58 protein-coding genes (1 of these 58 cut by a window edge) are annotated in these 55231 nt (G+C 66.2%); 15 read left to right on the forward strand and 43 right to left on the reverse strand.

Annotated features, from left to right (window positions below; genetic code table 11):
• Positions 1 to 112 precede the first annotated feature (112 nt).
• Genes ABIB54_RS15415 through ABIB54_RS15430 form a run of 4 tightly spaced genes read left to right on the forward strand, consistent with a single transcriptional unit; the run spans position 113 to position 5808 of the window.
• Entirely contained in the window at positions 113 to 874 is a 762-nt protein-coding gene (locus ABIB54_RS15415; protein WP_354576401.1) for a TnsA-like heteromeric transposase endonuclease subunit, read from the forward strand.
• A complete protein-coding gene (locus tag ABIB54_RS15420) occupies positions 858 to 2750 on the forward strand; it encodes a TnsB C-terminal domain-containing protein (protein WP_354576402.1) in 1893 nt (630 codons plus the stop codon). Before ABIB54_RS15415 ends, ABIB54_RS15420 begins: the two co-directional genes overlap by 17 nt.
• A gap of 3 nt (positions 2751 to 2753) precedes the next feature.
• Complete coding sequence (locus tag ABIB54_RS15425; RefSeq protein WP_354576403.1) at positions 2754 to 3836, forward strand: TniB family NTP-binding protein; 1083 nt, start codon at positions 2754 to 2756, stop codon at positions 3834 to 3836.
• Between the two features lie 10 nt (positions 3837 to 3846).
• Positions 3847 to 5808, forward strand: a complete 1962-nt coding sequence (locus ABIB54_RS15430) for a zinc-ribbon domain-containing protein (RefSeq protein WP_354576404.1) — start codon at positions 3847 to 3849, stop codon at positions 5806 to 5808.
• Positions 5809 to 6465: 657 nt separating this feature from the next.
• On the opposite strand, the gene ABIB54_RS15435 is transcribed toward ABIB54_RS15430, so the two are convergent.
• Genes ABIB54_RS15435 through speB form a run of 4 tightly spaced genes read right to left on the reverse strand, consistent with a single transcriptional unit; the run spans position 6466 to position 10567 of the window.
• Positions 6466 to 7908: a purine-cytosine permease family protein gene (locus tag ABIB54_RS15435; RefSeq protein ID WP_354576406.1), complete on the reverse strand. Its 1443-nt coding sequence runs from the start codon at positions 7906 to 7908 to the stop codon at positions 6466 to 6468.
• 15 nt (positions 7909 to 7923) lie between these two features.
• Positions 7924 to 8202 carry a cupin domain-containing protein gene (locus ABIB54_RS15440; RefSeq protein ID WP_354576407.1) on the reverse strand — a complete coding sequence of 93 codons (279 nt, stop codon included), beginning with the start codon at positions 8200 to 8202 and terminating at the stop codon, positions 7924 to 7926.
• Positions 8202 to 9617 (reverse strand): amidase, encoded by a 1416-nt coding sequence (locus ABIB54_RS15445; protein ID WP_354576408.1) that lies wholly within the window; start codon positions 9615 to 9617, stop codon positions 8202 to 8204. Before ABIB54_RS15445 ends, ABIB54_RS15440 begins: the two co-directional genes overlap by 1 nt.
• Positions 9618 to 9631: 14 nt before the next feature.
• Positions 9632 to 10567: an agmatinase gene (gene speB / locus ABIB54_RS15450; RefSeq protein WP_354576409.1), complete on the reverse strand. Its 936-nt coding sequence runs from the start codon at positions 10565 to 10567 to the stop codon at positions 9632 to 9634.
• 139 nt (positions 10568 to 10706) lie between these two features.
• On the opposite strand from speB, the gene ABIB54_RS15455 reads away from it, so the two are divergent.
• A complete protein-coding gene (locus ABIB54_RS15455) occupies positions 10707 to 11291 on the forward strand; it encodes a helix-turn-helix domain-containing protein (protein WP_354576410.1) in 585 nt (194 codons plus the stop codon).
• A gap of 288 nt (positions 11292 to 11579) precedes the next feature.
• Here the strand turns inward: ABIB54_RS15455 and ABIB54_RS15460 are convergent, their stop codons facing one another.
• The 4 genes from ABIB54_RS15460 to ABIB54_RS15475 are packed head-to-tail and all read right to left on the reverse strand — an operon-like array spanning position 11580 to position 16631.
• Positions 11580 to 12422 (reverse strand): DUF6671 family protein, encoded by an 843-nt coding sequence (locus ABIB54_RS15460; protein ID WP_354576411.1) that lies wholly within the window; start codon positions 12420 to 12422, stop codon positions 11580 to 11582.
• Complete coding sequence (locus ABIB54_RS15465) at positions 12419 to 12736, reverse strand: DUF190 domain-containing protein (protein WP_354576412.1); 318 nt, start codon at positions 12734 to 12736, stop codon at positions 12419 to 12421. Before ABIB54_RS15465 ends, ABIB54_RS15460 begins: the two co-directional genes overlap by 4 nt.
• Positions 12733 to 15180 carry a DUF2309 domain-containing protein gene (locus ABIB54_RS15470; protein ID WP_354576413.1) on the reverse strand — a complete coding sequence of 816 codons (2448 nt, stop codon included), beginning with the start codon at positions 15178 to 15180 and terminating at the stop codon, positions 12733 to 12735. Before ABIB54_RS15470 ends, ABIB54_RS15465 begins: the two co-directional genes overlap by 4 nt.
• Positions 15177 to 16631 (reverse strand): proton-conducting transporter transmembrane domain-containing protein, encoded by a 1455-nt coding sequence (locus ABIB54_RS15475; RefSeq protein WP_354576414.1) that lies wholly within the window; start codon positions 16629 to 16631, stop codon positions 15177 to 15179. The genes ABIB54_RS15470 and ABIB54_RS15475 overlap by 4 nt, the downstream gene beginning before the upstream one ends.
• A 105-nt stretch (positions 16632 to 16736) precedes the next feature.
• Here ABIB54_RS15475 and ABIB54_RS15480 point away from each other — a divergent pair, with 105 nt between their 5' ends.
• From ABIB54_RS15480 to ABIB54_RS15490, 3 genes are all read left to right on the forward strand, one after another.
• Entirely contained in the window at positions 16737 to 17039 is a 303-nt protein-coding gene (locus tag ABIB54_RS15480) for a helix-turn-helix transcriptional regulator (protein ID WP_354576415.1), read from the forward strand.
• Between the two features lie 96 nt (positions 17040 to 17135).
• On the forward strand, positions 17136 to 18416 hold the full coding sequence (locus ABIB54_RS15485; RefSeq protein WP_354576416.1) for an ArgE/DapE family deacylase: 1281 nt from the start codon (positions 17136 to 17138) through the stop codon (positions 18414 to 18416).
• Positions 18417 to 18490: 74 nt separating this feature from the next.
• Entirely contained in the window at positions 18491 to 20002 is a 1512-nt protein-coding gene (locus tag ABIB54_RS15490) for a CYTH and CHAD domain-containing protein (protein ID WP_354576417.1), read from the forward strand.
• 96 nt (positions 20003 to 20098) lie between these two features.
• Here ABIB54_RS15490 and ABIB54_RS15495 read toward each other — a convergent pair whose 3' ends face one another.
• Positions 20099 to 20917 (reverse strand): bacteriorhodopsin, encoded by an 819-nt coding sequence (locus tag ABIB54_RS15495; RefSeq protein ID WP_354576418.1) that lies wholly within the window; start codon positions 20915 to 20917, stop codon positions 20099 to 20101.
• 150 nt (positions 20918 to 21067) lie between these two features.
• Here ABIB54_RS15495 and ABIB54_RS15500 point away from each other — a divergent pair, with 150 nt between their 5' ends.
• Positions 21068 to 21586: a MarR family winged helix-turn-helix transcriptional regulator gene (locus tag ABIB54_RS15500; protein ID WP_354576419.1), complete on the forward strand. Its 519-nt coding sequence runs from the start codon at positions 21068 to 21070 to the stop codon at positions 21584 to 21586.
• Positions 21587 to 21893: 307 nt separating this feature from the next.
• On the opposite strand, the gene ABIB54_RS15505 is transcribed toward ABIB54_RS15500, so the two are convergent.
• Positions 21894 to 22649, reverse strand: coding sequence for a GAF and ANTAR domain-containing protein (locus tag ABIB54_RS15505; RefSeq protein ID WP_354576420.1), 756 nt, complete (start codon positions 22647 to 22649; stop codon positions 21894 to 21896).
• A gap of 45 nt (positions 22650 to 22694) precedes the next feature.
• On the reverse strand, positions 22695 to 23396 hold the full coding sequence (locus ABIB54_RS15510; protein ID WP_354576421.1) for a GAF and ANTAR domain-containing protein: 702 nt from the start codon (positions 23394 to 23396) through the stop codon (positions 22695 to 22697).
• 201 nt (positions 23397 to 23597) lie between these two features.
• On the opposite strand from ABIB54_RS15510, the gene ABIB54_RS15515 reads away from it, so the two are divergent.
• Positions 23598 to 24146 carry a GAF domain-containing protein gene (locus ABIB54_RS15515; protein ID WP_354576422.1) on the forward strand — a complete coding sequence of 183 codons (549 nt, stop codon included), beginning with the start codon at positions 23598 to 23600 and terminating at the stop codon, positions 24144 to 24146.
• A gap of 9 nt (positions 24147 to 24155) precedes the next feature.
• Here ABIB54_RS15515 and ABIB54_RS15520 read toward each other — a convergent pair whose 3' ends face one another.
• The 30 genes from ABIB54_RS15520 to ABIB54_RS15665 form a co-directional block, all read right to left on the reverse strand.
• Positions 24156 to 24494, reverse strand: coding sequence for a hypothetical protein (locus ABIB54_RS15520; RefSeq protein ID WP_354576423.1), 339 nt, complete (start codon positions 24492 to 24494; stop codon positions 24156 to 24158).
• 148 nt (positions 24495 to 24642) lie between these two features.
• Positions 24643 to 24912, reverse strand: coding sequence for a carbon storage regulator CsrA (gene csrA, locus ABIB54_RS15525; protein ID WP_354576424.1), 270 nt, complete (start codon positions 24910 to 24912; stop codon positions 24643 to 24645).
• 4 nt (positions 24913 to 24916) lie between these two features.
• Positions 24917 to 25774, reverse strand: a complete 858-nt coding sequence (locus tag ABIB54_RS15530) for a hypothetical protein (RefSeq protein ID WP_354576425.1) — start codon at positions 25772 to 25774, stop codon at positions 24917 to 24919.
• Positions 25752 to 27797 carry a flagellar biosynthesis protein FlhA gene (locus tag ABIB54_RS15535; RefSeq protein ID WP_354576426.1) on the reverse strand — a complete coding sequence of 682 codons (2046 nt, stop codon included), beginning with the start codon at positions 27795 to 27797 and terminating at the stop codon, positions 25752 to 25754. The genes ABIB54_RS15530 and ABIB54_RS15535 overlap by 23 nt, the downstream gene beginning before the upstream one ends.
• Positions 27798 to 27799: 2 nt before the next feature.
• The gene (locus ABIB54_RS15540) at positions 27800 to 28900 is read right to left on the reverse strand and encodes an EscU/YscU/HrcU family type III secretion system export apparatus switch protein (protein WP_354576427.1); all 1101 of its coding nucleotides are present in this window, start codon (positions 28898 to 28900) and stop codon (positions 27800 to 27802) included.
• A gap of 2 nt (positions 28901 to 28902) precedes the next feature.
• The gene (locus ABIB54_RS15545; RefSeq protein WP_354576428.1) at positions 28903 to 29661 is read right to left on the reverse strand and encodes a flagellar biosynthetic protein FliR; all 759 of its coding nucleotides are present in this window, start codon (positions 29659 to 29661) and stop codon (positions 28903 to 28905) included.
• A 1-nt stretch (position 29662) separates the two neighbouring features.
• Positions 29663 to 29938 (reverse strand): flagellar biosynthesis protein FliQ, encoded by a 276-nt coding sequence (gene fliQ, locus ABIB54_RS15550; protein WP_354576429.1) that lies wholly within the window; start codon positions 29936 to 29938, stop codon positions 29663 to 29665.
• Positions 29935 to 30804: a flagellar type III secretion system pore protein FliP gene (fliP, locus tag ABIB54_RS15555; protein WP_502917144.1), complete on the reverse strand. Its 870-nt coding sequence runs from the start codon at positions 30802 to 30804 to the stop codon at positions 29935 to 29937. Before fliP ends, fliQ begins: the two co-directional genes overlap by 4 nt.
• A gap of 14 nt (positions 30805 to 30818) precedes the next feature.
• The gene (locus tag ABIB54_RS15560) at positions 30819 to 31277 is read right to left on the reverse strand and encodes a FliO/MopB family protein (protein ID WP_354576431.1); all 459 of its coding nucleotides are present in this window, start codon (positions 31275 to 31277) and stop codon (positions 30819 to 30821) included.
• A 2-nt stretch (positions 31278 to 31279) separates the two neighbouring features.
• Positions 31280 to 31981 (reverse strand): flagellar motor switch protein FliN, encoded by a 702-nt coding sequence (fliN, locus tag ABIB54_RS15565; protein WP_354576432.1) that lies wholly within the window; start codon positions 31979 to 31981, stop codon positions 31280 to 31282.
• Positions 31978 to 32871 carry a flagellar motor switch protein FliM gene (locus tag ABIB54_RS15570; RefSeq protein ID WP_354576433.1) on the reverse strand — a complete coding sequence of 298 codons (894 nt, stop codon included), beginning with the start codon at positions 32869 to 32871 and terminating at the stop codon, positions 31978 to 31980. Before ABIB54_RS15570 ends, fliN begins: the two co-directional genes overlap by 4 nt.
• Positions 32872 to 32909: 38 nt before the next feature.
• Entirely contained in the window at positions 32910 to 33878 is a 969-nt protein-coding gene (locus ABIB54_RS15575; protein ID WP_354576434.1) for an OmpA/MotB family protein, read from the reverse strand.
• 6 nt (positions 33879 to 33884) lie between these two features.
• The gene (locus ABIB54_RS15580) at positions 33885 to 34694 is read right to left on the reverse strand and encodes a motility protein A (RefSeq protein WP_354576435.1); all 810 of its coding nucleotides are present in this window, start codon (positions 34692 to 34694) and stop codon (positions 33885 to 33887) included.
• Entirely contained in the window at positions 34694 to 34981 is a 288-nt protein-coding gene (locus ABIB54_RS15585; RefSeq protein ID WP_185201966.1) for a flagellar FlbD family protein, read from the reverse strand. Before ABIB54_RS15585 ends, ABIB54_RS15580 begins: the two co-directional genes overlap by 1 nt.
• A gap of 206 nt (positions 34982 to 35187) precedes the next feature.
• Positions 35188 to 36360 (reverse strand): flagellar hook protein FlgE, encoded by a 1173-nt coding sequence (locus ABIB54_RS15590; RefSeq protein WP_354576436.1) that lies wholly within the window; start codon positions 36358 to 36360, stop codon positions 35188 to 35190.
• A gap of 31 nt (positions 36361 to 36391) precedes the next feature.
• The gene (locus ABIB54_RS15595; RefSeq protein ID WP_354576437.1) at positions 36392 to 36835 is read right to left on the reverse strand and encodes a flagellar hook assembly protein FlgD; all 444 of its coding nucleotides are present in this window, start codon (positions 36833 to 36835) and stop codon (positions 36392 to 36394) included.
• A gap of 12 nt (positions 36836 to 36847) precedes the next feature.
• On the reverse strand, positions 36848 to 38215 hold the full coding sequence (locus ABIB54_RS15600; protein ID WP_354576438.1) for a flagellar hook-length control protein FliK: 1368 nt from the start codon (positions 38213 to 38215) through the stop codon (positions 36848 to 36850).
• Positions 38212 to 38646 carry a flagellar FliJ family protein gene (locus ABIB54_RS15605; protein ID WP_354576440.1) on the reverse strand — a complete coding sequence of 145 codons (435 nt, stop codon included), beginning with the start codon at positions 38644 to 38646 and terminating at the stop codon, positions 38212 to 38214. Before ABIB54_RS15605 ends, ABIB54_RS15600 begins: the two co-directional genes overlap by 4 nt.
• Positions 38646 to 39989 (reverse strand): FliI/YscN family ATPase, encoded by a 1344-nt coding sequence (locus ABIB54_RS15610; protein WP_354576441.1) that lies wholly within the window; start codon positions 39987 to 39989, stop codon positions 38646 to 38648. The genes ABIB54_RS15605 and ABIB54_RS15610 overlap by 1 nt, the downstream gene beginning before the upstream one ends.
• Positions 39986 to 40591 carry a FliH/SctL family protein gene (locus ABIB54_RS15615; protein WP_354576442.1) on the reverse strand — a complete coding sequence of 202 codons (606 nt, stop codon included), beginning with the start codon at positions 40589 to 40591 and terminating at the stop codon, positions 39986 to 39988. The genes ABIB54_RS15610 and ABIB54_RS15615 overlap by 4 nt, the downstream gene beginning before the upstream one ends.
• Positions 40581 to 41600 carry a flagellar motor switch protein FliG gene (gene fliG / locus ABIB54_RS15620; RefSeq protein ID WP_354576443.1) on the reverse strand — a complete coding sequence of 340 codons (1020 nt, stop codon included), beginning with the start codon at positions 41598 to 41600 and terminating at the stop codon, positions 40581 to 40583. Before fliG ends, ABIB54_RS15615 begins: the two co-directional genes overlap by 11 nt.
• Complete coding sequence (fliF, locus tag ABIB54_RS15625; protein ID WP_354576444.1) at positions 41597 to 43243, reverse strand: flagellar basal-body MS-ring/collar protein FliF; 1647 nt, start codon at positions 43241 to 43243, stop codon at positions 41597 to 41599. Before fliF ends, fliG begins: the two co-directional genes overlap by 4 nt.
• The gene (fliE, locus tag ABIB54_RS15630) at positions 43243 to 43569 is read right to left on the reverse strand and encodes a flagellar hook-basal body complex protein FliE (RefSeq protein WP_354576445.1); all 327 of its coding nucleotides are present in this window, start codon (positions 43567 to 43569) and stop codon (positions 43243 to 43245) included. The genes fliF and fliE overlap by 1 nt, the downstream gene beginning before the upstream one ends.
• The gene (locus ABIB54_RS15635) at positions 43569 to 43961 is read right to left on the reverse strand and encodes a flagellar basal body rod protein FlgC (RefSeq protein ID WP_185201976.1); all 393 of its coding nucleotides are present in this window, start codon (positions 43959 to 43961) and stop codon (positions 43569 to 43571) included. Before ABIB54_RS15635 ends, fliE begins: the two co-directional genes overlap by 1 nt.
• Complete coding sequence (locus ABIB54_RS15640; RefSeq protein WP_354576446.1) at positions 43961 to 44302, reverse strand: flagellar basal body rod protein FlgB; 342 nt, start codon at positions 44300 to 44302, stop codon at positions 43961 to 43963. Before ABIB54_RS15640 ends, ABIB54_RS15635 begins: the two co-directional genes overlap by 1 nt.
• 127 nt (positions 44303 to 44429) lie before the next feature.
• Entirely contained in the window at positions 44430 to 44765 is a 336-nt protein-coding gene (locus ABIB54_RS15645; RefSeq protein ID WP_354576447.1) for a hypothetical protein, read from the reverse strand.
• Entirely contained in the window at positions 44758 to 45186 is a 429-nt protein-coding gene (fliS, locus tag ABIB54_RS15650; RefSeq protein ID WP_354576448.1) for a flagellar export chaperone FliS, read from the reverse strand. Before fliS ends, ABIB54_RS15645 begins: the two co-directional genes overlap by 8 nt.
• A gap of 5 nt (positions 45187 to 45191) precedes the next feature.
• Positions 45192 to 46589, reverse strand: coding sequence for a flagellar filament capping protein FliD (gene fliD, locus ABIB54_RS15655; protein ID WP_354576449.1), 1398 nt, complete (start codon positions 46587 to 46589; stop codon positions 45192 to 45194).
• Positions 46590 to 46727: 138 nt separating this feature from the next.
• Positions 46728 to 47561, reverse strand: coding sequence for a flagellin N-terminal helical domain-containing protein (locus ABIB54_RS15660; RefSeq protein WP_354576450.1), 834 nt, complete (start codon positions 47559 to 47561; stop codon positions 46728 to 46730).
• A gap of 117 nt (positions 47562 to 47678) precedes the next feature.
• Positions 47679 to 48521 (reverse strand): sigma-70 family RNA polymerase sigma factor, encoded by an 843-nt coding sequence (locus ABIB54_RS15665; RefSeq protein ID WP_354576451.1) that lies wholly within the window; start codon positions 48519 to 48521, stop codon positions 47679 to 47681.
• 469 nt (positions 48522 to 48990) lie between these two features.
• On the opposite strand from ABIB54_RS15665, the gene ABIB54_RS15670 reads away from it, so the two are divergent.
• The 5 genes from ABIB54_RS15670 to ABIB54_RS15690 all read left to right on the forward strand — a co-directional run bounded on the left by ABIB54_RS15670 (position 48991) and on the right by ABIB54_RS15690 (position 52905).
• Positions 48991 to 49476, forward strand: a complete 486-nt coding sequence (locus ABIB54_RS15670) for a flagellar protein FlgN (protein WP_354576452.1) — start codon at positions 48991 to 48993, stop codon at positions 49474 to 49476.
• A gap of 4 nt (positions 49477 to 49480) precedes the next feature.
• Positions 49481 to 50908, forward strand: a complete 1428-nt coding sequence (gene flgK, locus ABIB54_RS15675) for a flagellar hook-associated protein FlgK (RefSeq protein ID WP_354576454.1) — start codon at positions 49481 to 49483, stop codon at positions 50906 to 50908.
• A 33-nt stretch (positions 50909 to 50941) separates the two neighbouring features.
• Complete coding sequence (locus ABIB54_RS15680; protein WP_354576455.1) at positions 50942 to 51793, forward strand: flagellin N-terminal helical domain-containing protein; 852 nt, start codon at positions 50942 to 50944, stop codon at positions 51791 to 51793.
• Positions 51790 to 52173: a flagellar assembly protein FliW gene (locus tag ABIB54_RS15685; protein ID WP_354576456.1), complete on the forward strand. Its 384-nt coding sequence runs from the start codon at positions 51790 to 51792 to the stop codon at positions 52171 to 52173. Before ABIB54_RS15680 ends, ABIB54_RS15685 begins: the two co-directional genes overlap by 4 nt.
• 84 nt (positions 52174 to 52257) lie before the next feature.
• Positions 52258 to 52905 (forward strand): dienelactone hydrolase family protein, encoded by a 648-nt coding sequence (locus tag ABIB54_RS15690; protein WP_354576457.1) that lies wholly within the window; start codon positions 52258 to 52260, stop codon positions 52903 to 52905.
• On the opposite strand, the gene ABIB54_RS15695 is transcribed toward ABIB54_RS15690, so the two are convergent.
• Both ABIB54_RS15695 and ABIB54_RS15700 read right to left on the reverse strand, forming a co-directional pair.
• Entirely contained in the window at positions 52902 to 53888 is a 987-nt protein-coding gene (locus ABIB54_RS15695) for a Gfo/Idh/MocA family protein (protein WP_354576458.1), read from the reverse strand. The genes ABIB54_RS15690 and ABIB54_RS15695 overlap by 4 nt on opposite strands.
• On the reverse strand, positions 53885 to 55231 hold the 3' portion of the coding sequence (locus ABIB54_RS15700; protein WP_354576459.1) for a DUF5107 domain-containing protein. The gene runs 600 nt beyond the window's last position; the window shows 1347 of its 1947 coding nt (coding positions 601-1947); its start codon lies beyond the right edge, outside the window; it ends in the stop codon at positions 53885 to 53887. The genes ABIB54_RS15695 and ABIB54_RS15700 overlap by 4 nt, the downstream gene beginning before the upstream one ends.

The raw sequence follows: 55231 nt of genomic DNA on the forward strand, positions 1-55231 counted from the left end.
CGGAACTCGAGTGGGTAGGGCTTGGGCATGGTGACATCCTTCCAGCGGAGACGAATCTCCACAGGTCAGGAGTCAACCAAACCGGGGGCAGTCCCCAACAACTCTCGAAGCAGTGCCCGCCACCGCTATCTCCGACGATGTCCTCGTCAATCCCAGGCAGCTTGCAACCCTGACCTGGATCGACGCGCGCGGCACACAACGGTCCGAGATTGCCGACCCCGGGCTGCTGCGCCACGCTCTCGTCGAAGCCATCCCTATCCGGACAAGCAATTCGCACACCAACTCGACGAGCTACCGCGGGCACGCATTGTTCTCACAAACCGGACAGCAATTGTGGACCGAATCCCGGTTCGAGTGGTTCGCCCTGATGTGGCTGGACATGTTCCACGACATCGACTCCGTCGCCGTGCAGCCGATGCGCATCGACTTTGGTGACGGCACCCACCACTTCCCCGACGTCATCGCCCTACACTCCGATTCCCGCCAGGTGATCTACGACATCAAACCCGCAGCGACCATCACTCCGAAAGCAGCTGAGCAGTTTCGAAAGACCCGCGACGTGTGCGCCTCCGTCGGATGGGGGTACGAGGTCTTCAGCGGCCTGCCGCCGATAGTCACCCGGAACGTCAAGTTCCTGTGGAACTTCCGCGGTCCCGACCACAAACCGAGCGACGCTGTCGCCCGGCGAATCATCGAGCTTCTCGACACCCCGCGGACCATCTCCAGCGTGGTGATGGAGAGCGGCCTCCTCCTTCCGGTCGTGAACACCGGCATTTTCCACATGGTGTGGAAGCGACAGCTTCAGGCTGACCTATCCACCCGATTCGGTTATTCAACCCTCATTGAAAGGAACTCCAATGTCCGAGACGCTTGATCTCCACAACACCATCCAGCTCGACGACGGACCCTACCAATTCCTCGAACGAACCGGCCAGCTCCTCCGCTTCCGCCACCTGGTCGACGGCACAATCCTCGACATCACCGCCACGCAAATCGCGAACCGGAGGGTCGGAACCGCCACCCCCCTGCCCGTCTCCGGGCTGACGTACGACCGGCTCACCCGGGCCCAGCAGGCACCGGTCGACATCTGGAGGGTCCACCTGACTGAGCTCACCACCGGGCTGCATCCCGCGTTCAAGAACCCGAGACCCCAATACGCCCTGGACCGGCCGATGGGAGACCGGGTCGCCTCGAAGGTCGAAGAACTCGTCGCGATGAAGATAAAGGCATCGCAGGCGACCATCTACCGGAAACTCCGCCGGTACGCCGAGGACGGCCCCGAAGGAATAGTCGACGGTCGGGTCAAGCGCACCTACACGCTCTTCGCGCAGGTCAGTGAGGAAGTCATGGCTTCCATCAATTACGTCCTGAAGCAGAACACACACCAGTCGACCGGCACCATTTCCAGAACCATCGCGAACGTCAAAGCCGAAATCGAGCGGTCCTACGGCAAGGACACACCGATACCGACCGACCCGAGCTTCTACCGCTACATCCGCCTTCAGGACAAGGGGATGACGAAGTCCACGGCCCGGCAGCGGGAAACGGCGGCCCTCCGCCAGGATACGACCTACCGCCAGAACATTCGAGCGACCCCGGGCGAGGAAGTGCAAATCGACACCAACACCCTCGACCTGGATGTCTTCATCGGCACTGATGAGAAGGGCAAACCGAAGTACCGGCGAGTGCTCCTGTCCCTGATGATGGACGTCACCACGCGCAGCATCATCGGCTTCACCTTCCGCCTCACCGGGACCAAAGGTGTTGACCAGACCAGTCTGCTCATCCAGTCGATGACACCGCGTGAGAACCGCCCCGACCGGGACCAAGTTCGCCAGCTCGTCATCGAGGACTACCCCGAGCACAGCTTCCTGACCGCAGAGGAACGGGCCACGCACGAGGCAGCCATGCCGTTCATCAAGGCCAAGCGCATAATGACCGACAACGGTGCCGACTACCGGAGCAACGTGTTCCTCAGCGCTGCCAAGCAGATGGGGGTCGACCTCACCCACGCAAACCCGCACCGGCCCACCCAGAAACCACACGTCGAGCGAGTGTTCAGGGCCATCAACACCGGGTGGACACAGCACCTGCCCGGCTACGTCGGCGGCAGCCCCGACATGAGAGGCGACGCCATACACTCCGGTCACATCCTCACGCTAGATGCGGTGTTCGAGCTTTTTGACGACTGGGTCATCAGCCAGTACCAGAACAGACCCCATAAGGGCCTCCTCGACCGGGAGGACCCGACCATCGAACTGTCGCCGAACCAGAAGTATCACGCCACCAGTGACGTGAACATGAACATCTACGTCCCCCTCACCTGGGAAAAGTACATCGCGTTCCTCCCGTCCGAATACCGTCGAATCAGCCGGAAAGGCATCGAACTCAACGGCTTTGTCTACGACTCGCCCGAACTGCATTTCCTGCGAGAGACCCGCTCAGACATCCACACGCACGACGGCAAGTGGGAAATCAAAGTCGCCCCCTACAACGCGTCCCAAGTCTGGGTCAGCCATCCCGACGGGTGGATTCATGCTCCGCGGAGGCTGTGGCGTGACCCATTCGCACCGCACTTCGACGACCCCACCGTCGACATGGACGAGCGAGCCAAAATCGCCACCGAACAGTCCCGCCGGCAGGGCGTCGACCTCCACCAGGTCGCGGAAGACACCTTCTCCTACACCCCGCCCGTCCCCGACACCGCCGACACCGCCATCCCGACCGCATTCAACCCCGAGGAAGACTGACCCATGAAACTCCTGTTCGACACCACCGAAGCCCAGGACCATCTCGACACCAACCCGCGCACCCGAGAAGGTTTGGCCCGCATGGCGGAATCGGCCTCACACACCTTCAGCTCCCTCACGGAGCCCGAGCACCAAGCGCTGGCGGACAACGAGCGCATCGACTACGACACGGAGCGCATCGACTTCATCTCCGGACGGATGCTCCTCAGCACGCCCCACCTGCTGGAGGCGAAGCTCCGCCTCCAGGAGTGCTTCGCCCAAAACTCGTTCCGGAAGTCCGGACACGTCGGCCTGATGCTCGACGGGGACTCCACCCTCGGCAAGACGACGATTCTGGAAGCTCTCATGGAGTACGTCTACCACCGGTTCGCCGCCCAAGTACCTGAGCACAAGACGCTCGGGTACATCCCCATTGTGTTCGTCGAGGTGCCGGCCGGTTCGCGCGGGAAGTCCCTGATGACCGCGTTCGCCGACTTTCTCGGCCTGCCGGTGTCGCCGCGCGAAACCATGAACAGCATTCGCAAGCGCGTAGCTCAAGCGATGCGCCAAGCAAACACGAAGCTCGTCGTCATCGACGAACTGCACAACCTCTCCGGCCGGTCCGCCAGCAACGGAGAGTCAGTCGACATCCTCAAGGAACTCCACAACGAAGTCCACGCCACCTTCGTATACGCCGGCATCAACCTCACAAGCGGAGAACTGCTGAGCGGTCCGCGCGGCCAACAGCTGAGCGCCCGCTTCTCCCTCCTCGGCATGCGCCACTACAGCCTCAGCCACCCCGAGGACAAGGTCGCGTGGAAGCGACTGGTCACCGCATACCTGGGGGAACTCCCGCTCCGCCACCAGGACGTGAAGACTCTCATCGGCGACAGCGACTACCTCCTCGCTCGCACCGGCGGCTCGATCGGAAGCCTGGGGCGGCTCCTCGGAGGCGCTGCCATCGCGCTCATTCTGGACCCGGCCGAAACCACGGAGAACATCACCCGGGCCCAGCTTGCAAAGCGCACACTCGACCTCGCTGCCGAGACGTCCTTCGACGCAATTCGCAAAACCAAGGTCGGAGCGAAGTTCAATGACGAAGACTGACTCACCAATCATGACCCTCCTCTCAACGCGCTGCCCTCGGCTGCTGCCGTTCTCGGTTCGACCCCGCTACCGGGAAACGCCCGACAGTTACAGTCGCCGCATCATGCAGGCGAACATGCTGGGCCTGGACCACCTCCGCGCTTTGACGAAAGCCCACGCATCCGCGGCATTAGCCGCAGGGAATCTCCTCGTTGCCTGGTTCTCGCTCCTCGGCGCGCTCACCGGGCGGTTGCTGGACCGTCTGAACCCCGACGCGCACGGCTGGCTCACCCACCCGGATGGCACCTCCTGCGAGCACTGCGCCGAGCTCCTCACCGAACGGTGGATGTGCACACTGTGCGCACACGGAGAGCACATCCAACAGCACGCGCACTTCGACGCGCCCGTCTGCATTCACCACCAGCGGTGGATTGGCCTATCCGACCTACCCGGCCAGCAGCACCCGGTCGACCAGAATATGGTCCGGGCCGCCATCACCTTCAACAAGCTGCGACGCTCCGGCCGCCTCGACGTTCGACTCTTCCTCTTACTCACCACAGCCGTCTCCCGCAACGATGACGGTCACCCGTCAGCGGCCACGTTCCCACTGGTCGTGAGCATCGCCCGCCTCATCACCCGGCGTGACTTCCAGACCCGTCTCTTCGACCCCGCCCGCACCTTCGCCGCATCGTTCACATTCCTCACCAAGGCGATGCAGGGGCCGATTGACGACACCATCCTGGCGAGCAAGGTGGCCCGAGCGCTCTGGCTGTACGCCCGCCCCACCTTCCACGCCCTGAGCCGAGACGCCGAAAAATCGGAGCCGACGGCGCATTGGCCACACGACTGGACCGTCGACTCCACCATCATCCAGACGTACCGGTCAACGACCGACGCGCTGCAGCCACTCCACAAATACCTTGCCGTCGCCACCTTCACCGGACAGCAAGCCGCGCGATTCGGCCTCCCAGAACAAGGTGACCGCAAGACCACCCGAGCACCCGGGTCGACGAAGGTCTACGCCACGCACCTCTGCCCGTTCGGCCACGAATACACCGCGCGGATACTCAAAGGCACCAACGTGATTGACCAGAAAATTCCCGCCTGCCAATACTGCACCGGGCGAGAAATCCAGCCGGGAGTGAACGACCTCGCCTCCCGTGCCCCGAAAATCGGCGCGGAACTCGCCATCAAGGAAAACGGCGGAACCCGGCCGGAGAACATCGCCGTCAGCGACCGACGCGACTATTTCTGGCAGTGTCCCGTCGACTCACGACACGTCTACCCCGCATCGCCATCGAACAGGGTCCACGCCAAATCAACCTGCCCTATCTGCCTCAACCGGCTGATTTTGCCCGGCATCAACGACGTCGCGACCACCCACCCGGCGACAACAGCCGATTGGGACCCCGCCGCGCTGGAACAGGACCCACCCACAAAGTTCTCCGCCGGGAGCAAGAAGTGGATACCGTTCCTCTGCCCGAACGGACACCACATAACGATGGCCATCGTCGACCGCGTGACCGCAGGCAAATGCCCAGACTGCATCAAGCTCGACACCCGCAGCAGCCGCGACGGACTTCCCATCACACACCCCGACATCGCCGAACAGTGGCACCCGACCCTCAACGGAGACAACCTTCCCGGCGACTTCACCCACGGCTCCCGCTTCTCAGTCTGGTGGGACTGCCCGAACGGCCATCCCTACCAGCAAAGAATCGAGAGGAAAGTCAACGGGTACGGATGCCCCATCTGCACCAGACGCACATTCCGCTCCGGCGGCAACGACATCGCCACACTCCACCCGACACTCGCCCCCGAATTCCACCCCTACATGAACGGCGTGCGAACCGCGGCCGAAACGAAGGCCGGCGTCGGTCGATACTGGTGGCGATGCGGGAACAACCACAAGACGCAGCAGTCAATCGTTCACCGCTACGAGTCCAAGGGCTGCACCGAATGCCCACCGGCAGGGCGGCTCCTAGCCGAGTAACCCAAGTAAAGGCGAGCATCGAGACCCCTCAGTGCTCGCCTTTTCTTATGCCCTAGGCTGGGGGAAATTCTCACATTGCCTGCGAAAATCGGATCGATCGCCGGCCCGATCCGCCCCGGAACTCTCGCTCTCACAAATGGGTGAAATTCTCATTTGGCCTGATAAAGCACACCGTTTGTCAGTTCTCAAGCAAATCGAGACTTGTCTCAAGCAGATCGAGACCGACGGCAGCCCCATCCTGTGCGAACCTGCCGAACGAATCGCTCACAATATTGCCCGGTAGACCCGCAAGCGTGTCGGCCCAAATACGGCTGTACCGTCAGGGCGGCACGCGATAGTTTCGGGCGGCTGAGGCGTGGTCCAGCTACTCTCCAACCAGAATGCAAGTTACGTAAAGAATCTGATCGGCCCCGACGCGGTCTCCGAGTCGAATCGGGCGTGTGCTTGCCGCGCGAAAACGGGTACTGCGGCGATCCACAACCGTGAGTGGCTCATTCCTGTCGCCGAGCTGCTCCGGCACGTAGCGTTTCGGCGCGACTCACCGGCGAGGGCAGTATCCACATTTCGAAGGGTCGGCTTTCGCGACAGTGCTCGCCCGCTTTTTCGCGGGCGAGCACTGTCGCTGCAAAACGTTGTTACGACCCTCCGCCGCCAGCTTCAGTCCGCGTCGACGCCTTCGAGCTCAAGCTGGCTCGCCCGTCGGGCCTCCTCTTCCGCCGCAGTGTCGAGTCCACGGGAAAACAGGAAATACAGGCCTCCTGCGAGGACAAGGCCGACCAGGAACGAGAAGTCGGCCCCGCCCACGCTTTCAGCAATCGGACCAGTGAACAAGCCGGGGAGCGAAAAAAACGGAATCATCGCAACGAAACCGATGCTGTAGGCGAGAAGTCCCCGCCACGACCATCGGCCGTAAATGCCCTTGGGGTTGAAGATCTCGGTGATTGCGTATTTTCCGTGTCGTACAGCGTAGAAGTCGACCAGGTTGACCGCTGTCCAAGGGACGAGAAAATACAGCATGAGCAGCACGAAGTTATTGAAGCTGCCCAGGTAGTTATCCGGTATCAGAAGTGCCACGATCACGACCACCACTCCCACGGCCACCAAGCCGATCACCCGCGTTCGCACGGTCGTTTTCACCTTGCGGAAGGCGTCGATCCCACTCACTCCGGTGAGCATTGCCCCGTAGGCGTTTACCCCCATGATCGAGATGAGTGCCAGGGCAGATATCAGGATCACAATCGTGCCAAATCCGGGAAACAGCTGATCGCCTACTTGCTTGATGGAGGCGATCGCGTCGACCTTCGGTATCCGGCTGGCGAGCAAAGAACCAAGGCCCATCAGCCAGACAGCCGAGCCGGCTGCACCGAGATAGGTGAAGAAAATGAGCTTGGGTGCCGATGACTTTGCGGGCAGGTAGCGCGAGTAGTCCGAGACGTAGACCGCGTAGCTGATGTTGTATCCAGCGGCGAGCGAGAACTGAATGAGGAAGGCGGTTAGGTCCCATCCTCCGGCATGGGCCGGTGTCGGCGCAGGAAGCGTGGTGAATGCCAACACAGTGGTGATTGCGAACGCTGCGATAAGCAAGTAGGTCAGCCACCGCTGAACGAAGTGCAGTAGATCGTGCCCCACCACAGCGATGATGATCGACAGTGCGGTCAGGAGCGGGTACCAGAACCACTTCACTTCGGGAAGTATGAGCCCGATGCCTTGGGTGGCCAGAATCACATCGAACACCATGAAGCCGATGTAGACGAAAACCGTGGCGAGGAACGGAACGATCACCCCACGGCTTCCGAACTGAGCTCGGGATTGGATCATCTGAGGCAGTCCCATTCGAGGCCCTTGGTTGGCATGGAACGCCATGAAGAAGGTGCCGAAGCAGGCGCCGAGCACTACGGCAAGGAATGAGAATCCGGCCGAGAGCCCGAGCTGGGGGCCGAGAAATCCGATGACCATGGTCGGCAGCACGAAGTTGCCGGTGAACCAGAAGGGCGCCTGGTGCCACAATTTCCCTCGTCGCTCCGACCAGGGAACATAGTCGATCGAGTGCTGTTCGATGATGGGTCCGGCGGTCGTGCCGGACGGTGGGGAACTGGACATGATCTGCTCCTTTACTTACTGGGTGAACTCAATCTCGATGAAGGAATACGGGGTGGAACCATTGACGAGTTCGTGCTCCGCACCGGCCTCGCGCCTGTACGTGGCGCCGGTGGTGGTGCGCTGAGGGGTCACCTGTTCGCTCGTTACCACGTCGAAGACACCGTCGCTCAGTGGCACTACGAGGTAGGGATGCTCGTGGCGATGCCAAGGAATCCGGCATCCGGGGTCCATGTCATACCGAGTCACACGGATTCCTTCTTCGTCGCTCTGCAGTGTCGCTCGTGCGTCGGTCATCAGAACTCCTCATAGCCCGGGGCGGTGCACGGCCAGGGGAAGGCCAGCTCCCAGAGTGCGGCGAGCTCGAGAAGGGCCCGGTCCGTCCACCGCGGCATTGTCACTTGCAGACCGAACGGCATACCGTCGGGAAGTAGCCCGGCGGGGAGCGAGATCGCGGGAAGCCCGGTGACGTTCTGGATCGCTGTTGAATACACCTCGGCCCCGAGCAGGCCCGACGAATGATCATTGTGCCGACCGTCAGGCATCCACCCGCTGGCGGCCACCGTCGGCGTGACCAGCGCTGCGTCAGTGCCGAGCAACTCGTCCAAGCACCTGACCGCGGCGAAACGTCGTCGTCGTGCAGCGAGGTACTCCTCCGCCGTCACGTCGAGGCCGTTCGTCAAAAACTCGAGCGTGCTCGGGGACAGGATCCCGCCGTCACGTTCGATACGCTCGCGACCGAACACCGAGGCGTGCTCTGCGGCGGCGATGACGAACCAGTCTTCGTCTGGGCTCCACCCCGGAAAGAAGAAGCCGGGTTCGCGCAGTTCGGTCGCGGCTCCCAGCACCCCAGCGAGTCGTCCGGCTGCTTCGTGGAACGCGTTCGAAACTTCGGCGGATAGAGGCCCGAGTTCATCGGTTCGTTCGGCGATGATCAGCCGAGTCGGCAGCTGTGAATTGGGCAGCGGCACCGGCAGGGCGACCGGGTCTCCCGCCACCGGCCCCGCGGTGATGTCGAGCAGGATGCGCAGATTGTCGACCGAGGTCGCCATCAGTCCGTCTGTCGAAAAGTCGATCCAGTCGGGTGCAACCCGCCGACCAATTGTTCCGTTCGTCGGTTTCAGACCGACGAGTCCGCAGAATGCGGCCGGTATACGCACCGAGCCGCCTCCGTCGGTTCCGGTTGCTATGGGTGCTATCCCGGCGGCGAGGGCCGCTGCCGAACCGCCGCTGGATCCGCCGGGAGAGCGCCTCAGGTTCCACGGATTGTATGTAGGGCCGAAGACGAGGTTGTCTGTGAACCCCTCGATGCAGAACTCAGGCACGTTCGTCTTGCCGACCACGATCGCGCCCGCTGCCTTCAGGCGACCGACGACGAGTCCGTCGATCGTCGCCGGGGCGGCCTCGGCGAACCACCGCGAACCATGGGTCGTTCGAAGTCCCTGCACATCGTCGTTGTCTTTCGCCAGCAGGGGCAGACCCGCGAGCGGCCCTGGGTCATCTCCGCGAGCGACCGCCGCGTCGATCGCATCGGCCTCCGCGAGCGCCTCATCCGGCCTCTCTGCCACGACCGCTCCGAGCTCACGGTGCAGTTCCATGCGCTCAATGGAGCGCTCCACCAGCGCTCGCGCCGTGATTCGTCCGCTTCGCACTGCGGCCGCGAGCCGACGGAGCTGGCCGGCAGGGGGAATGATGGAGGACATCGTCGTCATGGATCGGGACACCCCTATTCGAAGGGCACCATGGAAGTGATCAATTCGTACGCCACGTGCGCCGCGGCAATCCCGGTGAGCTGGGCATGGTCATAGGCGGGCGAGACCTCGACGATGTCGGCACCGACGATCCGATGCACCCGCAGGGCACGAAGGAACTCGAGTAACTCGCGACTGGTCAGTCCGCCCGCCTCCGGGGTGCCTGTGCCGGGAGCGTGGGCCGGGTCGAGAACGTCGATATCGACCGAGACGTAAACGGGCGCATCTCCCAGCCGTGCATGCATGCGTGCGATCGCGGAAGCCAGCCCTGCGCGTTCGACCTCGTGCGCGCCGATGATCGCGAAGCCGAGCCTAGAGTCGTCTTCGAGATCTTTGCGACCGTAGAGCGGTCCACGGATTCCCACATGCAGACTCGCGGTGCGGTCGATCAGGCCCTCTTCGGAAGCGCGGCGGAACGGAGTGCCGTGGGTGATCGGCGCACCGAAGTAGGTGTCCCAAGTATCGAGATGGGCGTCGAAGTGCACGACTGCGACCGGCCCGTGCTTCTTGACGACGCTGCGGAGCAGTGGCAGAGCGATGGTGTGATCTCCGCCGATCGTCATCAGACGCGTACCGTCGGCGCCGAGTTCGTCGGCGCGTGCTTCGATTTCGCGGACCGCCTCGTCGATACTGAACGGATTCGCCGCGATATCGCCGGCGTCGGCGACCTGCAAGTCTGCGAATGGCGAGACTTGGGCGACCTGATTGTATGGCCGCAATAGCCGGGATGACTCGCGCACATGATTCGGGCCGAAGCGCGCACCTGGCCGGTAGCTCACCCCACTATCGAAGGGAACACCGACGACAACGATGTCAGCATGAGCAACTTCGTCGAGTCGGGGAAGCAACGCGAAGGTAGCGTTTCCTGCCCACCGTGGCGTCTTACTCGAATCTCGTGGCCCGACTGCCATGGCCTGCCTCCTGGTGCTCGTCGGCTGCGTACTGAGGACTTTAGACCCGAAGTTCCGTATAGGGCAACCTTTGTTGCATGGAGGGCCAACGGTTGAACTCCGGGCCCCGTTTTCTCAGCAGACTCTAGAATCAGGCTTCATGCGCTCCGTGAATCCGTCACCCCAATCGGCGCCGATCTTGATTGGCGCCAAACTGCGTGCGACGCGCCTCGCGCAGGGGCTGACGATCGCAAAGCTCGCCGAGGCCACAGATTTGACCAAGGGCTTCATCAGTCGCATCGAGAGGGACGAGAACTCCCCGAGTGTCGCAACCCTGGTGAACATTTGCCAGGTATTGTCCCTGCCTTTGGGATCGCTCTTCGCGGCTCCCGACCACGAGGTCATCCATCTAGAAGATGCACCCCGGATCAACTTCGGCGGGTCGCTCGCGTTCGAACGCCTTCTAACCCCTCGGAGCGAGTCCACGGTACAGATGTTGCGTTCGGTGCTGGAACCAGGCGCCTCTGGCGGTGACGACTTTTACACGATCAATTGCGAACGGGAAGTACTGCACATCATTTCTGGGGGACTCACCCTGATGTACCCGCAGCAGTCGATCATCCTGAGGGAGGGTGACACGGTGACTTTGGCTGGGCGGGAGCCACACACATGGCGAAATGACAGCGGCGCGCAGAGTGAGGTCTTGTGGGCGATCGTTCCCGCGGCCTGGAGCGGTTCCGCGTGAGTCTCGTTACCAATCAACGACCGACACATACGCCAACGGAGGCGGCGCACGCCAGGGACTGCTGACGATTCAGTTAAAAACTCGACATGCCCATGCTTCGGCGACTCACAATGAGGTGTGGATCGGGGTCTCTCCGTGGGGCTCATCCATTGCAAGACCCTTCCCCGCCGAGTTCCCGTCGTGCGCGTTCACGAACAGAATTCGCGCCTCGGGGCTGATCCACTCGTTCGGAACAATCGGCGATTGCTGCGGGAACTCGATGAGGGAGTCGTTCTCTGCGGGGCCGGGTTAGGGGTTGCAGTAGTCGCACCATGCAGGTTCTGCGCGGAGGTGCGTTCGCGGAATTCGAGTTCGGTGGGAGCATGCGCCGCATCCGTGGAGGTCGGCGGCGATGGCCTGGGTCGCCGCGCCACAGTCCGAGCAGGGCAGACCGGGTTCCACGTCGACTCTCCCGAACCCGGGGGTATGGCAGTTGGGGCATTCGGTGGCGAGGCGTTTGGCCATCTGATTGCAGAGGGCACGGATGGTGTCGGCTCGGGAGGGCGAGCGGTGAGCCCGGTAGTCGGGCAGCACGATCACGGCCGATTCGCCCGCAAGCAGTGCTTCGGCTGTTGCCTGGAGCTCGTCGAGTTGGGTGAAGTTCTTGTGGACGATCGTGTGCCCGTCCTGCGCGCCGTGCAGGATGACCCCTTGGGCGGGGAAGCCCAGAGCTTCGGCAAACTCGCGCGCTCCTCCGGGAGTGGTGATGGTGCATCCCCCGGGGAGGGGGGATGTGGTGAGGGTTCCTTCGATGAGATCCAGTCCGAGGTCATCATCGATGAACAGCACAATCTCCCTCTGTTCGACCAGTGGTCCGAAGCGTGCGTCGAAGCTTCCCTCGGAAGCAAGCCCGCATGTTGTCTCGGCGATCTGCATGCCGAGGCGCGCTTTTGCGCGGGCGGCGTCTCGCGGGGTGAGGATGCGGGGGATATCGCCGGCGAAGGTGCCGAACTGGTCCGTATCGAGACCTGGTGCGGCGGCGACGGTTGCACCGAGAATGCGCCGGAATGCTCCGCGGGCAAGCTGTTCCTTGCCGTGCATGGTCGCGAAGGTGATGTGGCGGCCCGTGTAGTGGGTCAGGGCTCGGCTCATTGAAAGTATTCGGGCCGTGAGACGTAGGTGTCGGCGACGAACATCACTCCGCTGGAGGTGCCGAGAAGTTCGCGAATAGCGTCGATCAACTCGGTGGCCTTGTCGGGGGGTAGCACGGTGATGATCATGGTGAGGGTGTCGTACTCGTTGAACAGCAGCGCGCCGGAGTGCTGGCCGTGATGGCCGATGCCAGACACTCCCGAGACTGCCGTGTAGCCGGTGGCGCCGGAGCTGGTGATCAGTTCGCGGATGTCGGGCGCTTCGCGGGCGGGGACGACCACTTCCAGTCGGGTCATCAGTGTCATGTTGTTCATGTTGCTTGTCCTTTCATCGGTGCAGTGGTCGGTTCCCAGCCAGAGGAGGTGTAGCGGTGCCAGGGGGAATGGGCGTGGGCGCGAGCGGTGAGGGTGATCCAGTCGTTGTCGAGCAGGTGTCTGAGTACTTGGTTGCGGGAGATGATGTCGCCGACCCGCTCGAGGGGGGCTTGGATGATGACCGTCAATCGCATCGGTTCATGGAAGAGCTTCCTGCCGAGACCGACGGACTGCCACGGTAGTCCGCGGCGAAGGTCTCCGGCGTGGCCGGCGAGCACTCCGATGGTGCCGACGGCGTTGTGGATCGTCTTTGTTCCAGCACCGAGGGTGTCCGGGTTGAGGGCGGAAAAGTAGTACTGGTGGTTGATCCACTGCGCGACCACGAGGGGGGCGGTCATGATCGTCTCCAGCGCGGTTCCGTCGAGGTCGAGGGTGGGGTCGTAGGAATGCAGGAAAACGCGACGGCTGAGGTCGACACCGCGGGTGAGAGTGCGAGGGCCGATGATCATGGCGGCGTTTCCGGCGAGCCCGAGCTCGGGGTAGACCTCCGCCCAGTCATCCGCCCTGGCCTGCAGGCGCGATACTGACTGCCGTCTAGTGGCTCCCGGGAGATCTTCCGCGCGCTCGTGCAGCAGTCCCGTCCCGGCCGCACGATGCAGGCCCTCAAACTCGGCAATCAGACCGCGGTGGCTGTCGGGGATGAGGTGACGGTCGAGCACGGTGAGGGTGTCGCGGGTGGTGTTGTGGTCGGCCGCGACAAACACCGTCCCGTCCGGGATGGTGATTCCGCGGAGGAGAAGCATCGCCCGCACCCCGGCGTCGTTGAAGATCGCCGCCGCAGCGCGGGCGTTCGCTGTTCCGGGGTTGCCTCCGCACGCACCGCAGTCCAGGGCGGACTGATAGAGGTTGTTGGCGGATTCCGAGAAGTGCCCTGCCAGCACCACCAGCGGTGCGAAGTCGGAGAGGCCCATCATTCTCAGCGCGGTCTCGGCGATCCCGGCCCGCTCTTCGAGCGTGAACGAGTCCGCCATCGTCACAGAACCACGCAGAGGATCAGGGCGGGCGAGGGTGCGGCGCAGGCGCCGGTAGAGCGTGGGGGTGAAGGTGCGCAGGACGCTGGTGGCGCCGTAGAACCAGCCGGTGGTCTCCGCGAACGCGAAGGGGGTTCCGGTGCTGGAGTCCGCCGTATGGGCCGCTTGACGCACGGCGTCTCGGGCGCGACCGCGCGCGAGATGCGCCTCAGCCTGACGGGGCAGGGCCGGCCGTTCGGTGAGGCTGTGCCGCGGCGTGAGCAGGGCCGGGAGAGAGTCGATGCTTCCCCGCGCGCCGTAGCGGACGAAGCGAACCGGCACTCCGAAGAACCCGGCGAAACCGAGAGTCTCCACCGCTTCCGAGGTTTCCAGGTGGCGTCGCATGCCTTCTGACCGGGGGTCGATGCACATCACCACCTGAAACTGTGGCCGCGCAGTGCTCGGTGAGGCCATGGAACTCAGGGAAGGAAGGAGGCAGCCGCGGTAGTTCAGTTCGTAGGCTTTCTGCCAGGTGAACCGGTGCTCGTCTGGCCGATGGTGGGCCAGCACGGCCGCGACGGCCGCGACATCCTGACGGGTGGGCCGTTCACTGAGATAGCCGGCGAGCTCTTCGGCGCGCTGCCAGATCACGGCTCTTTGGTCCTCCAGGGGAGGGATTGGTCGCGGTGCCAGGGGGATGGTGAGGAGTGCACGCAGCACGAAACGGACGGCCAGGTACGAGGTCAGGTCGATGTCGCCGTGTTTCTCCGCACGCCACTTGATGTAGCCGACCCAGCCTGGCAGGTACTCGAGTTCTTGGGCGAGAGTGCTGCGGATCAGTTCGGGCGTGACCGCCAGTCGCTCCAGGGCCCACGCCAACGCGGCATCCGCCGACACCGGCACATCCCGAAGGGCGCGCCGTGCCGCCCGCGGCAGGGACGGGTCCCGGCCTGCCAGCCCCCGCCACGCTCCGAATAGCCCCTCCTGTTTGTGCGGCATCGGCCACAGAGGATCAGGGCTGAGATACGCAGGGAGCCATGCGGCCAGATACTCATCAAGCCACAGCGTCGACCGAGAGGCCGGCGCTGGCGCAACCGTCCCGGTCGGGCTCCCCTGCGCAGAGGTCATGTCGAGGACTGCGACCCGAACGGCCGCCACCGCCGTGCCGCCCACGCTGATCGTGGCACGAGCGAGTTCCGGCGTTCGTTCGATGATCGCCTGCTCCAGGTCGGCTTCGGTGATGCGAGCCTCCCGCAGGTCAGCCAGATACTCGCGATGTTCGCGGGTGAGCGCAACGTTTCGCGCAGTGACACGGTGAAAGGAGGCGGGTTCGTACCCCGCAAGAGGGTTCACCGCGATGAACGACTGCAGCGGCCACCCGGGCACGATGTTTTGCGCGGCTGAGGCTATTTGCGCGCGAAGGATCAGACTCATGACATGACTCCTGTGACAGTCGGCGGACGAGACACGGTCGCGGTCAGCGATCGGGCATAGAGCAGATCGCGGATGCCGCCGAGCCACCGCGTGCTGGCGAGCAACTGCAGCCCCAGCAGTGCGAGTGCGGGCAGTAGCAGCAGCCAGGCGGGGGCAGCGGAGATCGGCAACGCGGGTTGAATGGCCGAGGTGAAGGTGTGCAAGAACACCACATAACCGGCCGCGAGGAGCATGGTCGCGCCGATGCCACCCACAACGGTTCGCACTGTGAAGTTCGTCATCAGCGCGAAGGCCAGCGCGACGGAGGCCGTGAGGGATACGAATCCGAGCAACCCGAGCGTCGCCGCTGAGGTGGAGGGAAAGAGAATCAGTGTCACGGTCAGCAGCGTTGCGGTCGGCACAACGACCCCCACCACTATCGATACACCGAGAGATGCACGCGTGTGGGGTGTGACGGGTGGAAGGTCCCGGTCGATGGCGTGCTCGTTCACGCCCATCCCGGCGCCCAGAAACAATGCGGACTTGAAGAGCGAGTGAGCGATCAGGTGGAAGATCGCCGCGGCGAACAGTCCGAGGCCGCACGCCATGATCATGAATCCCATCTGCCCCATGGTCGAGAACACCAGTCGGCCCTTCACGTCCGCCCGGACCAACCGGACGGCCGCGGCATAGGTGAGTGTCGCGGCTCCTGCCAGAAACACCACCGTCATGACCGAGGCGTGCACCGCGATCACGGGAGCGAATCGGAAGAGCAGGATCGCCCCCGCGTTGACGACGCCCGCGTGCATCAGCGCGGATACGGGGGTGGGTGCCGCCAAGGTGAAAGGCAACCAGCCCTGGAACGGGACCTGGCTGGAGCGCGCCAACGCGCCCGTCACGAGCAGTGCCGCGACGATCAACTGACCCGGTAGGGGCAGGGCCGCACAGACGGCGGCCAGCTGCCCCCAGGACACGTCCCCTCCGGAGGCCGCCAGCAGCAAGATCACAGCCAGCACGAACGCAGTGTCGGCGATGATGAATCTCACCGCCGTGGACCGCACTCCTCGCCGAGCCTGAGCCAACGGCCAATACGTGCCCAGTAGCAGCAGCAGAGCGAGCCCGGCGCCGATCCACCCGACCGCGAACACCGCCACCGAGCCTGCGCACACCATCAGCACGGTGAATCCCGTCAGGAGGGTGGACGAGGCCACAAACCACAGCTGGCGAGTGTCGCCGCGAAGGTAGCGGATCGCGAAAGCCTGGATCAGGGTGCTCAGCCCGAGCACCAACGCCGACAACACCACCGCGAGACCATCCCAGTGAAGAGTCGTCTGACCTACCCCCACGGGTGCGGGAGGCGACGAGAAGACGCGAGGAATCGCAGCGACCGCGATGACGAATGCGACACCAATCATCGTCGCCACGAGGCGGGCGACGACCTCGGCCAAAACGCCCGATCGAGTGTTGTTCATACCTGCCTCTCAAAACGCGTTAATCAAAACACGAAAAATATAGCACGTATTAAATTGCCGGTATGGGGACGGGAGGGAACCGCTTTGGTGGGGGAGAATGGGCGGATGGCGCAATGGACGTTTCTGACGAATCACGCCCACGTGCTGCTGTGCGTAGCGGACAACCCGAACGCCCGACTGCGGGACGTGGCTGAACAGGTCGGCATCACCGAGCGGGCAGCGCAACGCATCGTCACCGAGCTGGAAGAGGCCGGCTACCTCGAGCGGGAACGCGATGGCCGACGCAATATCTACCGGCTCAACACGGCCATGCCGTTACGGCATCCGCTGGATCGCGACCACCGCATCGGAGAACTTCTTGCGACGTTCGCCAACTCCCCAACCCCCGCGGACAGCCCCTCGATATGACGACGGTTCCTCGTCGACAGGGGAGGCAGGACCGACCTACGTGGCGTGAGACCCTCGATGCCCCGGCGCAACGCCCGTCGCCACTAACGTGGGGGCATGGCGGAACTTTCCCAAGCTGAGGTACGAGTCCTTGAGTCCATCGATGATGAGGCTCTCGTGCGCGATCTGGTGGAGGCGATTCGTGTTCCCAGCGTGACCGGCTCCGATGCTGAGTCTGATCTCCAGCATCGAGGTGCCGAAGCGCTACGTGAGCTTGGTTTCGAGGTGGATAGCTGGAAGTTCGACCTCGATGAGTTGTTCGCGCATCCGGATTTTCCCGGTATCGAGGCAGAGCGGCACGAGGGCTACGGGGTGGTCGGCACTCTGGGCGGCTCGGCGGCGGGAAACCCGGCGTTGGTAATGCAGGGCCACGTCGATGTGGTGCCGACGGGCGACGTGGACAAGTGGATCGACCGCGATCCCTGGAGCGGCGCTGTGCGAGGCGGCGTGATCCTCGGGCGCGGTGCCTGCGACATGAAGGCTGGAGCTGCCGCCAACATGGCTGTTGCGCGAGCGCTCGCGGTGTCGGGAGTGATCCTCGAGCGGGGTTTCGGGTTGCATTCGGTCGTGAGCGAGGAAGATGGGGGGCTGGGAGCGTTCGCGACGATGCTGCGCGGCCACCGCGCGGAAGCGGCCGTGTTGTCGGAGCCCACGAGCGGTCGACTCGTCGTGGCGAACGCCGGAGCGCTCACGTTCGAGCTGAGGGTTGCGGGCCGCGCGGCGCACGGCAGCACGCGACTGGAAGGCCGGAGCGCGTTCGAGGCATTTCTGCCGGTGCATGCGGCGCTTCTCGAGCTCGAGCGAGAGCGCAATGCCGAGTCTGATCCGCTATTCACCACGACATCCCTTCCGTACCCGATCTCTGTTGGCACCGTGCGTACCGGCGACTGGGCAAGTAGCGTGCCCGACTTGCTGATCGCGCAGGGGCGTCTCGGGGTGCGTCTCGATGAAGCGCCGGCGGATGCTCGTGCGGCCTGTGAGGCAGCCATCGCTCGGGCGTCGCTGAATGATCCTTGGCTACGCGACCACCCGGTTGAGGTGAATTGGCGGGGTGGGCAATTCGCCAGCGGCCGCATCGATGGCGCTCATCCCTTTATCGATGAGGTTGCCGCGGCGATCGCTGCCGTCGAGGGGCGCGAAGCAGAACGGGCGGCCGCGCCCTACGGCAGCGACCTTCGACTGTATGCCGGCCTCGGCGGCATCCCAACCCTGCACTACGGACCCGGCGACGTGCGCTTCGCCCATGCCCCTCGCGAGCAGGTGGAGATCGAAGAGCTTCTGAGGGTGACCCGATCTCTCGCGGTCCTGGCAGCCCGCACCTGTGGAGCCCATCTCTAAGTGATGGGAGTCCCTTCCCCCATCGCCGATCCCCGATTCATCCGCCATTCACCGTCGAGACCTACACTCTCGTCATGGTGAACCCGGATTCAGCGGAGATCGAGCGCAAGTACGACGTCACGTCGTCGACCGCAGTGCCGGACCTGCCGTCGATCGACGGGGTCTCCCGGGTCGAGGGTTCCCAGGTGTTCGTCCTCGACGCCGTGTACTTCGACACCGCTGACTTCGTTCTCGCCGCGCATCACATCACCCTGCGGCGGCGCACCGGCGGGGATGACGCGGGATGGCACCTGAAGCTGCCGGTCTCGGACGACGAACGTTCCGAACTGCATGAGCCCCTCGGCACGGACCCGCAATCCGTGCCGCGCCGACTGCGAGAGCAGGTGGCCGCGCTCGTGCGTGCAGGCGAACTCTCTCCCATCGTGCACCTCAGCACCCGCCGCACCGTTCACCGGCTGCGCGGACCACACGACGAGCTTCTGGCCCTGTTCTGCGACGACGAGGTGACAACGCAACGGCTGGCCGGCGAGCCGCTCGAGCAGCACTGGCGGGAGTGGGAGCTCGAGCTCGTCGACGGGCACATCCCCCTTCTCGACGCGGCCGAACGGCTGTTCTCCGCCTCCCGCGTCTCACGCTCCGACTCCCGTTCGAAGCTCGCTCGCGCTCTGGGAGACAGCGTGCCGGAACATCCGCAACCGGCTGCGCTCGAGCGCGATACGGCGGGCGCACTGCTTGTCACTGCGCTGCGGGACTACCGAGACGAACTCGTGAGCACCGATCCCCTCGTGCGGGAGGACCGGCCGGAGGCGATCCATGACATGCGTGTCGCGACCGCGAAACTGCGCGCCGCCGTCGGCACTTTCCACAGCCTCCTCGTCGATGACGAGGCGGCCACGCTCCGAACGGAACTGGGATGGATCGGGCACATCCTGGGCGCCGCGCGCGATCTCGACGTGATCGCCGCCCGTCTCGCCGGTCGCCTGCGCACCGAGTCGGAGTCCCAGATCATCGGACCGATCGGCGAGCGGATGTCGCACCAGCTCTCAGAAGACGGCTCAGCCGCGAAGGCGGTGCTGCTCGAGTCCCTGGACTCGGCGCGCTACTTCGGTCTTCTCGACCTGATCGATGCCTTCGTCGCCGACCCGCCGCTGCGGGAGAGCGCCGCCGGTGCGGCCACCGCTGTGCTTCCCGGCATCGTCGATCACCGCATCCGCGCGCTCTTCGCGGCGATGCGCGATGCGGACGAGACGATCGATCGATCCCGTCACGACCTCGCGCTTCACGAGGTGCGGAAGGCTGCGAAGGAGGTGCGCTACGGGGCCGAGGTGCTGCTGCCGATCCGGCCGAATCGTGCGCGTCGACTCGCGAAGATCGCCAAGCTGGTGCAGGACACACTCGGCGAGCAGCACGACAGTGTGGTCGCGCGCCAGACCCTCGAGCGACTGGCTGCCGCGGCCTACCTGCTCGGAGACAACTGCTTCACCTACGGACGACTCCACCGCACCGAACAGGACCTCGGAGAAGACGCGGAGGCGCGCTACGAGAAGTTGCTGCGCCGCATCCCCAGGAGCATCCGACAGGCCTGAACGCCGTTACCCCCAACACCAACGGCGCGCTCCCTCGGTGAGGAAGCGCGCCGTCGTCCGTGCCGCTTGCAGGAGCGGCGGTGGTGAACGTGTCTGTTACTTGCGGATAACAGGCACGTCGTCGTGGGCGGACTCTATTGCCGCGAATTCAGGGTTCTCCTCGTAGGACTTCGCCTTGGCGACTCCGAAGATGATCAGGGCATAGACGGCCTTGGCGACGATGTCTGCGATCGAGTAGCCGACCTGCTTCGAGACCCAGGCATCCGCACCGCCGATGTTGAGAAGCGGGAGCAGGTACGCGATCGGGTAGACGCCCCAGCTGAGCAGGAGCAGGAAGCGCAGCCGACCGAGGGTCTTGCGGACCGAAGGCGGCTGAGTGTTGAGCGACTTGCTGAGCTGAACGAAGAGCACGTAGAGGATGTACGCGAACGGGATGGTGGAGAGCAGGCCGAAGAGGCCGCGCAGTCCGTTGTCGCCGCTGATCTCACCCGGGTAGCCGAGAGCGATCATGAGCGCCGCGGCCGGCACAAGGCGCATGAGCAGTCCGGACTGCACCTTGCGTGCGAGCGCGAGCACCGCGACAAGCTCGACGAGAAGCAGGGGGACCGTCAGCAGCCAGTCGACGTAGCGGTAGCCCTCGTTGAACGACACCCCGACCGCCTGGCTGTAGTTGCCGTTGCCTCCGACCGCCTTGGAGACGAATGCTTCCTTGAACGAGTCGAAGATGCGGAAGTAGTGATAGGCCGCGATGCCGCACACGATGATCGCAACCGTGATCGCTTGCCGGTAGCGCGGCAGAATCCGTGGAAGGGAGATCAGCAGAAACACTGCGGTAAACAACTGCGACGCGATGACGAGCGACAGGAAGTTGTAGACGGTGGCGTATTGCCCCTGCGACAGGATGTCGGGAATCACTGGGTCCTCCTTGGACGTGTGTGAAAGAGATTGAATTATCTAATTAAAACGATAAGTTAGTAAGAAAGTCAAATGGTTGACACCGGCCGAGGACCTGACTATCTTCCGCTCCCCCTAAACTGGCTTATCCGCTAAGAGACAGGAGGTCTCATGAGTACCGAGACTGGTCAGTCTCATACCCTCGACGGGTTCCCCGCCGCGGCCGTGGAATTCGTCAATGTGATGCAGCGCAACCGCGAGCGAATCGGCCAAGATGCCGGGCTTTCGCCGAGCGAACTGCGCGCCCTGTTCCGCGTGGCTGCCGAGGTCAGCGTCACGCCGAAGCAGCTTGCCGGCTATCTGGACATGACCACCGCCGCGGTCACTTTCATCTCGCGCCGGCTCGTCGAATCGGGGCTGCTGCACCGGGTCGATCACCCGAACGATCGTCGGAGCCTCTACCTCGAACTCACTCCACTCGCGCACCAGATGATGCTCGATGTGCACCGCGGATTCGTCGAGCTGCTCGAAGCCGCGACGAGTGAGCTCAGCCCGGCAGAGCTCGCGACCTTCTCGGGGACCCTGCAGTCGGTGGCACGCTCGATGGTGCGACACTCCAGCCGGTCCGACACTGCCGAGCCGCGAGAACCCCTCCGCTCGAGCGGCGCCGGTTCTCCGACCCACCTCTGAATCCACAGCGCGACCGCCGGAAGAATGAGGCCGCCTGGTGCGCCCTCTCACGGATAAGCGACAGTCCCTTGATCTGGGAAGAATTTACCTTGATAATTGAGTTGCTTAATAGTCCAACAATCGATGGTTCGCCCCGCAGCACCCAGCACGCTCCAATCAACCCGACAATCTGCCCGTCACTGGGCGCCGACGTCGACCCGAATCGAAACGGGAGGCCCCCAGTGGCGGGCACTTGCCTGTGCTGCCACTTGCCTGTGCTGCCACTTGCCGAGCGGTCACTTGCCTGTGCTGCCACTTGCCGAGCGGGTTATCGCACCGGACCCGGTTTTGCCGCAGCGGCGAGCTTGGGGATGAGGTCGAGGGTCCTGTTGGCGACCCCCTCCGCGACGACCCGCAGGCTGAGGTTGTTGTTTCGCGCATGTGCGCGAAGCAGCACGAATGCGTCCTCCATCGACAGCGCGCCGGAGTGGGACAGCGCCCCCTTGGCCTGCTCGATCAACACCCGACTGTCCAGCGCCCGCTGCAACTGTTCGGTGACCAGCTGGGACTGAGCGGCGATGCGCTCCTGGAGGATGCCGATGGTCGCGACATCCGCGAGGGCCTGCGCGACAGCGGCGTCTCGACGATTGAGAGTGCCGACGGAGGTACCGAAGAGATTCATCGTGCCGATGATCTCGCCGCGAAGCCGCATCGGCGTGGCGTGTACCGACAGGAAGCCCTGCTCGAGGGCGGCCGCCCGGAAGTCGGGCCACTCCTCTGTGGATGCCTGGATATCGGGTACGGAGACCGCGCTGCCGGTGGTGAAACAGTCAACACAGGGTCCGGCGCCGGCGGCGAGCTGCATGACCTCCACCAGGTCGGCGCGCTCGCTGGTGGACGCCACGACATGCAGTTGCCCACTGCCGTCAGCGAGCATGAGACCGCCAGCCTGCGCGTCGAGGATCTCGGTGCACTCTCTCACCAGGGTGTGAAGCAGGTCCACAACGTCGTAGTCGGCGGTGAGAGTGTCCGCGACCATAACGAAGGCCGCGTTCAGCCTTGCTTCTCTAGACATCCCGCCCATGAGTCACTCCTGTCTTCCTCATCGTATCCCGTAGTCAGTTGCTGATCAGTTGGGTAATTGGCGAAAGTCGAGAAGTCTCGCGACGACGTCGGCGGCGACATCCTCCACGGAGCGACCCGACGCGAAAGCATGGCCGCGCAACAACGAGAAGGCTGCGGGCGCGCTGATCTGCAGTTGCGCGATGATCATGCCGGTGGCCTGGTGCACCTCGCGACGCATCGTGGGCGCGCCCGCACTCTCTGGCGCATGGTCCTGTTCGGCCGAACTGATCGCCGCCTTCACCGCGGGGGTGGCAACCTGGTCGGCGAGCGAACGAGCCAGCGAGACCATCAGCCCGTCCAGCACTCCGGGAGTTGTGCGGTAGAGGTCGACAACCCCCACGGTGACCGCCCCGACCGCAATCGGAAAGGCGAAGATCGCCGCCACCCCGAGCCCTGCGGCGGCAGCGCCGAAGACCGGCCAATTCGACGTGCGCTGAAGCGAGAGATCAGGACTGAGAACAGGGTGGCCCGTCTTCATCACCTCCCACTGAGGGCCCTCCCCCAGGTCGAACTGCAGGCCCTCCAGTTGTGCCGCGACGGTGTCGCTCGAACACACGGTCATGCGTCGGGCAAGGGTGCCGATCACCGAGATCGCGACACCGCTCACCGGGAGTAGATCGACGAACGGTCGACAGAGATCGTTGCTCCGACTCCAGCGGGCGATGTCGGACAACTCTGGTTCATCGGTGGTGCCGGGGTTACCCATCCGAGGCCCTTGAACATGGTTCACAGAACATTCGGCACCGGAACAACGCGTCGACTGTGGACGCAGTCGATGCTGCGCACGTGCCTAACCGTACAACCTCGCCACCGATCGGGCGCGTTGACCGCGACTGTGCGCGACACTAGAATTCGGGTACTCGCTCTGAACCCCGGCAGTAGTCACGTGCACCTATCCGGGAGAGACATGTACAGGTCATCCGCCTCACAGGCAGACCACCGGGCCGCCTCCTCGATCAGCGAGTCCACCAGGGCGAGAAACACCCTGATCTTCGCCGCGCAATCGCGTGCGCGGCTCGACCAGTCCCTCGATGTCGTCGTGGTTGCCGCGCAACGGGTGTTGACGACCCAGACCCGACTGCGGCAGCTTCTTGCGGCGAACCGCAGCATCGCCCGCTATCGGGATCGCTCAGCGCTGCTCGGGGGCATCGTCAATTCGGCCGTCGCCCTCGTCGAGGCGGGGTCGGGTGTCCTCGACGTCTACGCCTTGGACGGACGGGCGGCGAGCCAGGTGCGATGCAAGAGCGAGGCGCAGCGGCCGACAGGGGTGCGCACCACGGAACTGCGGGTGCAACTCGACGACGAGGTGTTCGGAACCCTCTACCTCGGCAGGGACGGGCCCGACGAATTCAGCGCAGAAGACGAGCAGCTGCTGAGCTCGTTCACGGAGATGGCGGCGATCGCCATCTGGAACGCCAACAATCGCGAAGAGTCGGCTTCCCCCCTCGCCGGATAGCGGATCGGCTCAGCCGGCGAGTTCGGCGACGAGAGCGGCACCGAGGGTGGACTCGGTCTCGGGGCGGGCGACGCGGCGACCGGAGGACTGCTTGGAGTTCTCGACGGCTCCGAGCCCGAGGTCGAGTAGCTGGGACTCGGTCCAGCCGGCGGCGATCGCGGCGTGGCGGGCGGCATCCACGGCGGCGATGGTGGCCTCGAGTGCGCTGAGCCGCACGGCGAGCTGGTGAACGAGGTCCATGCGGTTGTTCATTTCGGCATCGACGATGGCCCGGGCCTGCACTGTCGAGTCGTCCGGATCGAACGTCGTGCGAGTGAGGTAGTGGACCTTCGCGTCGGGGCTCATCATGTTGCTTTCTCTCGATACACCGGGAACCCTTTCGGGTGGTAGAACAGTGGGTTCCCTCAGTACAAGATGCTGCATCCCCGGCAAGAGTCACAGTCCCCAGTAGAGGGGACACGTTTTGTACCCCAAACTGTCCCCCGAAAAAACCGGCTCAGGAGGCCTGATCTTCGGGCTTCGCGGTGCCGGCCTGCGGTGAGAGACCGAGCGCAGACTTCAACTGTTCCTCAACGGAATCGTCCGCGGCGGCCGCAGCCACGTTCGCCTCGGCGACGGCGAGCAGCACCTCTTCGCGCTGGATCTTGATGCCGCGGGGGGCATCTATGCCGATGCGGATGCCGTCACCGCGCACGTCGAGGATGGTGATGGTGATGTCGTCACCGATCACGATCTTCTCGCCCGCCTTACGGGTCAACACCAGCATCGTCTCAGCCTACCGAACCGCTCTCCAGCCAGCCGACCTGGATGCCGAGCTGATGCACCGACTCCGGGGTGTCGGTGGTCTCGCTGCCGGTGACGGCGATCGCATCGATATGCACGTGCGACTGCACCGCGCGCACCCAACGGGCCGTGTCATCCGGCTTGCGCCCGACATCCACGACCACCCAGACCTGGTCGGCGTTGAGGTACTCGAGGGCGGCGATCGCGTCGGCATCGAGCCCGGACCGGGAGATGCCGAGCGCGATGAACGCGCTGTGCTTCTCCCGAACGCCCGCGGCCCGCGCCGCCATGGCGCTGATGCGATCCTTCACGCGGAAATAGCCGTCCGCGCTGACCGCTCCGGCAATGCTCAGGGCCCGCAGCCCGGAGGCCTGGGACATGTCCCGTGCCACCTGCAGCGGGTCGTCGCCCAGCCCGACGACGACGACGAGGTCGCCCGCCGCCTCGAGGGGCGTCTGGCGGAAGACGGTCGGACCATCGATGAGAGGCACTATCGCCGCGGTGTTGTAGGTGAGATCGGCCATGATCGAGTCGAAGTCCACCGAGTGGGTGGAAAGGTGGGGAATGAGATCGCCGTAGTGCGAGATCGCCTCGGCGGTATCCGCGTCGTCGAGCAGGCGGGCGATTCCGGCCCGGGTGGGCAGGTCGAAGGTGTGAGCGTCCCGGGCGGTGCCATCCGGCACATCCACCTCGATCTCGTACCGACGGGAGGCGAAGAAACCGGAGATCCCGCCGGAGGTGACCGCCTTCACCGCGATGACCTTCGCCAAGGGGCCGTGCTCGGCGAGCACCCGGGCGTTCAGTTCATCGAGTGACGCACCCTCAAGCTGATATCGACTCGGCACCGCGCACCACCCCAACAGTCTCGATGTTCACATTCGCCGACGTGACCTCCTGGTAGGAGAGCACCGGCAGTCCGCCGGACTGGGCGGAGACGAGTCGACGGATGGCCGGCCGCAGCGCCGGGGCGCAGACCAGCACCGCAGACATGCCGGTGCCCTCCACGCGGGAGACCACGTCGCGCACCGACCCGAGCAGCGACTCGAGCGCGTGCTGGTCGATGAGGATCTGGGTTCCGAGCTCCGAGGGACGCAGGCCCTCGAGCATGGATTGCTCGAGCAGCGGGTCGATCATGATCACGTGCAGAGTCTGGCCGTCGAGGTGCCGGGCGCTGAGGGCCGGGCCGAGCGCGGCACGGGCGGCTTCGATGAGGCCCTCCGGGTCGGCCGAGACCTTGGCCCGCAGGGAGAGAGCTTCGTAGATGCGCGGGAGGTCGTTGATGGGCACCTGCTCGAGAAGGAGGCCCTGCAGCACCCGCTGCACCTCGGCGAGGCTGAGGAGCCCGGGAACTAGTTCGTCGACGGCGGCGGGGTTGATCTCCTTGACGCCCTCGGTGAGCACACGCACGTCTTCGCGAGTGAGCAGGCGCGCGGCATTGCCCATGATGATCGACGAGAGGTGCGTGACGACGACGGAGACCCGGTCGATCACGGTGGCGCCGGTCATCTCGGCGCTGTGGCGCATCTCGCTCGGCACCCACTTGCCGGCGAGCCCGAAAACGGGCTCCAGGGTGACCGCGCCGGGAAGGGGATCGAGGGCGTCCCCGAGCGCGAGCACCTTGCCGGAGGGCGCGATGCCCCGGCCGGCCTCGACGCCGGCGATGCGGATCACGTAGGTCGAGGGCGGAAGCTCGATGCTGTCCCTCGTGCGCACCGGAGGCACGACGAGACCCATGTCCATCGCGATCTTGCGGCGGAGCGACCGCACGCGGGCGAGCAGGTCATCCGAGGCATCCGACACCAGGTCGACGAGGTCGGGGGCCAGCAGGATCTCGAGGGCATGCACGCGCATCTGCTCGATGAGGTTCTCGGTGGTGGCACCGATCGCCGGGTCGGCGATGGCGGCCGTCTCGACCTCGAGCTTCTTCTCGGCCTCGCGGGCCTTGATGCGCTGGGCGATGATGATGAGCGAGGCGCCGACGATGAGGAAGAGGATGATCGGCATGCCAGGGATGAACGCCATCAGGATTGCGGCGACCCCGGCGATGATGAGCGCGAAGCGGGACTGCCCCAGCTGGGCCGCCGCTGTGGAACCCATGTCGGACTCTGCGTTGGAGCGGGTCACGATCATGCCGGTGGAGACGGCCATCAGCAGGGCCGGGATCTGGGTGACCAGGCCGTCGCCGATGGTGAGGAGGGTGTAGCTGCTGACGGCGTCTCCGATGGAGAGGCCGCGCTGGATCACCCCGATTGCGATGCCACCGACGATGTTGATGATGATGATGATGATCCCGGCGATCGCGTCGCCCTTCACGAACTTGGAGGCGCCGTCCATCGCGCCGTAGAAGTCCGCCTCTGCGGAAACCTCGGCCCGGCGCTCGCGGGCCTGCACGTCGGTGATCAGTCCGGCGTTGAGGTCGGCATCGATGGCCATCTGCTTTCCGGGCATGGCATCGAGGGTGAAGCGGGCTCCGACCTCGGCCACCCGCTCGGCACCCTTGGTGACCACCACGAACTGGATGACGACGAGGATGAGGAAGATCACGGCACCGATGATGATCGAGCCTCCGACGGCCACGTGGCCGAACGCGCCGATCACCTCTCCCGCGTACCCGTTGCCGAGCACCAGACGGGTCGAGGCGACGTTGAGGCCGAGCCGGAACAGCGTGGCGACCAGCAGCAGTGACGGGAAGACGGAGAAGTCGAGGGGCTTCTTGACGAACATCGTGGTGAGCAGTGTCACCAGCGCGAGCATGATGTTGACGATGATCAGCAGGTCGAGCACGAAGGCCGGGATCGGCACGACGAGCAGCAGGATGATGCCGACCACACCGAGCGGCACCGCGAGTTTCGCGAGGTTCTTGTTCATCGTCAGTGCCCTCCAGCGGCGACTAGTTGATTCATCTCGTGCACGCCCTTCGACGAGCCGCGCTTGCGCAGCGCGAGCACGAAGGCGAGCACACGGGCGACGGCGTTGTACAGGTCGACCGGGATCTCGTCCCCGAGCTCGCAGGCCGAGTGCAGCGCGCGGGTGAGGGGGATGTCCTTGACGATCGGCACCAGGTCGGTCTCGGCCTGTTCACGGATGCGCAGCGCGATCACCCCGGCGCCCTTCGCGATCACGCGGGGGGCCGACTTACCTGGCTCGTACTTGAGCGCGATGGCGAAGTGGGTGGGGTTCACGAGCACCACGTCGGCATCCACGATCGAGGCCATCATGCGGTTGCGGCTCATGGCGAGCTGGCGGGAACGGCGCTGCCCCTTGATCATGGGGTCACCCTCGGAGGACTTGTTCTCGTCCTTGACTTCCTTCTTGGTCATGCGCGTGCGCTTGCGGTTGCGGCGCATGATCACGAAGACGTCGGCGGCGGCGAGGATGAGCCCGGCGACGACAGCGGAGCGAACGAGGGAGGACGTGCCATCCGTCGCCGCCCTGATGAGCTCGGACGCGGGGAGGCCGCCGCCGCTCATGAGCACGGGCATGAGCCCCTGGATCACGGAGAGCAGCACGATGCCGACGACGACGGTCTTGGAGAGCGCCTTCACTCCCTGCCAGGCCGCCTGCATTCCGAAGGTGCGCTTGAGGCCCTCCACCGGGTTGAACTGGTCGAACTTGCCGGTGAACTTCTTGAAGTGGATGCCGCCCTGGGCGGCCGCCGTAACGAGCACCGCGATCGTGACGACCAGCAGAAGGGGAAGGATGATGCCGCCGACAGACGCGAGACCGTCGACCAGCGCCTGCATCGCGTGCGCGGAGTCGGGGTGGTCCATCACCTCGCGCAGCTGGTAGAGCGGAGCGGATGTCGCGGCGGCCCCCGCAGACACGGTCGCCGGGATCATCACCGCGGCGACGCCGACGGCGACCCAGGCGGTGAGGTCCTGCGACTTGGAGAGCTGCCCCTTTGCGCGCACCTCCTTCATGCGCTTCTCGGTGGCGAGTTCGGTCTTTTCGCCGGAGTCTGCTTCGGGCATGGCTATTTCACCCCCGAGAAGAGGGAGACGGCCTGACCGGTGATCGCCGCGACGATCTGCGGAAGGGCCGCGAAGACGAAGACACCGAGAGACAGGGTGATGAAGATCTTGAGCGGGAAGCCGAGGGCGAAGGCGTTGAGCGCCGGAGCGACCCTGGTGAGCAGGCCGAGGCCGGCATCCGCGAGAAAGAGCACCACGATCAACGGTCCGGCGATCTGCACCGCCGACAGGAGCATCTGCCCGACGGCGAGGGAGATGGCGTGGATGGGGGCGGCAAGGTCGAGGGTGCCGGCCACCGGGAGCGCGTCGAAGCTTCGGGCGAGGCCGCCGATGATGAGCTGGTAGCCGCCCGAGGCGAAGAGCAGGGCGAGAGCGGTCATCTGGTAGAGACGGGCGAACTGGGCGCCGTTGATCATCATCTGCGGGTCGAAGCCCTGCGCGAGCTGGAACCCGCCGAAGAGGTCGACCAGATTGCCGGCCGACTGGATCGCCGAGAAGACGATCATCACGAGGAATCCGAGAAGGGCGCCCGTCACCAGTTCGACCAGCAGTCCGACGACGAACCCCGCCGTGTCGGGCGAGATGTAGCCACTCGCCACCCGGGGCGATACGGCGAGCGCGAGCCCGATGCCGAGCATGGCCTTGATGCGCAGGGGGAAGGCGTTGGTGGAGAACGGGGGTGCGATCACCAGGAAGGTCGTCATGCGCACCGAGGCGAGCATCACCGCCTCGATCCACGGGAAGTTGAGGGTGAACGCCATCTCAACCCCCGCCGAGGAGCGTGGGGATCTTCTCGAACAGCCCATGGGTGAAGGCGACGAGCTCGGAGATCATCCACTGGCCCGACACGATGAGGGCCACCGAGACGGCGACCGCCTTCGGCACGAACGAGAGGGTGACCTCCTGGATCTGGGTGATCGACTGGAGGAGGGAGATGGCGAAACCGACGACGAGGGCGGTGACCAGGATGGGCGCGGAGAGCTTCGCGGCGATGAGCAGACCCTGCAGCGCGACATCCATGACGGCGTTCTGGTTCATGAGCTTCCCCGATAACTGCTGATCAGCGTCGTGATGATGAGGCCCCAGCCGTCCACGAGCACGAACAGCAGGATCTTGAACGGAAGCGAGATCATGACCGGCGGCAGCATCATCATGCCCATCGACATCAGGGCGGCCGAGACGACGAGGTCGATCACCAGGAACGGTACGAAGATGACGAAACCGATGATGAATGCGGCGCGGAGCTCGGAGATCATGAAGGCCGGGATGAGCGTGGGAAGGGAGACTGACGACGGGTCCTTCGGGTTCGGAAGCCCGGCCGCGCGCGTCATGAGAGCCAAGTCCTCCTGTCGCGTGTGGGCGAGCATGAAAGTGCGCAGCGGCTTCGTCGCGAGGTCGATCGCCTGGGTGAAGTCGATGTGGCCGTTGAGGTAGGGCTGAAGCGCGTGGGTGTTGATGTCGGTGATCACCGGAGCCATGATGAACAGGCTGAGGAAGAGCGCGAGCCCGGCGAGCACCTGGTTCGGCGGGATGGATGGCAGCGCGAGGGCGTTGCGCGCCATGGCGAGCACCACGAAGATCTTGGTGAACGAGGTCATCATCAGCAGCAGGGCCGGGGCCACCGACAGCAGCGTGATGCCGACGAGCGTGACGATCGCGGAGGAGGGAGTGCCATCCGGGCCGTTGATGTCGACCGAGAGGCCACCGGGGCTGGTCGGGGCGACGGGCGGTGTCGGGGCGTCCACCGTGGGAACCGATGCGTGGCTCGCGGTGCCCGTCATGAGGATCAGGGCCGCGGCGACCACGAGCACGAGGAGCGCGATGACGACGATGCGGGCGGCCGGGCCGTTCCAGAAACGGGCACTGAGTGGTTGACGGGTGGCGAGCGGTCCGCGCACGCTCATCGTGGCTTGCCCGGTCACCGGGAGGATCGCAGGGCGACAGCCGCGCGCTTCCAGGTAGCGAGGGACAGGATCGAGCCGTCGAGCGCACCGGCCCGGCGCGGCATGCCCGTGCGCGGGTCGAACTGCTGGGGAAACGGAATGGGCGTCGCGACAGGCTTGCGCGCACTCGGCGTCGACTCGACATCGTTCAACGCCGATTCGAAGGCGGCGGCGGTGTCGAGCACGGGGAGTTCGTTGGCATCGAGCACTGTCACCGAGTGCTCGGTGACACCGAGCAGGAAACGCTTGCCCTCCACGTCGATCACGACGACGGATGCCTTCTGCGCGAGTCCCTGGCGGGTGACCACGTTCACGAGCTTGGTCGCGCGGGTCGAGCGGGTCCCCTTCGTGATGCGTCGCTGAAGAAACCACAGCAGCCCCACCACAGCGGCGAGGGAGAGCAGTACGCGCAACGCGACGAAGAGGGTGTCCATTCCTAGCCCAGGCCCTCGGCGACGTCGAGGATCTGGGTGATGCGCACGGCGTAGTCCTGGTCGACGACCACGATCTCGCCGTGCGCGATCAACCGGCCGTTGAGCAGCACGTCGGCCGGCGCACCGGCGGAGCGATCGAGTTCGATCACGGCACCGGGCTCGAGCCCGAGCACGTCGCGCACCGACATGCGGGTGCGGCCGATCTCCACGGTGAGCGCCATTTCGACGTTGTTGATCCGGCTGAGGTTGTTCACGAGCGACTCCTGGGAGATCGGGGTGGCGCCGGCGAGGTTCTCGCGCACACGGATGGCGAACCAGCCGGCAGCACTTCCACCGGTGGAGAGGGCGAAGATCTCGGTGGCCGGGTCGGTGAAGAGCGCCGTGGCGTCATCCACCCGGGAGTCCCCGAGCACACCGGAACCGAGGGTGCCGGCCGCGGCATCGAGAGCCGGGCGCAGCACGTCGACCACCGAGACCAGCTGGGAGTCGGCGACCGAGGCATCCGCCGTCTCGATCGGGTCGAGGAAGACGATGGCGAGATCCGCCGAGGTCTCCCCCACGAAAGAGGCCAGCACCGCGGTGTCGAAGGGGCCGGTCGGCACTCCCTGGATCGCGATCGCCTCGAGGATGGCCGTGCTCGGAAGCAGGCGCGCGACCGCTTCCGCCGCGGCGTCACGGGGATCGATAACTGTGGACTTCTTCACTGGTTGGCCCTTTCGGTGGTGCTGTCCGTGGCTTCGACGACAACGCAGGCGAGTCGAGCGCCGTTTGCTCCGACGGCGGCGCGAGCGAGCGTCTCGCCGTCGACTGTGAGGTTGAGCGGGCGGTGCTGGGGATGCGGGATGGTGAGCAGGTCACCGACCGCGAGCCCGAGCACCCGGCTCGGCTTCACGAACACCGGGTTGAGGCTCAGGGCGACTTCGACCGGCACCCAGCCCAGCTGGGATGCGACCTGGTCGCGAGTGTTCCCCGTGGCCGCAAGCACCGCGGACTGGCCGAGCTGCGGAAGCAGTGCGGGCGCCGGGATGGCGAGGGTCGCCGTTGTCGAGCTGTCGCCGACCCGGATCGCGAAAGTCGCCACGATCATCAGGTCCGCCGTCGCGGCGGCCTGAGCGAACTGCGAGTTGTACTGGATGGTGTCGATGGAGATGGCGGTCTCGAGCAGGGGGCCGAGGGAGTAACGGAGGTCTTCGAGCGCGTCGTCGAAGAGCCGGCGAACGAGCGCCTGCTCGATCTGGGTGAACTTGCGCTCCGGCACGACCTGCGCCGCGTTGCTCCCGAGCATGTAGGAGACCCAGGTGAGTGCGGCGGTGGCGGGGAACTGGATCACCGCGCGGGCATCCATCCCCTCGAGGTTGCACAGGATCATCGCCGTGGTGGCGGGCAACGACGATGCGTACTCGTCGTAGGTCTCCATGATGATCTGTTCGCAGGTGACCTGCGAGACCACGCGGACCTTGGCGGTGAGCTGGGTGCCCCACTGGCGGGCGAAGGTCTCGAGCGCGAGTTCGAGCACCCGGGAGTGCTCACGGGCGAGAGTGGTGGGCCGGCGGAAGTCATAGGGCTCCACCGCCGGGCCCGATCTTGCGGGCACGCCGATAGAAATCTGTTCCTGGACCGTCACACAGGGCACTATCGGCCGGAGGTGCCCGCCGGTAAGAGGATCAGGGGCACGGAATTCGTGACGACCGGCATCCAGGAGGCGGGGTCGGCTGCCGCGCTGACGACCGGGGCGTCCGCCGGGGGGCCGCCCGGGATCTTTCCGGACACCACATCCGGGATGAGGGCCCGCACGGCTTCCGAGGCGTTCGAGAGGGCGATGATGTCGACCCGTCGGTTCTGCGCGTAGTCGGCGAGGGTCGTTCCGAGCGCGATCGGCCTCGAGGAGCCGTACCCGACGGCACCGATCTTCGCCGCGGAAACCCCGCCGCTCTCCACCATCCGGCGCAGCACCGAGACGGCGCGCCCGGAGGAGAGCTCCCAGTTGGTGGGGAACGGGGGGAGCGTTGCACGGCTGTCGGCGTGACCTTCGACCGCGATGTCCTGACCGGTGGGCGACAGCACCCGCGCGATGTCGTCGAGCACCTGCGGTGCCGAGCCCTGAAGTGCCGTGCTGTTCGGTGCGAAGAAGGCCTGCTGGTCGACGAGTCGGATGGTGAGCCCCCGCTGGTCGATCGTGTACTGCACGGTTCCCTGCAGTCCCTGCACGGCGAGACTCGCGCTCACCCTGGCCTGGAGGTCCTTGATTCTGTCGACCTCCGCGATCGCCGCCGCCGTCGCGTCCGCCTTCGCCGCGGCTGCCGCGGTCGCGGCGGCGGTCTGGGGACCGGCCCCGAAGTTCTCGGCGGTCTTGCTCGCCTTCGTCGGGTCGACGATCGTGCCCTTGGCCGTATCCAGCTTTCCGATATCGGTCTGGCCGAATCCGGTGGCCAGCGAGTTGCGCAGCAGGTCGAATTTCTTCGCGTCGACGGTGGACATCGCGAACAGCACGATGAACATACACATCAGAACGGTGACCATGTCCATGTACGAGGCCATCCAGCGCTCATCCGGACCGTGTTCCTCGTGCTCCTCCGCGTGCTTCTTGCGCCCCTTGCTCATGGTCCGCTACGCCGCTTTCGCCTTGTCGGCAGTCTTGTCGCCGGACTTCTCGTTGGTGGACTTGCCCAGCTGCTCGGCTGGCACCATCGCACGCAGGCGTTCGGCCAGGAGTCGGGGCTGGCTGCCCTCCTGCACGGCGAGCACCCCCTCCATGATCAGCGTCATCCGCTCACCCTCGAGGTCGGCAAGGCGACGCAGGCGGGTGCCGATCGGCAACCAAAGGAAGTTGGCCGAGAGGAGCCCCCAGAGGGTGGCGACGAAGGCCGCGGCAATGAGCGGGCCGAGCTTGCCCGGCGTCGACAGGTTCTCGAGCACATGGGTGAGTGAGACGACGGTGCCGATGATGCCCACCGTCGGCGCGTAGCCACCGAGGCTGAGGAAGAACTTGGATGCGGTGCGGTCGGACCGGGTCTTCGTGGCGATCTCGTCTTCGAGCGACATGCGCAGGTCTTCGCCATCCGCGCCATCCGCGATGCTCTGCAGCGCGCCGCGCAGGAACGGGTCGTCCACCTTCTCGGCTTCCTGCTCGAGCGAGAGCAGTCCTTCCTTTCGCGCCTTCTCGGCGATCTCGACCAAGCGGTCGATCACCACCTGCGGCTTCTGGGTCTTGCCCGCGAAGGCCCGCGGCACCGCTTTGACCGCCAGGAGCAGGTCTTTGATCGTGCCGCCCGCGATGCCGACGGCGATCGTCGCCCCGAACACCAGCACCATCGGAGCCGGAAGCAGGATGGCGCTCACATTGGAGCCTTCGAGGGTGAGCATCGCGAAAAGGGCCCCGAAGGCCGTCAGGATGCCGATGATCGTTGCGAGGTCCATCAGATCTTCCTCGGTCGAAGCGGTACGGGATTGTCGGTATCGTCGTCGTTCTCGACCAGCTCGAGGGAGCGCTGCTGGTGTCCGCTCGCCGACAGTTCATGGGTGAGGGCGATCACCGTTGCGCGATACCGGGAGATGCGCTCGATCACCTCGGACATCGACTCCGTGACGATGTACTTCGCGCCATCGACCATGATCAGCGTGGTGTCGGGATTGGCGGTGATGCGCTCGATGAGATCAGGGTTTATCGCAAAATGGCTGTCGTTGAGCCGCGTAACTACGATCATGAGCGCATCCCTGCTGGTGGTGAAACCGGTCCATCCTGGTCCGTTACATGCCACTATCGGCCGACGACAACGAGCGGTTAGCGGATGCGGCGCTGCGGGCGTGTCGCGCCTGTCCTGCCCGGCGATCGTCGCCGCGCCGGGCCGGAAACGCGCAAACACCCCCGACCGCGAGGGTCGGGGGTGTTGACGACATGGCGCTGCGGCGATTAGCGCTTCAGGTTGGTGAGCTCCTGCAGAACCTCGTCAGAGGTGGTGATGATGCGGGCGTTCGCCTGGAAGCCGCGCTGGGCGACGATCAGGTTGGTGAACTCCTGCGAGAGGTCCACGTTCGACATCTCGAGCGCGCCGGCCTGCAGGGTGCCGAGGCTGCCCGATCCGGGAGCTCCGAGGCTGGCGTTCCCCGAGTTGAAGGTTGCCTTGTAGCCGGAGGAGCCGGCCTTCTCGAGACCGCCGGGGTTGGAGAAGGTCGCGAGCGCGATGCGCGCGATGGCCAGGGATGCCCCGTTGCTGAAGGATCCCACGAGGGTGCCGTCCTTCGAGAGCGTGTAGGACTTGAGCGTGCCGGCGGCACGGCCGTTCTGGTCGGAGACCGCGACTGTCGTGAGCCCGGCGAACCCCGTGAGCTTCGACATGTCCACCGCGATGCCACCGATGGTCATGGTGCCCGCAGAGGTCTGCGCCCCGGAGGCGAAGGTGAGCGCGGCGGTGCCGGTGGATCCATTGGGATCCGTGCCCGCGACATCCCAACCGGCCGCGGTCTTCGTGAAGTTGAGCGAGACGGTGCGCGCGCCGCCGGTGGCGTCGTAGACCTGCACGTCGCGCACCAGTGCGGTGCCGACGGCGGCGTCGCCCGGCAGGTTTCCGGAGAGGGTGCTCGAAGTCGTGACGACCGCCGGGGCGACGATGCCGAGAGGAAGGGTGATGTCGCTGACCGCTCCCCCGTCGGCGATGACTCCGTTGGTGGCCGTGTAGCCCTGCACGATGGATCCGTCGGGGGTGACCAGGCGACCGGCACCGTCGAAGTCGAACGATCCGGCGCGGGTGTACTGGGTCTGGTTTCCCGTCTTGGTGACGAAGAATCCGTCTCCCGAGATCATCATGTCGGTCGCGCGACCGGTGGACTGCGCGGATCCCTGCGAGAAGTTGGTGGAGATACCCGCGACGCGCACGCCGAGGCCGACCTGCGCCGGGTTGGTGCCACCGATCTGCTCCTGGGGGCCGCCCGCGCCCTGCGTGAGCTGCGAGAGGGTGTCCTGGAACTGGGTGGCCGAGGACTTGAACGCCGTGGTGTTCACGTTGGCGATGTTGTTGCCGGTGACGTCGAGCATGGTCTGGTGTGAGCGGAGTCCGGAGATCCCGGAATACAGTGAACGAAGCATGAGGTGCTGCCTTTCGGTGGGGAGTAGTGGATCAAGCGGACGTGCTGGTGATGCCTGAGATGGTGTCGAGCGCGACGTCGACGCCGCCGATCTTCACCTGGGGAACGCTTCCGGCGAAGGAGACGCTCGATGCGGTGCCGGTGTGACTCACGCCCGCGGCATCCGAATAGCTGACCTGTTTGCCGACGATGGCCGCGGCGGCGATGCGCATCTGCAGCGAGAAATCCTCCGTGCTCGTGGTGCTGAGCTCGGTCATCTTCTCCATCATCGAGAGTTGGGTGGTCTGGGAGATCATCTGGTTGGTGTCCATCGGCGCGCTGGGGTCCTGGGTGCGCAGCTGCGTGACGAGCAGTTTCATGAACACCTCCGAGTCCATGGTCTGCTTGGGCACGCGGGTGGTCGATCCGCTGTAGATCCCGGATGCCGCGTCGGCCGCAGCGGTCGATACCGTTCCGGTGATTCCGTCGATTGCCATGAATCTGCCTTCCTATGCCATTACGTCGATGGATGAAGTGGGGTGGATGCCGGACCGCTCGGCCACGGCCTCGTCGGTGACGATTCCGGCGGGCACGACATAGGCGCGCTCCGGTCGGGGGGCGGCATCGCCGCGCCGATCGCCGGCATCGCTCGGCTGGTTCTGGGACGACAGGTCGAGGTTCGCCCCGACTCCGCCCGCGCTGAGGTCCTTGCGCAGGTCGGGAAGGATCGCGCGGATCGCATCCCGCCCCAGGTCCGTCGGCGCGAAGAGCTCGACCCGGATGCCCTCCGGGCTCACGTGTGCCCGCACCGTCACCGGACCGAGCGCATCCGGCGTGACGCTGAGGGTCATCATGTGCGAGCCGGGTCCGGCCGTGGCGAGGGTGAAGATCGGGCGGGCGAGCTGCGCGGTGAACGGGGTGTTCTGCGCCGGGGCGGGAGCTGCCGCGGGGCTCGGTGCAACGACGGCGTCCAGCCGCGGGGTGGTCGTGATGGGCTGCGCGAGAGAGAGCGGCGTCACCGCATCCGTCGCCGGTGCCGGCTTGGTGCGCGACCCCTGGGAGGCGGATGCTGCGGGGGCCGGCGCCGTCGGGGCGAGCGCGGGGGCGAGCGGGGACGGGGGCACGGCGACGGCCGGTGTCGTCGTCAGCGGAGCCGCCGCGACCGCGGTCGGCGCGGCGGAGGGTGCCGTCGGCGTTGCGGCCGGGGCATCCGCTGCCGGGCTGGCCGCTGCCAGGCCGGCCGTGGCCGAGAGCGGACTCGCGCCGACCGCGATCGGCGTGGCGGAGGATGCCGTCGGCGTGTCGCCCGCAGCATCCGTCACGGGACTCGCCGTGCGCTGCGCAATGCCGCTCGGCACGAGAGTGGGAAGCGCGCTCGACGGAGCCCCCGCGAGAGCCCCGGCGAGAGCGACCGTCACCGGCTGGTCGGCCGTGGGCGATGCCGGGTCGGAGGGGTCTTTCGAGGCGTCCTTCGCCGAAGTGGCGGGCGATACGGAGGCAGCCGACACGGAGGCAGCCGATACGGAGGCAGCCGACACGGAGGCAGCCGACACGGAGGCAGCCGACACGGAGGCAGGCGATACCGAGGCAGCCGATACCGAGGCGGCCGGGCCGGTCGGTGCCCCGGCGGCCGCGAGCACGGCCGGCGTTGCGGGCGAAGCCGGGGTGGGAGAGACGGCGGGCGCAGTCGCGACGACAGGAACGGCCGGCGTCGCGGAACCCGCCGCCGCGTCACGTGAGCCACCGGCAGATGCGTGGGCGGCCGTCGCATCGCACAGGACGGCGCCGAAACCGGCGCCCGAGTCGGGAGTCGAGTTGTTCGCACGGCCCTGAGGCGAAGCCGCCGAGGGGGAAGGGGCGAGGGCGATAAGGGTCATCCCGCGTCCACCTCTCGGGTGCGGTGCCAGCCGGTGGAGGAGATCTCGTCGAGCACGGCCTGCTCGGCGACGAGCATGCCGTCCGCGACGGCGTCGTCGAACCTGAGCTCGAGTTTCTCGAGCCCGATGGACCGCGCGCGGGCCGCGGTGAAGGCGGTGTTCGCGGCATCGAGCGAGGCGCGGTGATCGCAATCGAGCGCCTGGAGTTCCGCGAGCATGCTGCGCGAGGCGGCACGGGATGCCGCGACCGCGTAGAGCACCGCGGCGCTCGTGGCCTCACTGGAGGTCGCGCCGAGGGTGGATCGGGCCCGTCGCTGGCGCGCGGTGCCTTCCGCCACCCTGGCGTTGGCCGCCGAGAGGTCGATCGCGGCCTGGTCCTGTTGCACCTGGCGCAGCCGGAGGAGTCCGGCGAGTGGGAACGAGCGAGCCATCAGTTGCCCTCCAGGGTTCTGACGAGAGAAGTGAGCTGTGCCCACGCGTCGTCGGTGGTCGACTGCTGGCTGATCCTCTGCTGGAGAAACGCGTTGATCGACGATTCGTGGTCGACGGCGGCGTCGACGAGGGGATTCGCGCCGCGCTGGTAGGCGCCGACGTCGAGGAGGTCCTGAGCGGCGCGGCGAGCCGCGAGCGTCTTGCGAAGCACCTGGGCCGACTGCGTCTGTTCCGGCGAGATCAGCCGGGTGGCGACCCGGGAAATCGAGCCGAGCACGTCGATGGAGGGGAAGTGGCCGGCCACCGCGAGCTTGCGGTCGAGCACGACGTGGCCGTCGAGGAAGGATCGGGCCGCGTCCGCGATCGGCTCGTTGTGATCGTCGCCATCCACCAGCACGGTGTAGATGCCGGTGACGGATCCGATCTCGGCGGTCCCGGCCCGCTCGAGCAACTGCGCGAGAAGGGAGAAGGTCGACGGCGGGTACCCGCGGGTCGCCGGCGGTTCGCCGACGGAGAGTCCGATCTCGCGCTGGGCCATGGCCACGCGAGTGAGGGAGTCCATCATGAGCATGACATCCGCGCCCTGGTCCCGGAACGACTCCGCGATGCGGGTGGCCATGAAGGCGGCGCGCAGGCGCATCATCGCTGGCTCGTCGGAGGTCGAGACGACCACGATCGAGCGGGCGAGACCCTCAGCGCCGAGGTCGTCTTCGAGGAATTCGCGCACCTCACGGCCGCGCTCTCCCACCAGCGCGATCACCGAGACCTGGGCATCCGTGCCGCGCGCGATCATCGAGAGCAGCGAGGACTTGCCGACACCGGATCCGGCGAAGAGCCCCATGCGCTGGCCCTTGCCGATGGTCGTGAGGGTATCGAGCACGCGCACGCCGGTCTGCAGCGCGGTGTCGATGCGCGCGCGGTGCATCGCCGATGGGCTGTCGTTGTCGATGGAGACCAGCCGGGTGATGTCGAGCGGACCCTTGCCGTCGATGGGGCGGCCGAGGCCGTCGATCACGCGACCGAAGAGACCGTTGCCCGTCGGCACGAGCACGGGGAGTCCGCGCGAGCGGGCCGGGGCACCGGCGTTGACGCCGGTGAGGCGGCTGAGCGGCATGCAACGGATGCCCGAGGGCGTCGTGGCGATCACCTCGGCGTCGAGGAAACCGGTGCCACCGTCGGCGACACTGTCACCGACGCGCACGAGGTCGCCGATGGCGCAGTCCAGGCCGCTGATCTCCAGCCCGAGACCCACGATGGAGGAGACGACGCCAACGCGTTCCGGGCGGGCGGCGGCAAGAGCGGTGCGGAAGCGTTCGGCGTGCGGTCGCCAGGAGGTGCTCATGAGGTGTCTCCGAGCATGGCCGCGCGGGCGCGGGCCACCGCGGTTGCGATGCGGGCGTCGAGATAACCGAGCGGGAGGTCGGCGATGGCGTCGCCGCGGGCGATCGAGGCATCCGCGGTGAAGGAGACGCCCGAGGCGGCCCGCACGGCGTCGTCGAGCACGCCGAGGTCGAGCGGATTCATGCGGACGGTGGTGATGACCGCCGGGTCCACCACGGCGAGCGCCCGGGTGAGCGCCGCCCTCGCGGATCCTTCGCCGTCGGCGAGTTCGACGCCGATGATCGTCTCGGCGAGGTCGAGGGCGGATGCCGCGATCGCGTCTTGCGCGTCGGTCACGATGGGGAGCAGGCGGCTGTCGAGCGCACGCGCCGCAGCGGCGAGCACCGCAATCGCGCGGTCGGTGCGAGCGGCGTCGTGCAACAGTGCGGCGCGGTGTTCTGCGTCGAGAGCGGCCCGTTGCCCGGCGAGCTCTGCACCAGCGGCGCGGAGCCCGGCCGCGTAACCGGCGGCGTGCCCGGCGGCGCGGTTGTCGGCATCCGCCCTGTCCTGCTCCGGGGTGGCCGGCAGCGCCGGAAAGGTCATGGGAAAGAAGTCAAGCGACATATTCCTCTTCCTCTCCCCGCTGCAGGGTGATGACGCCGTCGGCCTCGAGGTTGCGGATCGCACGAACCACTTCTGCGCGGGCCTCTTCGACCTGGGTCATCTTCACCGGGCCGAGCGAGGCGATCTCGTCTTCGAGGATCTCGCGGTTGCGCTCGGAGATGTTGGCTCGGATGACCTCGACGAGGGCCTCGTCGGAGCCCTTCATCGCCACGGCGAGAATGCTCGAATCGATGCCGCGCAGCACCTGCTGAACGTCCTTACGGTCGAACTTCACGAGGTCGGCGAAGGTGAGCATGCGCGAACGCACCTCTTCGGCGAGGCTCGGGTCGAGCCCGTCGAGACCATCGAGCACGGAGCGTTCGGTCGAGACATCCGCGCGGTTGATCAGGTCGACCACGGCTTGCACTCCGCCGACGATCTCGACGGTGTCCCGCGAGGTGACGACGGCACTCGCCCGCACCTTGAGGGTGTCGGCGACCACTCGCACCGCTTCGGGGGTGGCGGTTCCCATCGTGGCGATGGCCTTGGCGACGTCGGTGCGGAGCCCGTCGTCGAGAGCGGCGAAGACCGGCGAGGCGTGGTCGGGACGCAGGTGCGCGAGCACGAGGGCGACGGTCTGCGGCAGTTCGCCGTCGAGCAGAGTGAGCAGCTGCCCGGTCTCGGCGGTATCGAGGAATTCGAAGGCCTTGCCCGCCATCGACGAGGCGACGCGGTTCATCACGCCGGCGGCCTTCTCCGCCCCGAAGGATGCCTCGAGCAGGCCGGCCGCGAACTCCCGGCCCCCGTGCGACTTGCGTCCGCCCTTCGTGGCGAGGTCGTGGAACTCGAGAATGGTGCGTTCGGAGACGATGGTGTCGACCCGACGCAGCCGGATGATCTCGGCGGCGATCTCCTCCGCCTCGGTCTCATTGAACTGTTTCATGACCGCGGCGGCGCGCGTCTGGTCCATGTTCATGAGCACGACGGCGACCTTCTGGGTGCCAGAGAGAGTCAGGATTGGTTCGTTCACGCCGGCTGCCGGTCTTCCATCAGGCCGCGAAGGATCTCCGCGGTACGCTCCGGGTCCTTGCCGGCGAGAGCGTCGATCTCCGCGCGCTTGCGCTCGGTGTCACCCGGTTCGATGAGGGGAACCTGCGTGTAGGTGAGCGCGGCCGGCGGCTCGGTGGCGGTGAGCGCGATCGGGCGGGTCTGGTCGCTCATCATGGCGCGGAGCTCCGCGAGCTCTGTCATCTCCTGCAGCTCGCGATCCTCCTGGCTGCGGCTCTTGAAGCGGCGCGAGATGAGGAAGAGGGCGATGATGATCGGCAGCGCGATGGCCAGGGCCGTGACGGCGGTGCGGATGAGGCCGGCCGTGCGGTCGGCACTCGCTGCGGCGTCGGCGGCGGCGAGCGCCTTCGTTGCGGCGGCGGCACCCGCGGTGTTGAAGGACACCAGTTCGATCGCGACCGAGTCACCGCGCGTCGTATCGATGCCGGCCGCCGCGTTGACGAGCGAGATCAGATTGGCCTTGTTGACCCCCGGGATCGCCTTGTTCACTGCGACCGAGACGGTCTGGCGGGTGATCGACCCCGCCGGGATGGTGGTCTGTTCGGTGACCTTGTTGATCGCGTTGTTCTTCGTGATCGAGGTCGCGCCGAGAGTGCCGGTGGTGCCGGTCGTGGTGCCGGCGGCCGGAGCCGTCGTGGAGGTGCCGCTCGGCACGGCGATGTTGTCCGGCCCGAGAATACCGGCCGCTCCGTTCACTCCGCTGCCGGAGCCCGTGCCGGTGCCGTCGTTCTGGGCCGACTCGCTGAGCGCTGGGGCGCCATCCGGGGTCGAGAATGTCTCGGCGGTGCGCTGGCCGGAGTTCTGGCTCACATCGGCCGCGACGACGACCGTTGCATTGCCCGGTCCGACCACCTTGTCGAGCATCGCCTGCACCGAGCCGCGTACGCGATCTTCGTAGTCCGAAGCCTGCTTCGAGCCGCTGCCGGCGACATCCACCCCCGCGGCCGAGAGCACGAGACCCTGGGCATCTACGACCGAGACATCGCTGGTCTTCATCCCGTCGATGGACGAGGAGGTGAGGTGCACGATCGCCTGCACCTGGTTGTCGTTGAGAGTCACGCCGTTGTCGGTCGCGATGAAGACGGATGCCGTCGGGTCGGTCTTCTCGGACACGAAGACGGTGTCCTTGGGGATCGCGAGCTGAACGGAGGCCGTCTTCACGCCCTTCATCGCTTGGATCGTGTTGGCGAGCTCGCCCTCGATCGCGCGCTTGTAGGTGACGTTCTGCTGGAACTCGGATGCCGTGACGCCCATTTTGTCGAGCAGCGAGTAGCCGCCCGTCGATGAGGAGGGAAGGCCGGCCGCCGCCGCCTTGAGTCGTTCCGCGTAGACGCTCTCCTCCGGCACCATGATCGTGCCGCCGCCGCCCGTGATCTCGTACTGCACGCCGTCGGTTCGGAGCTGCTCGACCAGGGAGTTCGCGTCGGTGCCGCTGAGGCCGGAGAAGAGCGGGCTCAACTGCGGACGGGTGACCCAGAACGAGAGGGCGGCGATCCCGAGCACGAGCACGGCGACACCGATGATCGCCACGGTGCGCTGCGCGATCGTGAACTCGCGGATGGTGTGGGTGAGTCGGCGGAGCACCGAACTGATCGGAGCGGGCATCAGGCTTGCATCCTCATGATTTCGTTGAACGCGTCGACACCCTTATTGCGCACGGCGGCCACGAGCTCGAGGGTCACCTGGGCTCGGGTCGAGGCGATCGTGGCGTTGTGGATGTCGGAGAGATTTCCCGTGACCGCCTGGATCGCGAGGGAGTTGGAGGTCGACTGCAGCTGCTGCAGGTTGTCGACGGCGCCGCCGAGCTCACTGGCGAAGCTCGTCGCGCTGGTGGCGTTGGTGCCGCTCGTCGAGGAGAGGGCGCTCGTGCCGGAGACGCCCGAGACGCCCGAAACCCCTGAGACGAGGGAGCCGATCGAGGAGATGTCCATCAGGAACGACCGATCTGCAGGGCGGCCTGGTAGGTCTCTTTCGCCCGGTCGACGACCGCCGCGTTGGCCTGGTAGCCGCGCTGAGCCATGATGAGCTGGCCCATCTGGGAGGCGAGATCGATGTCGGGGTACTTCACGTAGCCGTCCTTGTCAGCGAGAGGGTTGGCCGGCTCGTAGACGAGGCGACCGTCGGCGTTGCCGTAGGCGATCCCCTTCACGTAGGCGCCGCTGTTGCCCGCGCCCTCCTGAGCCTCGACATAGCGCGCCTGGAAGGCTGGCCCGCTCGTCGGCTTGACCGTGTTGATGTTGGCGAGGTTGTCGGAGACGGCGTCGAGCCACTTGCGGTGCAGGGTGAGGCCGGTGCCGGCGATACCGATCGCGTCGAAGGTCATCAGCTGCTCTTCAGGGCGGCGCGCATGGCCGAGAACTCGTTGCCGGCGGCCTGGGTCGCGAACTGGTAGCGCAGCACCGTGTCGACGTTCGACAGGGTCTCGGTGTCGAGGTTGACGTTGTTTCCGTCGATGAGGGTCGGCTCGAGCGAGCGCCTGGTCTGTGCCACCACGTGACCGTTGCCGTTTGCGACGGATTTCGCGAGAGCCGCCTCGAACACGACACGCTTGGCGTGGTAACCGGGCGTGTTGACGTTCGCGATGTTGTCAGCGATGGTGCGCTGGCGCAACGCCAGGCCATCGAGCGCGCTACCGAGCGCCGCAGAGGTGACGGATTCGAGCACAGCGGTTCCGTTTCGTCGTCAATGTACTGACGGCCGATCCGTGGCCTCGAGTCGGGCAATCCGTGCCCTCATCCACAGCTATCGGACGAGGCCGGTGCTCCGTTAGGCGCTGCTCCCGAAAGGGGGGTCAGCCCGTGACGTCGAGGTACGCCGCGGTTCCCGAAGACGAGCCCCTGGCGGGGATGCTGTCGAGCGCGGCGAGGTGACGGCCGGTCAGCAGCATCCGCTGTTCGAGCGCGTCGATGGCGAGCTTCTGGGCGCCGAGCAGGCTCGCCGCGCGAGATCTCAGTTCCTGCGGCAGCTCGCCGAGTTCATCGGGAAGAGTCCAGTTCGCGTGCGCCGCGTGGGTGAGCGCACCGTCGGAGGAATCGAGGTCGTGCTCCATCGTGGCGAGCACGTCGGCCCAGCCGTCATGCCGGGCGCGGTGCGCCGCATCCGGTCGGGGAGTGCCGAACTCAGGCAACGCCGAGCTCCCGCGACTCGCCGCGTGACACGGGCTCTGACACGGCGAGCTGGCTCGCGGCCTCGTGCCACGCTTCGCGCAGCGGGGAGAGCAGTTCGATGCTCTCGCGGATGGATGCCGCGTCCCGGCGCACGTTCGCGAGCACCAGGAGGTTGCGGCAGTAGTTGTACAGGGCGAGGAGCCCCTCGCCGCCGTCCCACAGCTCCACCTTGAGCGAGGAGGTGAGCTCGGCGACGATGGCCTGCGCGTGCAACAGGTTGGAGGAGGCCACCGCCCAGTTCTGCTCGCCATGCGCGATCGCCGCGCGGTCGAGGTCGAGCAGCAGTCGGTCGTAGAGCATGGTGAGCAGTCGCACGGGCGAGGCCGAGAGGATCGCGTCGTTCGTGTACTGCGAGCGCTGGGCGCTGAGAGTCATCGTCATGATGCCTATCCCGTCGAGGTCGAGGTGGAGGAGGAGAGCGAGGAGAGCTGGGAGCTGAGGGCGGCCGACTGGGCCTTCATGTTGCTGAGCAGCACTTCCATGGCCGAGTAGGTGCGCTGGAGGGTGCTCTTGCGGCTGGCGAGACGGATGTCCCAGGCCGAGACCTGGTCGCCGAGCGACTTCACCTGGGTCTGGTCGCCGGTGATCTTGTTGGTCAGCGTGCCGTCGTACTTGTCAGACGCCGCAGTCGCGGTCGCCGCGAGTCGGGTGGCGATGGTCTGCACGGCTGCCATGACCGTCGTCGGGTCCGCCGCGAGTGCGGCGCCGAACTTGTCCGCGTCGAAAGAGAGGGTGCCGGTGCTGCTGAGGATGATTCCGTATTCCGCCGGCGAGTGTCCGTTGATCGGAGCGCTCGCGGCATCCACGGTCTTCTGGCGGATGTTTCGGATGTCGCCGTCGCCGGCGAACACTCCCGCGGAGGTCGTGGACTTGCCGGAGGCATCCGTCGTCGTGGTGACCGCGGTCTGCGCGGCGATCAACACGAACGCGCTGCCGATCGCGTCGACGAGTCCCTTGGCCACGGCGGTGATCTTGCTGTCGTCGCGACTGACCGCGATGTTCACCGGGTCGGCCGACACCGCAGAGGCCGTGACGGTGACACCCGGCAGGAGGTCGGTGAAGGTGTTGCTCGCCGAGGTGATGACCTGCTCGGCGGGGGTGCCCTTCCAGAGGGTCACACTCGCGTCCTGGGCCGTCTTGATCACGGCGCCACCCGGCGCGGTCAGCACGTTTGTCGCGGTGCCGCCCGAGACATCGGCGGCGGTGCCCTGGTAGACGGTGAATGCCGAATCGGCCCCGGTCGTCTTGCTGGAGAACTGCAGACGGTAGAGCTTGTTGCCACCCGCATCCACACCCGAGGCGACCTTGGTGGCGATCACGCCCGCCGTCGACGAATTGATGGCGGAGGCCACGTCGTCGAGCGAGTTGGACGCCGGCGTTATCTCGAGCGGGGTTCCGGAGTGACCGACGATCGTGATGGTCGAGGGCGTCGGCCAGGCCGACATGGCGGCGGAGACGCCGACCTGAGCCTGAGCGAGGGCGCTGACGACCACCTGGAGCTCTCCGGCGCTGGCTCCCGTCGCCACCGCGACGGTGAGACCGGTGGTGGAGCTGGTGGCCGAGTAGAGGTCGAGGCTGCCGGCCTTCGCGGCAGTGGTCGCGGTGTCCGCGAGTGTCGCCATGCGGCTGTTGAGGCCCTGCAGTGCGGTGATGATGGTGGTGGTCTTAGAGACCTGGGCCTTGAGCAGGTCCTGGGGAGCCGCTTCCGCCGTCATGAGCTGGGTGATGAGGGAGGTGGTGTCGAGGCCGCTGGAGAGCCCGTCGAGGGAGATTCCCATGTCCATCCGTCCCTTCGTCTGGCGGTGGTCGATGATGCATCTGGTGGTGCGGTAAACGCCCGGCGGCCATCACGGTGAGAGGTCCAGTTCCCCTCGCGACAGCCACCGGGCGTTGCTTGTTACACGCCTGCTGAGCTATCCGATCTAGCGGAGAAGCTGCAGCACGCCCTGGTTGCCCTGGTTGGCCTGCGCGAGCATCGCGGTGCCGGCCTGGGACAGGATGTTGGAGCGCGTGTACTTGACCATCTCGGACGCCATGTCGGTGTCCGTGATGCGCGACTTCGCCGCCGTCAGGTTCTCGGTGGAGACGCTGAGGTTGCGGATGACGCTCTCGAAACGGTTCTGCTGCGCACCGAGGCTGGCACGAGCGGTCGAAACGGAGGTGATCTGCGTGTCGGCAGACGCAATCGACGCCAGCGCCGCAGTGCTGTCGGTGAAGGCCATCGCGTTGACTGCGGTGGCAATCGCGGCGACATCGGTGGTCTTAACATTGATCTGGTCGTTCGCCGCGACCGAACCCGCACCGATCTGGAACGTCAGGCCAGCAGTGGTCGCCGCGCCGGTCAGCAGCTGGGTGCCGTTGAAGTTGGCGGACGTGCTGATCCGGGTGAGCTCAGAGCCGAGTGCCGTGACCTCAGTCTGGATGGCGGTGCGTGAGTCTGCGTTGTTCGAGTCGTTACCGGACTGAACGGCGAGGTCACGAACGCGCTGCAGGATGGTCTGAACCTCGGAGAGCGAACCTTCAGCGGTCTGGATGACGCTGATGCCGTCCTGCGCGTTGCGGCTGGCGACCGTGAGGCCTCCGACCTGCGACTGCAGACCCTGGGAGATTGCGAGGCCAGCTGCGTCATCCGCGGCGTGGTTGATGCGAAGACCGCTGGAGAGCTTCTCGAGCGACTTTGCGAGATCGTTCTGCGTGTTGCTGAGGTTCCGGTACGAGTTGAGTGCCGAAATGTTGGTGTTGACCTGCATACCCATGATGTATTCCTCCGTGATGTTGGGTTATTCGAATCGGCCCATCCGTGGTCCGACACCTTCAGCTATCGGCTGCTCACGCTGGCGCGTTAGGAGCCGGGCTTAAATCTTTTGAGTTATTTAGGACGCGGCCGCGTTGCTCGACTGCGTCAGGGAAAGGTGGGAGAGCTCCGCCATCGCATAGCTGGCCACGCGGGCGAGGTAGGCGCTGCGGGCGGCGGGTGCGATGCGAGAGATCGGCTGGTAGGAGGCGTCGCTGCCGGTGGGCGCTTCGCCGGCGAAGTACGAATCGGAGTAGTGGGTCTCCAGCCCGTCGCGCAGCAGGCGGATCGCCTCGGCGCGCTGCTGGGAGACGGCGGAGTGGGTGATGCCCATCTCATCGGCGATCTCCTTGACCGTGCGGTCCTCGAAGTAGACCTGGCGCACGATGAGACGCATCTTCTCGGGAAGCGCCTCGACGGCGGCGGACAGGTAGTCGAGTCGCTCAGCAGAGAGGAGTGATTCCTCGGGGAGAGCGGTGTCGGCGATGAGGAACTCGGAGGTGGTGTCATCGAGCGGAGAGACGGTGCGGGCGGCATCCGTCAGGCCGGCGGTGACTTCACTGCGGTCGACCCCGAGGGAGGAGGCGATTTCGTCGACCGAGGGGGTGCGACCGAGTGCGGCGGTGAGGGTGTCCTTCACCGCGACGGTCTCCTTGATGCGGCGTCGAGCTCCGCGGCTCGCCCAGTCGCTCGAGCGCATCTCATCGGCGAACGCGCCGACGATCCGGCGGCGGGCGAAGGCACCGAAGGGGATTCCGAGAGTCGGGTCGAAGGCATCCGCCGACGTGATCAGGGCGACGGCGCCGGCCGAGGCGAGGTCGTCGCGGGACAGGTGAGTCGCCTTGGCCCAGACCTCGGAGACGAGGTAGCCCACCAGCGGAAGATTCTGCACAACGAGCGCGTTGCGTTCTGTCCTGTTCACGTGCCTTGCCCCCGGATGCGGTCCCAGTGATCGCGTTGCGGTCGGCGCCTCTTGCTCTAGATAAGAAGAGAACGCCTGCTAAAAAACGGACTGTTTTTCGGGTAAGGGTCGTGCGGGTGGAGCGGACGCTTCGGGTGATTGATCGGGTGTAGATCGAGTTCGGGGGTCGGATTCCCCGTCGATCTGAGGCGACTCTATCGGCGGCGAGTAACCCGTCCTGCCCCCCTTTTTAGTGGTATTTGCTCGATTTTTGTCCCCATTCCGGGGGCGAATGTACCCCGATCAAGTCGCCCGGTCCCCCTTATGGTGGACACGCCGAACGCTCAGCTCCGTGACTTAAGGGCGTTACCACTTACCTGCGGGATACCCTTGCCGATAGTTCATCTCGTCGAGCGAGGTGGAGAAAATGCAGTCGGTAGAACGAGCACGGGAGTCGTCCGCACTGGTGGGCGACCGAACGGGAGCCCGCATGAGCGCCAACGAACTCTCAGCCTGCCTGTGGCGGGAGCGAGAACTCCTCGACCTGCTCGCCTTCAAGCTCGAGGAGGAGCAGTTCCTGCTCACCACGGGCAAGTCGCGGTGGCTCCAGTACGCCACCCGCGAGGTCGAACAGGTGATGGAACGCCTTCGTGCCGCCGGCCTTGCCCGCTCGGTAGAGGCGGCCGTCGTCGCCGGCGAGTGGGGCGCACCCCAGAATGCGACCCTTCGCGAGCTCGTCGATACGGCACCGGATGGCCCGTGGGCGGACATCTTCACCGCGCACCTCAATGCGCTTACCGAGTACACCGAGCAGATCCGCGACCTTCGCGACCTCAACGAGCACTACCTGCGCACCGCCCTGCGTTTCATCCAGGAGGCGCAGGCCGATGGCAGCACCGAAAGCGGCACCTACGACGCGCACGGTGAATCCGGCGTCGCCAACCCCTCTGCCCAGATCTTCGACCTGAAACTGTGACCCCGTGAGCACCTTCAGCGGCCTGAATACGGCCTTCACCGGCCTCAACGCCGCTCGCCAGGGACTCGATGTGGTCGGGCAGAACATCGCCAACTCCGGCACCACGGGCTACACCCGCCAGCGCGTCAGCACGGCCGCGGCCGGATCTCTCACCCAGATCGGTCCTCTCGTGCTCTCCAACGCCCAGGTCGGCCAGGGCGTGACCGTCGACGGCATCGCGCGGCTCGGGGACGTGATCCTCGACGGGCGCGTGCGAAGCTCGGGCGCGACATCCGGCAACCTCGCCGTTCGCTCCAATGCACTCAGCAGCGTCGAAGCCTCCCTCAACGAGCCGAGCACCACCGGCATCTCCGCCCAGTTGAACGCCTTCTGGTCGGCGTGGGGGGATGTCTCGAACCGGCCCGGTGACGAGGCCCCCGCCGGCGTGCTGCTGCAGAAGGCGACCCAGCTCGCCGGGCAGATCGCGACCGGCTACTCCGCCGTCGATTCCACCTGGACGGATGTGCGCACCAAGCTCGACGGGATGGCGGCCGAACTCAACGATGCCGGCACCCGCGTCGCCGCCCTCAACGGCGCTATTCGCGACACTCTCGCCACGGGCGGATCCGTCAACGAGATGCTCGACCAGCGTTCCGCGCTCACCTCCTCGATCGCGGCGCTCACCGGCGGCACGGTACGCACCCTCCCCGACGGCACCGCCGAGGTGCTCGTGGGCGGCAATGCCCTCGTCTCGGGCGACGTGTTCCGATCCGTCACGGTCACCGGCAGCAATTCACTCGCCGGGGCGAGCGGCTCCCCCGTGACGCTGGAGTGGACCAACCGGCCCGGCCAGTCCGTCGCCGTCGAATCCGGCGAGATCGCCGGCTCCATCGCCATGCTCACCGCCGCGAACGGCACCGGCACCGGTGGCGCGATCGCCGAGGCTGCGGCGGGCTACAACGCGTTCGCCACCGCGCTGGCGACCACGGTCAACGCCGCCCACCAGGCCGGAGCGACCCCCTCCGGGGCCACCGGCCTCGACTTCTTCGCCATCTCGGCCACAGGTCCGGCGGCCCTCGGCCTGACGGTGGTTCCGACCGGTGCCGCCCAGGTCGCCAGCGGCGCACCGGGTGCCGGCGGCAACAACGGCTCGAACGCGGAGGCGATCTCGCAACTGGGATCGGCCCCCAATTCCCCCGACTCCGTCTGGACGGCGTTCGTCACGAAGATCGGCACCACGTCGAAGACGGCCCTCCAACAGGCCACTCTCGCCGACTCGGTGACCGCCGCGGCGACGGCCGCCCAGCTCGCGAACTCCTCCGTCGACCTCGACGAGGAGAACGTCAACATGCTGACTTTCCAGAAGGCCTACCAGGGCGCCGCCCGAGTCATGACGGCAGTCGACGAGATGCTCGACACCCTCATCAATCACACCGGAATAGTGGGGAGGTAAGTCATGGTCAATCGAGTGACAAGCCAGACCAGGATGGCGAACTCGCAGATCAACCTGCAGTCGGCCGCGGCCCTGCTGGCCAAGCTGCAGGACACGGCGACGAGCCTCAAGAAGATCACGACCCCCTCGGACGACCCGACCGGCACCGCCGACTCGATGCGCGTGCGTGCCGCCCAGAGTCAGACCGCCCAGTTCGGGCGCAATGCCGACGATGGAATGGGCTGGCTCGCCACCGTGGATGCCAGTCTCAGCGCCAGCACCGACATCATGCACCAGGTGCGCGATCTGACCGTGCAGGGTGCCAGCGACGGCTCACTCTCGCCGACGGCCAAGGAGGCTATCGCGACCGCTCTCGAAGGCCTCCGCACCGACCTGCTCGGCAAGGCCAACGCCACCTACCTCGGCCGCACCGTCTTCGCGGGCAGCTCTGATGCCGGAGTCGCCTTCCGCCCCGACCTGAGCTACACCGGCACCGGCTCATCGGTCGTCCGGCGCATCGACACCAACGCGACGGTCCAGGTGGATGCCGACGGGGCCGCCGCTTTCGGCACCGGCTCATCCTCCGCCTTCGCCCTCATCGACTCGATCGTCGCCGACCTGCGATCGGGCGTCAACGTGGGGCCGAGCCTCGGCGCCATCGACACCCGCATGACCGCAATGCTCAACACCCAGACCGCCGCCGGCGCTCGCCAGAACCAGATCACCGCAGCGAAGGATGCCATCGTGAGTAGGACCGGAAACCTCGAGGTGCAGCGCGCCGGGATCGAAGACGCAGACGTGGGAGAGATCGTGATCAAGCTCAAGCAGCAGGAGGTCACCTACCAGGCGGCCCTCGCCGTGACCGCGCGCACCCTGCAGCCCACTCTCATGGACTTCCTCCGATGAGTGCAGCGCTCGCTTTCGTCACCCCACCGGCCGGGCTCGCCCCGCTCACCCAGTTCACGCTCAACGAGGTCTCCGGGGCCGAGGGACTGTATTCGCTCCGTGCCGTCGAGAACACCGCCATCCGGCTCTTCGTGCTCGATGCCGCGGTCTATCTGCCCGACTACTCCCCCGAGATCTCCGACGAACACTGCCGGGCCATCGACCTGCACAGTGCCGAAGACGCCATGGTGCTCGTGGTCGCGAACCCCGGTGAGACCGGCACGCGAATGAACCTTCTCGCTCCGATCGTGGTCAATGTGCACACGGGTGCCTGCGCCCAGGTGATCCTCGACGACCAGGACTTTCCGCTGCAGGCGGAGTTCGCGGTGCGCTCGGCCTGATCCGTGCGGCATCGGTGCCGTGGCTTCCGCCTCCACTAGAGTGACGTGCATCGAGACCACCCGTCGTTCTCCCTAAGGGCCGGTATGTCAGAGCTCGTCCCCATCCCCTCGCCGGGAATCCCCCTCAGCTTCGGCGAGCGGGGCAGACCGCTCGTGCTCGTGCTGCACGACTGGTACGGACGTCTTCCCTGGCTCGCGAACTACGCCACCGCGCTTTCCCGCCAGGGCTACCGCGTGGTCGTTCCCGACCTCTACAACGGGGTCGCCACCGTCGAGGCCGCGACCGCAGAGGTGCTGATGGCCCAGCTGGATGTGGCGGGTGCCCTCGCGGAACTCGACGACATCATCCAGGTGGCGCGCACCGAAGGCAGCACCCGGGTGGGAGTGGTGGGATTCTCTCTCGGCGGCTGGCTCGCTCTCTTGCACGCCCAGAGCGGCGAGGCGGATGCGGTTGTCGCGTACTACGCGACGCTCGGGCCGTCCCAGCACGGCGTGATCCCCGCCCCTGTGCTGCTCCATCTCGCCGAGATCGACGACTGGGATGAGGGAGAGGACCCGGAGTCGTTCATCGACAGATTGAAGGACCACGGCACGCCGATCACCGAGTGGACCTACCTCGCGACCGTGCATTCCTTCGCCAACGCGACGATCACCGATCGCGTGGATGTGAACGCCGCCGCCCTCGCCTTCGCCCGCACCTCCGCGTTCCTGGAAGACCACCTGCTCGACTAGTCGAGGGCGACGGCGTGGCCGGCGCCCAGTGATTCGCGCGCCGCGAGGGCGACGGCGAGAGCGAGCACCGCGGCATCCACCGGGCAGAAATCTGGAGCGGATGCGGAGCGCACGCACTCGAGGAAGTATTCGGCCTGGTTTCGGTAGGGATTGTGCGCCCCGATCAGCTTCTCCGTCACCCCCGCCGCGGTCTGCAGGCGCACGGTGTCCGGCGCCGATGACAGCTCTTCCGAGTCGAGCCTTCCAGCGAAACCGTGACTGGCGATCCCCTCGCTTCCGACGAGATCGAGCGTCGAGGCGAAGGTGAATCCGCGCGGCATCCCCATAAAACCCGTGGTGTGGCCCACCCCTCCCCCCTCGTAGTCGACGGTCGCCTCGACCGGGCCGTCGGGTCTCGCGCGGCGTGCAGTCACCGAGAGCGGGGTGCCGAGCAGCAGGTTGAGCTGGTCGAAGTCGTGGATGCTGAAGTCGACCACCATCCCGCCGGATTGCGCGTCATCGTGCCACCAGGTCGATGGCCGGGGAGCCGGGCTGAACCGGCCGGCGCGCACGGACAGCACGCTGCCGAGCATCCCCTCCTCCACCGAGCGCCGCACCAGTCGGTAGCCGTCGAAGAAGCGCACCACGTGGGCGACCATGAGCACCCCAACACTCGAGGCGGCCTCATCCCGCAGGGCGACGGCATCCGCCATCGTGAGCGCTATCGGCTTCTCGAGCAGCACGTTCTTGCCCGCTCGCAGGGCGCGGAGGGCGATTCTCGCGTGGGTGGTCGTGGGGGTGCACACCGACACGATGGTGACCCGGGGGTCTGCGAGAACCACGCCGAGGTCCGGTTCGAAGCGCGCCAGCCGCGCATGTGGCAGCGGTGCCCCATCTGTCAGGGTAGTGACATAGAGGATGTCATCACCCAACCCGAGTTCACTCCAGGCCCGCGCGTGAGCCTGAGCCATCGCTCCGCGACCGACGATCGCGATGCCCGTCATCGGCTGTCCTCGGTCATGCTGAACTCGTACTGACGAGGGATCGGCTCGTTCGGGATGACCTGTCGCCAGAGTTCTGCCATGGCGTTCTCGCCCTCCCGGAGGTCTGCGACCACGATGTCCCCTCGCAAGAGCGTCACGGCTCTCGCAGAGTCTCCCGCCAGGGCGAGAGCACGAGCCTCCAACAGTCGCAATCTGCCGCTGCGGTGACCTCCCCCGATTCCGGGGAGCGACAGCATCTCGAGGGCGGCAGTCGCCGCACCCTGCGCGATCGCCGCCGTCGCCGCTTCGACGATCAGCGCCGTGTCGGCTGGATCCAGCCGGCAGGCGCGGCGGTAGTGCTCCACCGCCTCGGCCCGCCCCCGCGGATCGCTTCCGCTCATGCCGAGCATGCCGAGTCCGCGCTCGGCACCGGCGCTCGACCCGAACTCGAGGGATGCCCGGTAGAGGCGCGCGGCACCCTCGCGGTCTCCGGCGGCGTGCCTCATGGTGGCCCGGTGGAAGCAGGATGCCGCGCTGTCGCCCCCTTCGGCGCAGAGCCTTTCCCAATCGGCGCCGGCCACGAATCCGCCGGTCCCCGGCGGCGGGCTCGACGCGGTGCGCCCTTCCACCAGCTCCAGCCAGCAACGCTGGTCGTCCGTGATGGACTCGCGCGGGAAGGGCGTGCCGGCCTCGTCGACCCACCTCCGCCCCGATCGACTCCGTCGGGCGCTCTCGAGCGCGCCCCATCCGCTGCCGGAGAGAAGAATTAGAGTGGGAGGCAGGTCGGCCCAGGACCGGGCTGCACGGTGCGCAGCGTCGAGCTCGGCCGCGTCCGCCAGCCGCGAGAGCCGCTCTTCTGCATGGGTGACAGCGTGTCGCCAATCCGGGCTGTGCGCGAGCGCCGGGGAGAGCCGGCCATTGCCGTAGGCCTCCACCCAGCTCCAGTCCGCGCCGGCGGGCATCTCCAGGTGCTGGAACTGGGTCTGGGCGAGCCCAGCCTGAATCTCGGCATAGTCGCCGCCGCGTGGCGTGAGCCACCGCTGCCAGCGCCGGCCTCCGGCACCCCTCCCCCAGACGAAGAGCTTTCGCCCGCGCAGCCCCCGTGTGGACAGCATCGCCAGACCGTCACCCTGCTGATCGGCTGCGACCACCCACGGGCGCTGCTCCGGCGGGATATCGAAGAAGAAGTCCCTGGCCCGGGCGTTGTTCCTCGGCCGGGTCCAGTCTGTTTCGGGTGGCTCCGCGCTGACCGGCACTCGGGAGATGCCCCCCTCGTACGCGCTGGCGAAGGCGGACTCGGCGGGGGCAAGCACACGTGTGTGCTCGCTCTCGGGAATGGCGGCGTTGGTCCACCAGTACATCGG

Origin of the sequence: Frigoribacterium sp. UYMn621, from assembly GCF_040549525.1 — a bacterium.
Taxonomy (GTDB): Bacteria; Actinomycetota; Actinomycetes; order Actinomycetales; family Microbacteriaceae; genus Lacisediminihabitans.

Excerpts from the sequence above, each read along its gene's own strand:
- ABIB54_RS15420 (WP_354576402.1), top strand. The coding sequence starts at position 858 with ATGTCCGAGACGCTTGATCTCCACAACACCATCCAGCTCGACGACGGA.
- ABIB54_RS15425 (WP_354576403.1), top strand. The coding sequence starts at position 2,754 with ATGAAACTCCTGTTCGACACCACCGAAGCCCAGGACCATCTCGACACC.
- ABIB54_RS15430 (WP_354576404.1), top strand. The coding sequence starts at position 3,847 with ATGACCCTCCTCTCAACGCGCTGCCCTCGGCTGCTGCCGTTCTCGGTT.
- ABIB54_RS15435 (WP_354576406.1), bottom strand. The coding sequence starts at position 7,908 with ATGTCCAGTTCCCCACCGTCCGGCACGACCGCCGGACCCATCATCGAA.
- ABIB54_RS15440 (WP_354576407.1), bottom strand. The coding sequence starts at position 8,202 with ATGACCGACGCACGAGCGACACTGCAGAGCGACGAAGAAGGAATCCGT.
- ABIB54_RS15445 (WP_354576408.1), bottom strand. The coding sequence starts at position 9,617 with ATGACGACGATGTCCTCCATCATTCCCCCTGCCGGCCAGCTCCGTCGG.
- speB (WP_354576409.1), bottom strand. The coding sequence starts at position 10,567 with ATGGCAGTCGGGCCACGAGATTCGAGTAAGACGCCACGGTGGGCAGGA.
- ABIB54_RS15455 (WP_354576410.1), top strand. The coding sequence starts at position 10,707 with ATGCGCTCCGTGAATCCGTCACCCCAATCGGCGCCGATCTTGATTGGC.
- ABIB54_RS15460 (WP_354576411.1), bottom strand. The coding sequence starts at position 12,422 with ATGAGCCGAGCCCTGACCCACTACACGGGCCGCCACATCACCTTCGCG.
- ABIB54_RS15465 (WP_354576412.1), bottom strand. The coding sequence starts at position 12,736 with ATGAACAACATGACACTGATGACCCGACTGGAAGTGGTCGTCCCCGCC.
- ABIB54_RS15470 (WP_354576413.1), bottom strand. The coding sequence starts at position 15,180 with ATGAGTCTGATCCTTCGCGCGCAAATAGCCTCAGCCGCGCAAAACATC.
- ABIB54_RS15475 (WP_354576414.1), bottom strand. The coding sequence starts at position 16,631 with ATGAACAACACTCGATCGGGCGTTTTGGCCGAGGTCGTCGCCCGCCTC.
- ABIB54_RS15480 (WP_354576415.1), top strand. The coding sequence starts at position 16,737 with ATGGCGCAATGGACGTTTCTGACGAATCACGCCCACGTGCTGCTGTGC.
- ABIB54_RS15485 (WP_354576416.1), top strand. The coding sequence starts at position 17,136 with ATGGCGGAACTTTCCCAAGCTGAGGTACGAGTCCTTGAGTCCATCGAT.
- ABIB54_RS15490 (WP_354576417.1), top strand. The coding sequence starts at position 18,491 with ATGGTGAACCCGGATTCAGCGGAGATCGAGCGCAAGTACGACGTCACG.
- ABIB54_RS15500 (WP_354576419.1), top strand. The coding sequence starts at position 21,068 with ATGAGTACCGAGACTGGTCAGTCTCATACCCTCGACGGGTTCCCCGCC.
- ABIB54_RS15505 (WP_354576420.1), bottom strand. The coding sequence starts at position 22,649 with ATGGGCGGGATGTCTAGAGAAGCAAGGCTGAACGCGGCCTTCGTTATG.
- ABIB54_RS15510 (WP_354576421.1), bottom strand. The coding sequence starts at position 23,396 with ATGGGTAACCCCGGCACCACCGATGAACCAGAGTTGTCCGACATCGCC.
- ABIB54_RS15515 (WP_354576422.1), top strand. The coding sequence starts at position 23,598 with ATGTACAGGTCATCCGCCTCACAGGCAGACCACCGGGCCGCCTCCTCG.
- ABIB54_RS15520 (WP_354576423.1), bottom strand. The coding sequence starts at position 24,494 with ATGATGAGCCCCGACGCGAAGGTCCACTACCTCACTCGCACGACGTTC.
- csrA (WP_354576424.1), bottom strand. The coding sequence starts at position 24,912 with ATGCTGGTGTTGACCCGTAAGGCGGGCGAGAAGATCGTGATCGGTGAC.
- ABIB54_RS15535 (WP_354576426.1), bottom strand. The coding sequence starts at position 27,797 with ATGAACAAGAACCTCGCGAAACTCGCGGTGCCGCTCGGTGTGGTCGGC.
- ABIB54_RS15540 (WP_354576427.1), bottom strand. The coding sequence starts at position 28,900 with ATGCCCGAAGCAGACTCCGGCGAAAAGACCGAACTCGCCACCGAGAAG.
- ABIB54_RS15545 (WP_354576428.1), bottom strand. The coding sequence starts at position 29,661 with ATGGCGTTCACCCTCAACTTCCCGTGGATCGAGGCGGTGATGCTCGCC.
- fliQ (WP_354576429.1), bottom strand. The coding sequence starts at position 29,938 with ATGAACCAGAACGCCGTCATGGATGTCGCGCTGCAGGGTCTGCTCATC.
- fliP (WP_502917144.1), bottom strand. The coding sequence starts at position 30,804 with ATGAGCGTGCGCGGACCGCTCGCCACCCGTCAACCACTCAGTGCCCGT.
- ABIB54_RS15560 (WP_354576431.1), bottom strand. The coding sequence starts at position 31,277 with ATGGACACCCTCTTCGTCGCGTTGCGCGTACTGCTCTCCCTCGCCGCT.
- ABIB54_RS15575 (WP_354576434.1), bottom strand. The coding sequence starts at position 33,878 with ATGAGCAAGGGGCGCAAGAAGCACGCGGAGGAGCACGAGGAACACGGT.
- ABIB54_RS15580 (WP_354576435.1), bottom strand. The coding sequence starts at position 34,694 with ATGGACCTCGCAACGATCATCGGCATCCTGACGGCCTTCGGGGCCCTT.
- ABIB54_RS15585 (WP_185201966.1), bottom strand. The coding sequence starts at position 34,981 with ATGATCGTAGTTACGCGGCTCAACGACAGCCATTTTGCGATAAACCCT.
- ABIB54_RS15590 (WP_354576436.1), bottom strand. The coding sequence starts at position 36,360 with ATGCTTCGTTCACTGTATTCCGGGATCTCCGGACTCCGCTCACACCAG.
- ABIB54_RS15595 (WP_354576437.1), bottom strand. The coding sequence starts at position 36,835 with ATGGCAATCGACGGAATCACCGGAACGGTATCGACCGCTGCGGCCGAC.
- ABIB54_RS15600 (WP_354576438.1), bottom strand. The coding sequence starts at position 38,215 with ATGACCCTTATCGCCCTCGCCCCTTCCCCCTCGGCGGCTTCGCCTCAG.
- ABIB54_RS15605 (WP_354576440.1), bottom strand. The coding sequence starts at position 38,646 with ATGGCTCGCTCGTTCCCACTCGCCGGACTCCTCCGGCTGCGCCAGGTG.
- ABIB54_RS15610 (WP_354576441.1), bottom strand. The coding sequence starts at position 39,989 with ATGAGCACCTCCTGGCGACCGCACGCCGAACGCTTCCGCACCGCTCTT.
- ABIB54_RS15615 (WP_354576442.1), bottom strand. The coding sequence starts at position 40,591 with ATGTCGCTTGACTTCTTTCCCATGACCTTTCCGGCGCTGCCGGCCACC.
- fliF (WP_354576444.1), bottom strand. The coding sequence starts at position 43,243 with ATGCCCGCTCCGATCAGTTCGGTGCTCCGCCGACTCACCCACACCATC.
- fliE (WP_354576445.1), bottom strand. The coding sequence starts at position 43,569 with ATGGACATCTCCTCGATCGGCTCCCTCGTCTCAGGGGTTTCGGGCGTC.
- ABIB54_RS15635 (WP_185201976.1), bottom strand. The coding sequence starts at position 43,961 with ATGACCTTCGACGCGATCGGTATCGCCGGCACCGGCCTCACCCTGCAC.
- fliS (WP_354576448.1), bottom strand. The coding sequence starts at position 45,186 with ATGACGATGACTCTCAGCGCCCAGCGCTCGCAGTACACGAACGACGCG.
- fliD (WP_354576449.1), bottom strand. The coding sequence starts at position 46,589 with ATGGACATGGGAATCTCCCTCGACGGGCTCTCCAGCGGCCTCGACACC.
- ABIB54_RS15660 (WP_354576450.1), bottom strand. The coding sequence starts at position 47,561 with ATGGGTATGCAGGTCAACACCAACATTTCGGCACTCAACTCGTACCGG.
- ABIB54_RS15670 (WP_354576452.1), top strand. The coding sequence starts at position 48,991 with ATGAGCGCCAACGAACTCTCAGCCTGCCTGTGGCGGGAGCGAGAACTC.
- ABIB54_RS15680 (WP_354576455.1), top strand. The coding sequence starts at position 50,942 with ATGGCGAACTCGCAGATCAACCTGCAGTCGGCCGCGGCCCTGCTGGCC.
- ABIB54_RS15685 (WP_354576456.1), top strand. The coding sequence starts at position 51,790 with ATGAGTGCAGCGCTCGCTTTCGTCACCCCACCGGCCGGGCTCGCCCCG.
- ABIB54_RS15690 (WP_354576457.1), top strand. The coding sequence starts at position 52,258 with ATGTCAGAGCTCGTCCCCATCCCCTCGCCGGGAATCCCCCTCAGCTTC.
- ABIB54_RS15695 (WP_354576458.1), bottom strand. The coding sequence starts at position 53,888 with ATGACGGGCATCGCGATCGTCGGTCGCGGAGCGATGGCTCAGGCTCAC.